Annotated in this window: 39 protein-coding genes and 4 pseudogenes (2 of these 43 running past the window's edge); 17 read left to right on the top strand and 26 right to left on the bottom strand. The window is 68.7% G+C overall.

The annotated features are described in order from the left end of the window. Nucleotides 1-257, bottom strand: partial view of a DedA family protein gene (locus DDF67_RS20975; RefSeq protein WP_109102763.1) — the 5' portion only. Its footprint begins 235 nt before the window's first position; 257 of the gene's 492 nt are visible here — the first part of the coding sequence; its start codon is at nucleotides 255-257; its stop codon lies beyond the left edge, outside the window. Continuing rightward, the gene (locus tag DDF67_RS20980; protein WP_109102764.1) at nucleotides 254-2,314 is read right to left on the bottom strand and encodes a gamma-glutamyl-gamma-aminobutyrate hydrolase family protein; all 2,061 of its coding nucleotides are present in this window, start codon (nucleotides 2,312-2,314) and stop codon (nucleotides 254-256) included. The genes DDF67_RS20975 and DDF67_RS20980 overlap by 4 nt, the downstream gene beginning before the upstream one ends. Before the next feature lie 131 nt (nucleotides 2,315-2,445). On the opposite strand from DDF67_RS20980, the gene DDF67_RS20985 reads away from it, so the two are divergent. Further along, the gene (locus DDF67_RS20985; protein ID WP_199229300.1) at nucleotides 2,446-3,486 is read left to right on the top strand and encodes an AI-2E family transporter; all 1,041 of its coding nucleotides are present in this window, start codon (nucleotides 2,446-2,448) and stop codon (nucleotides 3,484-3,486) included. Nucleotides 3,487-3,985: 499 nt separating this feature from the next. On the opposite strand, the gene DDF67_RS20990 is transcribed toward DDF67_RS20985, so the two are convergent. From DDF67_RS20990 to DDF67_RS21055, 14 genes are all read right to left on the bottom strand, one after another. Then, a complete protein-coding gene (locus DDF67_RS20990) occupies nucleotides 3,986-4,459 on the bottom strand; it encodes a GatB/YqeY domain-containing protein (RefSeq protein WP_109102766.1) in 474 nt (157 codons plus the stop codon). A 133-nt stretch (nucleotides 4,460-4,592) separates the two neighbouring features. Further along, entirely contained in the window at nucleotides 4,593-7,157 is a 2,565-nt protein-coding gene (locus tag DDF67_RS20995; RefSeq protein ID WP_109102767.1) for a polynucleotide kinase-phosphatase, read from the bottom strand. 38 nt (nucleotides 7,158-7,195) lie between these two features. Further along, the gene (locus DDF67_RS21000; protein WP_109102768.1) at nucleotides 7,196-8,581 is read right to left on the bottom strand and encodes a 3' terminal RNA ribose 2'-O-methyltransferase Hen1; all 1,386 of its coding nucleotides are present in this window, start codon (nucleotides 8,579-8,581) and stop codon (nucleotides 7,196-7,198) included. A gap of 21 nt (nucleotides 8,582-8,602) precedes the next feature. After that, nucleotides 8,603-8,848, bottom strand: a complete 246-nt coding sequence (locus DDF67_RS21005) for a hypothetical protein (RefSeq protein ID WP_109102769.1) — start codon at nucleotides 8,846-8,848, stop codon at nucleotides 8,603-8,605. Between the two features lies 1 nt (nucleotide 8,849). Next, nucleotides 8,850-10,166 carry a TROVE domain-containing protein gene (locus DDF67_RS21010; RefSeq protein WP_109102770.1) on the bottom strand — a complete coding sequence of 439 codons (1,317 nt, stop codon included), beginning with the start codon at nucleotides 10,164-10,166 and terminating at the stop codon, nucleotides 8,850-8,852. A 938-nt stretch (nucleotides 10,167-11,104) separates the two neighbouring features. Then, nucleotides 11,105-12,460 carry a purple acid phosphatase family protein gene (locus DDF67_RS21015; protein WP_233247720.1) on the bottom strand — a complete coding sequence of 452 codons (1,356 nt, stop codon included), beginning with the start codon at nucleotides 12,458-12,460 and terminating at the stop codon, nucleotides 11,105-11,107. Between the two features lie 11 nt (nucleotides 12,461-12,471). Next, a complete protein-coding gene (locus DDF67_RS21020) occupies nucleotides 12,472-15,621 on the bottom strand; it encodes a TonB-dependent receptor (protein WP_109102771.1) in 3,150 nt (1,049 codons plus the stop codon). Nucleotides 15,622-15,716: 95 nt separating this feature from the next. Next, the gene (locus DDF67_RS21025; protein WP_109102772.1) at nucleotides 15,717-16,682 is read right to left on the bottom strand and encodes a FecR family protein; all 966 of its coding nucleotides are present in this window, start codon (nucleotides 16,680-16,682) and stop codon (nucleotides 15,717-15,719) included. Next, entirely contained in the window at nucleotides 16,672-17,181 is a 510-nt protein-coding gene (locus DDF67_RS21030; RefSeq protein WP_158278082.1) for an RNA polymerase sigma factor, read from the bottom strand. Before DDF67_RS21030 ends, DDF67_RS21025 begins: the two co-directional genes overlap by 11 nt. A gap of 121 nt (nucleotides 17,182-17,302) precedes the next feature. After that, nucleotides 17,303-18,265: a FecR family protein gene (locus DDF67_RS21035; RefSeq protein WP_109102774.1), complete on the bottom strand. Its 963-nt coding sequence runs from the start codon at nucleotides 18,263-18,265 to the stop codon at nucleotides 17,303-17,305. Continuing rightward, complete coding sequence (locus tag DDF67_RS21040) at nucleotides 18,255-18,776, bottom strand: RNA polymerase sigma factor (protein WP_233247721.1); 522 nt, start codon at nucleotides 18,774-18,776, stop codon at nucleotides 18,255-18,257. The genes DDF67_RS21035 and DDF67_RS21040 overlap by 11 nt, the downstream gene beginning before the upstream one ends. Before the next feature lie 95 nt (nucleotides 18,777-18,871). After that, nucleotides 18,872-21,841: a TonB-dependent receptor gene (locus DDF67_RS21045; RefSeq protein WP_109102776.1), complete on the bottom strand. Its 2,970-nt coding sequence runs from the start codon at nucleotides 21,839-21,841 to the stop codon at nucleotides 18,872-18,874. Nucleotides 21,842-21,995: 154 nt separating this feature from the next. Further along, nucleotides 21,996-24,695: a TonB-dependent receptor gene (locus DDF67_RS21050; protein ID WP_109102777.1), complete on the bottom strand. Its 2,700-nt coding sequence runs from the start codon at nucleotides 24,693-24,695 to the stop codon at nucleotides 21,996-21,998. Nucleotides 24,696-24,907: 212 nt separating this feature from the next. Further along, nucleotides 24,908-26,440 carry a CehA/McbA family metallohydrolase domain-containing protein gene (locus tag DDF67_RS21055; RefSeq protein WP_233247722.1) on the bottom strand — a complete coding sequence of 511 codons (1,533 nt, stop codon included), beginning with the start codon at nucleotides 26,438-26,440 and terminating at the stop codon, nucleotides 24,908-24,910. Nucleotides 26,441-26,593: 153 nt separating this feature from the next. Between DDF67_RS21055 and DDF67_RS21060 the strand changes: the two genes are divergently transcribed. The 3 genes from DDF67_RS21060 to DDF67_RS21070 all read left to right on the top strand — a co-directional run bounded on the left by DDF67_RS21060 (nucleotide 26,594) and on the right by DDF67_RS21070 (nucleotide 31,764). Further along, on the top strand, nucleotides 26,594-27,913 hold the full coding sequence (locus DDF67_RS21060; RefSeq protein WP_233247723.1) for a glycoside hydrolase family 1 protein: 1,320 nt from the start codon (nucleotides 26,594-26,596) through the stop codon (nucleotides 27,911-27,913). A gap of 66 nt (nucleotides 27,914-27,979) precedes the next feature. After that, nucleotides 27,980-30,208, top strand: a complete 2,229-nt coding sequence (locus DDF67_RS21065; RefSeq protein ID WP_233247724.1) for a beta-glucosidase family protein — start codon at nucleotides 27,980-27,982, stop codon at nucleotides 30,206-30,208. Next, nucleotides 30,205-31,764 (top strand): carboxylesterase/lipase family protein, encoded by a 1,560-nt coding sequence (locus DDF67_RS21070; protein ID WP_109102779.1) that lies wholly within the window; start codon nucleotides 30,205-30,207, stop codon nucleotides 31,762-31,764. The genes DDF67_RS21065 and DDF67_RS21070 overlap by 4 nt, the downstream gene beginning before the upstream one ends. Before the next feature lie 413 nt (nucleotides 31,765-32,177). Here the strand turns inward: DDF67_RS21070 and DDF67_RS26140 are convergent. Continuing rightward, nucleotides 32,178-32,363: pseudogene (locus tag DDF67_RS26140) on the bottom strand (TetR/AcrR family transcriptional regulator); the annotation flags it as partial. Between the two features lie 2 nt (nucleotides 32,364-32,365). Continuing rightward, nucleotides 32,366-34,543, bottom strand: a complete 2,178-nt coding sequence (locus tag DDF67_RS21080) for a beta-N-acetylhexosaminidase (RefSeq protein WP_158278084.1) — start codon at nucleotides 34,541-34,543, stop codon at nucleotides 32,366-32,368. A gap of 106 nt (nucleotides 34,544-34,649) precedes the next feature. Here DDF67_RS21080 and DDF67_RS21085 point away from each other — a divergent pair, with 106 nt between their 5' ends. The 3 genes from DDF67_RS21085 to DDF67_RS21095 all read left to right on the top strand — a co-directional run bounded on the left by DDF67_RS21085 (nucleotide 34,650) and on the right by DDF67_RS21095 (nucleotide 38,134). Next, complete coding sequence (locus tag DDF67_RS21085; RefSeq protein ID WP_109102782.1) at nucleotides 34,650-34,964, top strand: hypothetical protein; 315 nt, start codon at nucleotides 34,650-34,652, stop codon at nucleotides 34,962-34,964. Between the two features lie 117 nt (nucleotides 34,965-35,081). Next, the gene (locus DDF67_RS21090) at nucleotides 35,082-37,367 is read left to right on the top strand and encodes a TonB-dependent receptor (RefSeq protein ID WP_109102783.1); all 2,286 of its coding nucleotides are present in this window, start codon (nucleotides 35,082-35,084) and stop codon (nucleotides 37,365-37,367) included. Between the two features lie 143 nt (nucleotides 37,368-37,510). Then, nucleotides 37,511-38,134, top strand: coding sequence for a TetR/AcrR family transcriptional regulator (locus DDF67_RS21095; protein WP_109102784.1), 624 nt, complete (start codon nucleotides 37,511-37,513; stop codon nucleotides 38,132-38,134). On the opposite strand, the gene DDF67_RS21100 is transcribed toward DDF67_RS21095, so the two are convergent. From DDF67_RS21100 to DDF67_RS21115, 4 genes are read right to left on the bottom strand one after another with little or no spacing between them, the layout of a single operon-like run. Next, complete coding sequence (locus tag DDF67_RS21100; RefSeq protein ID WP_109102785.1) at nucleotides 38,135-38,428, bottom strand: hypothetical protein; 294 nt, start codon at nucleotides 38,426-38,428, stop codon at nucleotides 38,135-38,137. Next, entirely contained in the window at nucleotides 38,425-40,968 is a 2,544-nt protein-coding gene (locus DDF67_RS21105; RefSeq protein WP_109102786.1) for a cbb3-type cytochrome c oxidase subunit I, read from the bottom strand. Before DDF67_RS21105 ends, DDF67_RS21100 begins: the two co-directional genes overlap by 4 nt. Then, the gene (coxB, locus tag DDF67_RS21110) at nucleotides 40,965-41,930 is read right to left on the bottom strand and encodes a cytochrome c oxidase subunit II (protein WP_109102787.1); all 966 of its coding nucleotides are present in this window, start codon (nucleotides 41,928-41,930) and stop codon (nucleotides 40,965-40,967) included. The genes DDF67_RS21105 and coxB overlap by 4 nt, the downstream gene beginning before the upstream one ends. Further along, the gene (locus DDF67_RS21115; protein ID WP_109102788.1) at nucleotides 41,920-42,276 is read right to left on the bottom strand and encodes a c-type cytochrome; all 357 of its coding nucleotides are present in this window, start codon (nucleotides 42,274-42,276) and stop codon (nucleotides 41,920-41,922) included. Before DDF67_RS21115 ends, coxB begins: the two co-directional genes overlap by 11 nt. Nucleotides 42,277-42,489: 213 nt before the next feature. Here DDF67_RS21115 and DDF67_RS26145 point away from each other — a divergent pair. Continuing rightward, nucleotides 42,490-42,936: pseudogene (locus DDF67_RS26145) on the top strand (c-type cytochrome); the annotation flags it as partial. A gap of 25 nt (nucleotides 42,937-42,961) precedes the next feature. Here DDF67_RS26145 and DDF67_RS21125 read toward each other — a convergent pair. The 4 genes from DDF67_RS21125 to DDF67_RS21140 form a co-directional block, all read right to left on the bottom strand. Beyond that, entirely contained in the window at nucleotides 42,962-43,672 is a 711-nt protein-coding gene (locus tag DDF67_RS21125; RefSeq protein WP_233247725.1) for a cytochrome b, read from the bottom strand. Further along, nucleotides 43,669-44,388 (bottom strand): cytochrome c oxidase assembly protein, encoded by a 720-nt coding sequence (locus DDF67_RS21130; protein ID WP_109102790.1) that lies wholly within the window; start codon nucleotides 44,386-44,388, stop codon nucleotides 43,669-43,671. The genes DDF67_RS21125 and DDF67_RS21130 overlap by 4 nt, the downstream gene beginning before the upstream one ends. A 31-nt stretch (nucleotides 44,389-44,419) precedes the next feature. Beyond that, nucleotides 44,420-45,319, bottom strand: coding sequence for an SDR family oxidoreductase (locus DDF67_RS21135; protein ID WP_109102791.1), 900 nt, complete (start codon nucleotides 45,317-45,319; stop codon nucleotides 44,420-44,422). Nucleotides 45,320-45,428: 109 nt separating this feature from the next. Further along, the gene (locus DDF67_RS21140; RefSeq protein ID WP_109102792.1) at nucleotides 45,429-45,965 is read right to left on the bottom strand and encodes a hemerythrin domain-containing protein; all 537 of its coding nucleotides are present in this window, start codon (nucleotides 45,963-45,965) and stop codon (nucleotides 45,429-45,431) included. Between the two features lie 802 nt (nucleotides 45,966-46,767). Here DDF67_RS21140 and DDF67_RS26430 point away from each other — a divergent pair. The 9 genes and pseudogenes from DDF67_RS26430 to DDF67_RS21180 all read left to right on the top strand — a co-directional run. Continuing rightward, nucleotides 46,768-47,760: pseudogene (locus DDF67_RS26430) on the top strand (PAS domain S-box protein); the annotation flags it as partial. A 262-nt stretch (nucleotides 47,761-48,022) separates the two neighbouring features. After that, nucleotides 48,023-48,196 (top strand): annotated as a pseudogene (locus DDF67_RS26435) (ATP-binding protein); the annotation flags it as partial. Between the two features lie 171 nt (nucleotides 48,197-48,367). Then, a complete protein-coding gene (locus DDF67_RS26155; RefSeq protein ID WP_233247726.1) occupies nucleotides 48,368-48,667 on the top strand; it encodes a response regulator in 300 nt (99 codons plus the stop codon). 125 nt (nucleotides 48,668-48,792) lie between these two features. Next, nucleotides 48,793-50,172 carry an SWIM zinc finger family protein gene (locus DDF67_RS21155; RefSeq protein ID WP_199229302.1) on the top strand — a complete coding sequence of 460 codons (1,380 nt, stop codon included), beginning with the start codon at nucleotides 48,793-48,795 and terminating at the stop codon, nucleotides 50,170-50,172. Beyond that, a complete protein-coding gene (locus DDF67_RS21160; protein ID WP_109102795.1) occupies nucleotides 50,165-51,589 on the top strand; it encodes a DUF5691 domain-containing protein in 1,425 nt (474 codons plus the stop codon). Before DDF67_RS21155 ends, DDF67_RS21160 begins: the two co-directional genes overlap by 8 nt. After that, a complete protein-coding gene (locus DDF67_RS21165) occupies nucleotides 51,586-52,665 on the top strand; it encodes an ATP-binding protein (protein WP_109102796.1) in 1,080 nt (359 codons plus the stop codon). Before DDF67_RS21160 ends, DDF67_RS21165 begins: the two co-directional genes overlap by 4 nt. Nucleotides 52,666-52,668: 3 nt before the next feature. Further along, a complete protein-coding gene (locus DDF67_RS21170) occupies nucleotides 52,669-54,927 on the top strand; it encodes a DUF5682 family protein (protein ID WP_109102797.1) in 2,259 nt (752 codons plus the stop codon). Further along, on the top strand, nucleotides 54,924-56,123 hold the full coding sequence (locus DDF67_RS21175) for a VWA domain-containing protein (protein WP_109102798.1): 1,200 nt from the start codon (nucleotides 54,924-54,926) through the stop codon (nucleotides 56,121-56,123). The genes DDF67_RS21170 and DDF67_RS21175 overlap by 4 nt, the downstream gene beginning before the upstream one ends. 264 nt (nucleotides 56,124-56,387) lie before the next feature. Then, nucleotides 56,388-57,671, top strand: the 5' portion of a protein-coding gene (locus DDF67_RS21180; protein WP_158278085.1) for a M16 family metallopeptidase. The gene runs 1,491 nt beyond the window's last position; the window shows 1,284 of its 2,775 coding nt (coding positions 1-1,284); it begins with the start codon at nucleotides 56,388-56,390; its stop codon lies beyond the right edge, outside the window.

The following is a 57,671-nucleotide window of genomic DNA, read 5'->3' on the forward strand; positions in this document are numbered from 1 at the left end:
GAGGGAAGGCGAGGGAGGCCGCGCTTTTTCGCTTTCAGACGCTGACCAAGACAGTAGGAGGCAAGATTGCCCAGGAATGCGCCCAGGACCGCCCAGACCAGAATCTCGGGCGCGAAGGCCCCCGCCGCGATGCCGCCGCCGAGCGCTAAGAGCAATGGCGTCAGGGGAACGAAGAGCCCGATGAGGACGATCGCCTCGCAGAACGCCATCACCAGCACCAGGATCGGCGCCAGGTTCTCTAGCGGCCAAGGGCTCACATCTTCTCGCTTGGCCTGGCGCGGCCGTCCCTCGCGGCCTCGACCAGAGCCCTGAAGAGCTGCCGGTGGGTCTTGCGGTAGATCATCAGTTCAGGATGATACTGCACGCCGATCCAGAACGGCCGAGAGGGGTCCTCAATGGCCTGGATTATGCCATTGGGCTCGCGTGCGGCGACGACAAGGCCCGCGCCGACCCGATCGATCGCCTGCTGGTGGATGATGTTGACCATCAACCGGTCCTTGCCGACGATCGCCGCCAAGCGCGAGCGCTTGCGCAGTTTGACCGGTTTGCGGACCGTCAGGGGTTCCCACCAGTTCGGCGTCAGGTCCGCGCCCTGGAAGCTGGAAAGGTCCATGTGCAACGTGCCCCCGGCGATGACGTTGAGCATCTGTGCGCCGCGACACACGCCCAGCACCGGCAGGCCATGGCGACGCGCGGCCAGCCCCCAAGAGGCTTCCATGTCGCCGCGGGCCAAATCGTACCGATAGCCGTCTTTGGGCCTGCCTTCGAACGTCAGCGGGTAGATGTCCGAGCCGCCGCCGAACACCAGCCCATCAATCGTCCTGGGATCGCGCGGAGCCTTGGCGGTCACGCGCACCGCCCGTCCTCCTGCCAGCCAGATCGCCAGCTTCATCGCCAGCCACGGCAGCGTGTCGCCACGGTCAGGCAGAGTGACGCCGATGGTCGGTCGCCCACGCCCTTTGCGGGCGACGACCTCGATCATCTCGGCCTTGGCCTCGTAGGTCAGCTCGTCGGGCAGCTTGCCATGCTTGACGAGCGAACTGAGCACGAACAAGGCGCCGAGCCCGATTAAAGGGTCGTCGTCATCGCTGAACTCGTCGGGAACGCTCTGGCCATGCGCTAGCGCCGCCCTGAACTGGTCGACGATCTCCCCGACCGAGGCGACGCCGGTCGCCGCCGCCAGATGACGGCGCAGTCCCGACAGCTCCCCGGCCGACAGCCGGCGGCGGATCTCCCGCCAGGCGTCCTTGGCCGCCGAGAGCTGGGGCGCGGTCGCGGCGACATCCTCCACCGCCGCCAGCAGCCAGACGCCGGGCGTCTTGGTCCTGGCTCCGATCTGCGGCTCGCCGACCTTGTCGAGCGGCGCGCCGATGGTTTGCTGGTAGAGCAACCAGGGGAAGTCGACCGCAGTCTGGATGGAATGGAAGATCCCGGCCCAGAACCGGGCGTTGACCTCAATAAGCTTCGGGGAATCCTGCGCCCGCCCTGACCAGCGAAAATCCAGTTCCGCCAAGCCGTCCCACCCCGTGGCGGCCAGCGCTTGCTCGACGGCCTGGCGGAAGGGTTCGGCGTCCACGGTCTCGCGAACGGCGCCGGCGCCCGCCTTGCGCGGGAAGGTCGTCAGATTTCGATAGGCCATCATCGCGGCCAGTTCACCCTTGCGGGCGAGCACGGCGACGCAGAAGTCCTCGCCAGGGACCATTTCCTGCAGCAGGGGCTTGGTGTCGTAGCCAAGGGCGTCGACCAGGGCGGCGGCTTCCTCCGGCGAGCTGGCGGAGCTGACGCCGCGTCCGCCGGCGCCGTCGCTAGGCTTGACGATCAAGGGGTAGCTTAGGCTCGAGGCGGCCTTGGCCAGGACCGCCGGGCCGCCAACGACCAGGGTGCGCGGCGCCGGCAGCCGTGCATTTTCCACGAGCTTGGCTAGATGGTCCTTCGGGTGAACCAGGTCGATGCTTTTCCAGGTCGGCGCAGCCACCTTGATGGTCGGCTCGAACCGGCGGCGGTGTCGAGCGATCAGCTCGACCTCGCCGAACACCGGCATCAGCACGTAGGGCCGATCATCCGTCGGCGCGTAGTCGCGGACGGCGGCTTCCAAGTCGTCGAGGAAATCCTCCGGTCGACGCCTCCAGGGGGCGACGGTGAACGTCTCCTTCACGTGCTTGGAGAACGACATGACCGTCAGGTCGACGTCATCGCAGCCGATCACCTCAACGCCACGCTGCGCTAATGACCGGGCGATGACCAGCGCCATCAGGCTTCGGCCATAGGTCAGGATGACCCGTCCGCCGCGGGGCGAGTGGCTTGGTTCGGGCAACGAGGTGCTCCAGCGGCAGGCGGCTGTCGACGGCTTAAACCTTCACCGCGCGGGAGCGTTCCCGACGGCAGCAGGGCCGCGAACCTTTGGCGCGCCGAGGAGTTCCGGCAGAGGTTTCGGGAGCTGCACCATTGGAAAAACCTGCTACGTCTCGCCTGGTCCTCGGCGCTGTGATCCTGGTCGCGACCTATTTCCTCGCTCAGGGCGCGGTTCGGCTGGCCAATCTTTGGATATTGATCTTCGGCGCGGTTATCGTCGCCGTCGTGATCCGCTCGATCGCCGATCCGCTCGTCGCCCGGTTCAAGCTCAAGGACGGCTACGCCGTCGCAGTGTCGATCCTTGCGCTGCTGGTCCTGATCAGCGGCGCGGCTTTCCTGTTTGGCCGCCAGGTCGCCGAGCAGTTCGACCAGTTGGCGACGCGCTTGCCCGGCGCCTGGGCGATGCTGCAGGCGCGCCTGCAAGCCTCTCCCGCCGCGAGCCAGGTGGTCGACCACGCCAAGAGCCTCGGCTCGGAAGCGGGCAAGATGCTGGCGATTGCGCCAAGGTTCGCCATGGGCGCCCTGTCGGGCGTAGCCACATTGTTTCTGGTGATCGTCGCCGGCGTCTTCCTGGCCGGCCAGCCGGAGCAGGCGCGCGAAGGTGTGCTGAGCCTCTTCCCCATGACCCGGCGTCCTCGGCTGCGCGAGGTGATGAACACCTGCGGCCGGGCCCTGAAGGGGTGGCTCAAGGCGCAGCTCGTCTCCATGCTGCTGGTGGGCGGGCTAATCAGCGCCGGGTTGGCGCTGATCGGAGCGCCAGCGCCGCTGGCCCTGGGTCTATTCACTGGGCTGGCGCAGTTCGTCCCGATCGTCGGGCCTATCGTCGCCGCGGTTCCAGCCTTGCTGATCTCTGCGACCGGAGGCGGGAAGATGCTGCTCCTGACCCTGGCGCTGTATGTGGGCGTATCCCAGTTGGAGTCGAACCTGATCACGCCATTGGTCCAGAAGAACCTCGCTTCCCTGCCCGTGGTGCTTGGAATTTTCGCGGTCGTGGGGCTGGGCACGCTCTTCGGCCCGCTCGGCATCCTGTTCGCGACACCTTTGGCCCTGGTGCTCCATGTCGCCGTCACCATGCTCTACCGGCAGGATGTCTTGCATGACGAGGCTGCGGTGGCGCCTGGCGAGGGACCCTAGTCGCGAACGCAAATCGCGACAGGAGCGCCTATCACGAAGGCTATGCGCGAGAGACCTCGGCAAAAAGCGCAATGCGGCGTCCGCGCCAGGGCTCCAGGCTGACCGATACTGGTGGCCTTGTGTCTCCACAGTGGCGCGAATGATCAACCGGAAACACGCCCCGAAATTTGGCGCCACACCGAGCAAAAATCGGCCATTATCACGGGGATTTGAACGAAATAATACGCAATAAAATCAATAGCTTAGTCGGCCTGGAAATGACGTAAGTTTTGACGGCATATTCGCATTTGCCGTTTGCTAAAGTTGAACCAATTCAAACGATTAGCCGGCGTGTTGATGATCGAGTGGGAGTAGGGCTTAAGGAAGGTCGGCAAACCGGTCGGATAGCCGGTAAGCCGGGGCTGTAGACGCAGTACTTCAGAATACTGCGTCTACTCTCAGGCCATGGTGGTGGGAGCGCTGGGCGTCGCTGCGCGGTAGATCGCGCAGTCGCCCTTCATCAAGCCTTGGCCAACGCGCTGGCCGCCTTGCCGTCGTACTGACCGCCGAAGTTGCTCTTCAGGTGGGCCATGATCGCCCCGACGTTGGCGCCGGGGTTCTTGGCCCGGAAGTCGTTGATCGCCTCGCGCAGTTCCGCCTCCGTCATCTGCTTTGGCCCATACGAGGACAGGATCGCCAGTTCGGTTTCAGCCGCCTTGATCCGCTCGTCCACCTTCGACAGATCGCCGCCGGCTTCGGCCAGGCGCGCGCGCTCGGTGGCGAGGTTCTCCAGCGTCAGCTTCGTGTTCTTGAGGAACTTCGCGACGGTTGCGACGACCTTTTCATCGGTGACTTCCGTCACGCCGCGCTTGAATTCCTCGGTCGTGATCTGCGTAGCTTCGCCGATCAATGTGGTGAGCAGGTCGGCCTTCAGACGGTCGTTCAGCTTTCGCGCCGCGAGTTGGTCAGCCTTGAGCTCGTCTAGCAAAGCCATGTGGTCGTCCTTTCAGTTCACTCAATTCGATAGGGTTGTATTGGGTGGTGTCCGCAGCTCTTCAAGAGCGCGCGCGAGATGTGCAGCTTAATCCTGAGGACCTCCCCGGAAGGGTCCTCAGGACAGATCGCGGCTACAGGCGCGGATCGATCGGCTCGCTTTCCATGGCAAGCACGCCAAAGACGCACTCGTGCACCCTGCGTAGAGGCGCGCGTTCGACGAAGCGCTTGAGCCCCTCGTGGCCAAGGGCGAACTCGCGCAGAGCCAGGTTGCGCTTGCCGCCCAGGCCACGCACCCGAAGCTTTTCCAGATGCTCCGGCGCGTCGTATTCCGGACCGTAGATGATGCGCAGATACTCGCGGCCGCGCACCTTCAGCGCCGGCTGCAGCAGTCCCTTGGCGCCGCGCGCGATGAAGTCGCGCGGCTTGACCACCATGCCTTCGCCGCCGGCGGCGGTCAGGGCTTCCCACCAGGCGATGGCCTCGGCGCATGCGGCTTCGTCGGCCAGCGGCACGACCCGCCAGCGGGTCGGCGCGATGACCTTGTCGCCAGTCGCGGCCAGGCGATCGGCCAGCCCCATGTGCCAGACATGGTCCTGATCGAACCAGACCCGGCCCTCGCTGGCCAGCAAGTGGAATGGCGCGACCTTCAGGTCGTCGATCCCCGACACGGGCCAGACATAGGGGGCCCAGGCCCTGGCGTAGAGGTCCGCGCGGCCGGCCCGGTCCTCGACCTTGGCCAGCAGGCCGGTCACCGGCGCGCCATGGGCGGCGGCGCGCGACAGCGCCTGCGCGGCGGCCTCCAGGCCGGCTCGGGACGAGGCGGCGACCGGTGCGTACTGGGCGTCGATCAAGGCTCCGGCCTTGGCCGACCACGGCATGATCTCGGCGTCCAGCAGCATCCAGTCGGTGGAAAGCTCATCCCACAGGCCGGCTGCGTCCACCGCGCCGCGCAGGCGGGCGAGCAGGGCCTCGGTCGTGGCGGCGTCGGAGAAGAAGCCGCGTCCGGTACGGGTCCAGATCGCGCCGCTCTCGCCATCCGCGGCGTCGAAGCGGACTTTCGCCGCCTCGGCCGTCCGGCAGAGGGCGATCACCGCGCGCGAGCCCATATGCTTTTCCTCGCAGACTACCTCCGCCACGCCGCGCTCGCGGTAGTGGGCGAAGGCCTCCTCGGGACGTTCCAGCCAGCCCTCGCGCGTGCTGGTCTCCACCGGCGACATGGTCGGCGGCAGATAGGCCAGCCACTGCGGCGCCAGGGCGAAGCGGCTCATGACCTCGATCGCGGCCGAGGCGTTTTCTTCCGCGACAACGACACGGCCGCGCAGGCTGGTGTCGATCCAGCGGCGGCCGCTGACGTCCTCCATGTCCAGCAGGTCGTCGGCGGCGGCCTGGGCCGAGCGCTCGCCACCGGGCGGAGCCAGGGGGCGCATGGGCTCGCACCAGACCTGCCGCGCGGGAACCTCGACCAGATCCTTCTCGGGCCAGCGGAGCGCGGTCAGCTTGCCGCCGAACACGCAGCCGGTGTCGATGCAGAGGGTGTTGTTGACCCACTGAGCCTCGGGCATGGGCGTGTGGCCGTAGATCACGGCCGTTTCGCCGCGATAGTCCGCCGCCCAGTCGGCGCGAACGGGCAGGCCGAACGCGTCGATCTCGCCGGTCGTCTCGCCATAGAGGGCGAACTCGCGCACCGCGCCCGAGCCGCGGCCGATCATCTCGGCCTTCAGGCCCGCATGGGCCACGGCCAGGCGGCCGCCATCCAGCCAGACGTGACTGCGCAGGCTGTCCAGGAAGGCGGGCAGGGCGGCGCGGAAGCCGCGGTCGGTCCCTTCGTACTGGTCGATGGTCTGCTGCAGGCCGTGGGCGATCGTGACCTTGCGGCCCTCCAGCCAGCGGCCGAACTTGCGCTCATGGTTGCCCTGCACGCAGTGGGCGGCGCCGGCCGCGACCATGCTCATGACGATGCGCAGCACGTCGGGCGAGTTGGGGCCGCGATCGACCAGGTCGCCGACGAACACGGCCTTGCGGCCCGGCGGCGGCGTGACGACGACCGAGCGCTCGCCGCCGGTCTCGCCCCAGGCGACGGCATACCCAAGCGCGCCCAGCAGGTCCTGCAGTTCGTCGGCGCAGCCATGGATGTCGCCGATGATGTCGAACGGTCCGTGGTCGTCGCGCTTGTCGGTCCACAGCGGCTTGCGCTGGACGCGGGCGGCATCGATCTCGGCCTCGCTGGTCAGCTTCCAGACCTGGCGGAAGCCCTCGCGCTGCAGGCCGCCGAGGCCCTTGCGGATCTCCGATGTCATGCGCTGGACGACGCCGACTCCGAAGTCGCGGTTGGCGCGGGCCTTGTTGCGCTCGAAGCAGGTGTCGATGCCAGGATCGATCACCACGGCGACGGGCAGGGCATGCCAGCGCCGCGCCAGCTCGATCCAGCCCTTGCGGTCGGCGGCGCGTACATTGGTGGCGTCGATCACCGTCAGGCGACGGTGCTTGAGGCGCTTTTCGGCGATGGCCTTCACCAGGTCGAAGGCGTCGCCGCTGATCGACTGGTCGGTCTCGTCGTCGATGACGAGCGCGCGGCAGTGATCCGACGAGATCACCTCGGTCGGCGCGAAATGCCTGGCGGCGAAGGTCGACTTGCCAGAGCCCGAGGCGCCGATCAGTACGACGAGGGCGAAGTCGGGGATTTCGAGGGCGGTCATGCGATTACTCGAACGGAAAATCCTGCGGAGCGGCGGCGTCAGCCGATCCGCGTGAAGACGGCCATCTGCGTGGGGGCGCCGAGCGTTTCGTCGCGCTTGCCGATGTCGTCGTAGGCGACTGCGTAGCCGTGCGCCGAGGCCACGCCTTCGGCCCAGGCGCGGAACTGCGCCCGCGTCCATTCGAACCGGTGATCCGGATGACGGAAGGCGCCGGACGCCAGGTTCGGGAAGAGGGCGTTGTATTCGGCGTTGGGCGTGGTCACGATGACGGTTTTCGGTCGAGCGGCGGCGAACACCACCTTCTGCAGGGCGGGCAGGCGGTCGGCGTCCAGGTGCTCGATCACCTCGACCAGGGCGGCGGCGTCGACACTCTCCCAGCGGCGGTCGCGGTAGGTGACCGAGCCGTGCAGCAGGGTCACCCGGCCCTCGGGCGGACCGCCGGCCAGATGCAGCTTCAGGCGCTTGGCCGCCCATTCAAGGTCGCGCGCCGAGGCGTCGACGCCGATCAGGCTTTCGATCCAGCGCTCGCGGACCAGGCGCTGAAGCAGCTTGCCTTCGCCGCAGCCCAGGTCGGCGATCGCCTTTGCGCCGCTGGCGCGGAGGGCGTCGGCGACAGCGGCCATGCGCTCGTCGTTCAGGCGAAGCGGCGCTTCCAGCGCATCCTCCGCGCCGACCTTGCGTTCGGTGGGATCAATGGCCTCGTCGCGGGTCTCGGGCGCAAGGCGCTCCAAGGCGTCACGGGCCAGGGCCTTGCGATGGATCAGGTAGCGGCGGACGATCAGGTCGCGGAACGGATGGCTCTCCAGCCAGCCCTCGCCGCGGCGCATAAGCTTTTCGACCTCGTCCTCACCGACCCAGTAGTGCTTGTCGTCGTCCAGCACCGGGATCAGCACGTAGAGGTGGTTCAGCAGGTCACGTAGCCGGGTGGTTCCCTGCAGGCGCAGGGTCACGTAGCGCGAGGCCTCGCCATCCGCCCCGGCCACGGCTTCGATATCGACGGCCCAGCCCAGGGGCTCGAACAGCTCGCGCACCAGGGTCTCGCCGCCGCGGGCGGGCAGGGGCGTGACGACGGCCTCCAGTGGAATCGCCGTCTCGGCCAGTTCGGGCCGCTCGCGCGAGGTCCCTGCCATGGCCGTGCGCAGGGCGCGAGCCAGGGCCACGGACAGGAAGGATGAGGCCGCATAGGGGCGGTCGTTGACGTACTGGTCCAGCAGGCCTTCGCCGCGACCCTTGCCGCGCACCAGGCCGACGGGATCGATATCCAGCATCAGAGCCGCCTCGCAGCGGTCTTGGCCGACCTCTGGATAGAAGACGTAGGCCTTGCCGAACGGCAGTTCGGTCTCGTGCGCGCGGCCGGGGTGCTTGTGCAGCAGGAATCCGAGATCGGTGGCGGGGCGATGGGTGGTGGCGATCGAGAGGAACATCGAGTGCTTTCGGAAGAGCGATCAGTCTTCGGAGGATTGATCTTCGGCCGGGTCGAGCTGGTCGTACTCGCCCGGCCGAAGACCGGTTAGTCTGTAGAGGAGAAGCCAGGCCTCGACGGCGGCGGCGACCGGACCGGGAACCGGCAGCCCCGCGAACCAGCGGGACACCGATGACCGATCCACCCCCAGGTGTTCGGCGAGCCGGGACATCCAGCCCCGGTCGCCGAAAAGGGTGATCGCCGCTTGCCGCAAGGCCTCCGGGGTCATCTCAGAGCGCCTCCGCCTTCAGGCTTTCGTGCTCGCGGATAAACCCCAGGGCGGCCTCGGAGAAGCCGTCGATGTGAACCCACCGTTCGCCGTAGCCGACGCCGTTTCGGGCGCTGGCGACATTGATCATGTAGGCCCTGGTCGCCTTCGGCGCCGGAACGCGGTCGGCCGATTGTTCATCGGTGACCACGATCAGGCGGTCGTGGGGCAGGGTGTTGATCTTGTGGATCGCCTTGCCCAGTTCCGTGCCGCCATGGGTCTGCGAGCGGATCACCGCATCGACCCCGGCCATGCCGCGGCGGGGCGGAACCTCCACCACTCCGTTGGAGAAGGTGAAGACCCGCACCTCGCCCGGCACGATCGAGGCCAGGGTGGCCGCCGCGTCCATCCGGGTCAGGTCCGACTTGGCCGACAGACGGGCGTCCATCGAACCGGAGACGTCGACCAGGATCAGCGTGCGCCCGGTGAACACCGCGCCTTCCAGCACGGTCTCGGCCAGCGCCTGGTCGAGCCAGGGCTCGAACCGCGGCGCGGCCCGGGCGGCCGCCACGTAGCGGAAGGGCAGGACCCGTTCCGCGCCGCGACGCGCCAGGATCGCCTCCTTGACCAGGGCCTCGTCGACGCCGGCCTGGTCCATGTTCCGGAGGTTCCGGAGCAGGGCCAGGTAACCCAGCTTCTTGCCGGCCAGCAGGCGCTGGAAGGTCTCACGCTTGTCGGCGCCGCCCGAAAGGGCGACCTCCCAGGTGTCCGGCGCGGCCAGCGAACGCCCGGCGACCTGCTTCCACAAGGCCGCCTGTTCCTCGTCCCTCGGCTTGGCGTGGACCAGAAACAGCACGTCGCGCAGCTTCACCGGGCCATCGCGGTCGTACTTGGCCAGCTGGTAGGCGTCGAACTTGCCGAAGGCGGCTGCGAGGCCCTTCTTCATCTGCTTGCTCAGCGGCCTGCGGCCATGACGCCAGTAGAGCGCGAGAAACTCGGTGAGTTCGTCGGCCCTCTGGATCACGCGCTCGATGGTCTGGGCGACCAGCGACGTGCCCGAACCCGTGCGGGTGAGAGCGACGAGCAGCATCAGCGGCGCGTGGCGCAGCTTGAAGGTCTCGCGCGCCTCGACGGCGAGAGCCGCCAGGGTCTCCGGCGCGACGGCGCCCGCCAGGGCGTCGATGCGGTCGGCGATGGCCTGGCCGTCCTCGTAGAACTCGTCCTCCCAAAGGAGGCACGAGAGCACCGACCGGCGCAGTTGTTGTTCAGCCGTGAGGATCACGGCGGGAGCGCCCTCGAAGGTGACGTCGAGGCGCTTGGCGAAGATGTTGAAGCGCATGGCGCTCTTCTCCTGACGTCGCTTGGGGTTTCCAGGCCGGTCGGGAGACGGACGAGACGTCCAGGCCCCGACGGCCGAAACCGGCGTCGGGGAGGTCTAGGGCGGGCAGCCCTGCGGACGTTCAAACTTCAGATTGCTCGAAGTCATGGTCTCGTTCGTCGCCTAATCGGGTCTTCGCGACGCCGGCGGCGTCTCTTCGAAGATCGGGGTTCTCTAGCTTGGCTTGTTGCGCAATGCAACAAGCCGAATGAATAAAAATGTCAACGGGGAACACGTGGCTCGGGAGGGCGCTTCCGCCAGATGTTCGCGCATCCGGACAGGGACTTGCGTCCCGGCCGCCCTTTCGGTTGGAGCGAGGAACCCGGTAGCCTTCGCCGCCGTCGACGATCCTTCCGGGGAACGCTTGCGCTGCGGGGTTTCACCCGAAGAAACCGCAGCTATCACCACCGGAATGGACTTGAATTCCCGAGGGGGAATGTTCGGAAGCGGAATGGTGCTCTACCAGGCTGAGCTACGTCCGACTTGCGTCGTACGGAGGGATTTGAACCCTCGACCTCCCGCGTTACAGACGAAGAAACCGCTTCCTGCGCCGCCCTCGGTTCCCGTCGCCGAAGCAACGGGAGGCGTTCGTATAGTGGAGCATGTTGCGCCACGCAACGAATAATTGTGACGGTGGGGAATATTCGGAAGCGGCGTTCCTGATGCTCTATCCAACTGAGCTACGGCGAGGGACCCGCCGGCGGGATTCGAACCCGCGACCGTCAGATTATCGATGAAACCGCTTCCTGCGCCGCCATCGTCGAGCGGCTGGATAAATCATATTGTTGCATTGCGCAACTTTTGCCTCTGTCTCTTCGGTTGAGACGCGCATGAGCAGGGACGTGCAGACATCCCGACGGCCTTGGAAGTCGACCGTCGGGACGAGAGGCTAGGCCAGGTCAGCGACCTTGGTCGGCGGCTTTCAGCGTCACCACGCGCGTGACGCCCTTGGCGTTCTTGGTCAGCCGGAAGGCGTCCAGCTCACGGCCGGTCGCGGTGAAGGCGCGGTAGGTCACGGCTTCGGGCGACACGTCCAGCGTCTGGAAGGTCTGGGTGCGGGACGCCGTGCGCGTGGCCCAGCTGAGCGGCGCCACGGGGTACATCTTCGGTCCGGCGACCGAGACGACATAGGTCGAACCTGTCTCGGACGTATGGCCCGGCCCCGCGTTGGTCATCGCCCCGGCCCCGATGGCGCCCCGCGCATAGCCGTGGTCATGGGCCTGCAGCACCAGGTCGACACCGTACTTGTCGATCAGGGGTTTCAGCGCCTTGCGAACCCGGTCGTTGTCGCGATCAGGATCGACCGAGAACAGCGGGAAGTGGAGGAACAGCACCGTCCAGCGGTTGGGGTTGTTGGCCAGGAGACCGTCCAGCCACCGCACCATCTCCGCCCGCATGGCCTCGTCGCCATGGAATAGCGGCGCATCGACCGAGATCAATCTCAGCCCCTGGTAGTCGACGGTCCAGGCCGTCTCCTTCAGCTTCTCGACGCCGGCCGGTCCGGTCTCCGGCAGGGTGAACTGCCGCCGCCACTGCGGGTTTAGAACCGGGCCCCGGCCGTACTCGTGGTTCCCTGGCGTCGGCATCTGCGGCGTCTGGGCGTAGAGGAAGCCTCCGGCCGCGAACCATTCGCCCCACTCGTTGTCGCTGTCATGGCGATTGATCAGGTCGCCGGCGTGGATCACGAAAGCGGCGTCGCCGGCCTTGCGGAACGCCATCCGCATGGTGCGGGAGGCCTCGCTGAGGATGTTGTTCTGCATGTCCCCCATGTAGAGGAACGTGAACGGCTTGGCGGTCGTCGCGGCGGTGCGGAACTGCAGCCACTCGGACCACCGCTGGCCATCGCCGACGCGGTAGGCATAGACCGTCTCCGGCTTCAGGCCCTTCAGCACCGTCGAATGATAGGCCGCCTTGAACGCCGCCTCCTCGCGCACGGCGATGGTCGCATCGTCGGTGAGCGCCGTGACGCGCACGGCCTTCTGCACGAAGTCGGGACCGTCCTCGGCCTCGGCGTACTCGACGAGACCCGCTGCGCCCGACGCGGTGCGCCAGGTCACGGCCATCTCGTGCGCCGGGTCGGCGGTGAGATTGAGGATGATCCGCTCGGGCTGGGCGCTCGCCGCAACCACCGGCAGGTCGGAGGCCTGGGCCGGCGCGGGCTCCGGACGAAGGGGACGTTCAGCCGCCTGGACGACTGCCGAGCCGCCCAGGGCCGCGAGCGCGGCCCCGAGCATCAGGGTCTGGATGGGTTTCATGCTCGTGCTCATCAGAAGACGTAGTTCAGGCCGAGCGAGATCGAGCGCCCGTTCTTGATGTAGGCGCGGCTGGAGCTGGTGCTGTCGCTGGCCGTGTACCAGTAGGTGTGGTTGTCGAAGAGGTTCTGGACCTGCACCGACGCGGTCGCGCCTTTCCACAGCTTACGCCGCACGTTCAGGTCCACGAACTCGTAGTCCTGTTCATACGGGTTGTTGCCGAAGTCCTGGATGCCTTCGAGGAACTCCGACTGGTAGCTGTAGGCGGCGTAGGCTTCCCAGCCCTTGTATTCCCAGAACAGCTGGATGTTGGCCACGCGCTCGGGCGTCTCCATCAGCGGCAGGGTGTAGCCCGCCGGATGCCAGGAGATGCCGGTCTCGGCCTCCGACTTCTGAAGGGTCAGGTTGACGCTGGCGCCGAGCTTGGACAGCGGGCCCGGCAGCCAGTGGAACACCTGCTGGGCGCTCATCTCGACGCCATAGACCCGCGCCCACTTGCCGTTGTTGGGCTTGGAGATGGTCACGCCGTCGGGGCCGATGTTGGCGCCGGCCGTCCCGTCGCGGATGTTCGACGACGAGGAGCGGTACAGGAAGTTCTTGATGTCCTTGTAGAACAGACCCAGCGAATAGGCTCCGGTGTCGCCGTTGTAGCGCTCGATAGACAGGTCGTAGTTGACCGCCTTCATCGGCTTAAGGTCGGGATTGCCCTGTTCGATCGAGACCAGGACCCAGTCGCTGGTCGGGTTCTCGTCGCCGTCGCCGTCCGGATCGGTGTCGTAGCCGTACTCGCGGGCCGACGACATGCGAGCGATGTCGGGACGGGCGAAGCTGGTCCAGATCGCCGCGCGCACCTTGGTGCGGTCGTCCAGGCTGTAGTTCAGGTGGATCGACGGCAGGATATTGGTGAAGTCGCTCTTGTCGGTCGAGTAGTGACCGCCCTGGACCTCGTCGAGGATGTAGGCGTCGATGGTGTTGTTGGTGCTCTCGACGCGTACGCCGCCGATGACCTGGGCGTCGCCCAACCGGGCCGTCGCCATCAGGTAGCCGGCGAAGATGTCCTCCTTGAAGGTGAAGCTGTCCTCGCCGCTCAGCTCGGCGTTGGCGGGATCGGTGGCGAAGCCTTCGAAGAAGGTGCTCTTGCCCGCCATGGCGCGCTGCAGTTCGGCCAGCATGGCCTTGTTGTCGATGACCGTGCCGAGGCGATAAAGGCCCGAATACTCGCCATCGAACAGGTTGGTGACCTCCTTGCCGTAGAATTGCGAGAAGTCAGCCAGCGTGCCGTCGGCGTCCAGGTCCATGAACTCGCCGCTATAGGTCGAGCGCTTGGAGCTGTAGACCTTGCCGCCGGTCTTGACTGACTCCAGCCAGGTCGCCGTGGGACGCCATTCGACATTGAACTGGCCTTGCCACAGACGCTCCTGCGCGCCGCCGATCTCGCCCGACAGGCCCGCGAAGGCGTACTGGCTGTTGTCGTGGATCGCCGCCATGCCGGCGTCGTTCAGCACCCACTTCGGAAAGCGGCTGTCGCCGAAGTTGGTGACCTTGACGCCCTTGTTGCCCAGCCAGCCGTACTTGTCGCTGCGGAACTCCATCTCGTAGCTGTCGTCGATGTTGTCTTCCGACTTGGCGTAGGACAGGTCGTAGTCGACCTTGAAGTCACCCCAGCGGCTGACCCCGCCGAAGTTCAGCGACGCAAGCGAGCCGGTCTCGCGCGAGCCTTCCCAGAAGCGGCGCAGGCGGAAGCCCTGCGGGTCCCAGGTCCCCGACGCGCCGTCCAGCGTGTAGTACGATTTGGTCGAGCGGTCGGCGTCGGTGATCCGGCCGTCTCCGTCGCGGTCGACGATCTGTGCGGTCGTGTAGCTGTAGATCCGGCCGAGCTTGGAGTCCGAGCCGATGATCGAGGCCTCGGGCGAGGCCAGGCCCGTCATGGTCTTGTCGACCTGGGTCAGGCGGGTCGAGTTCTTGCCGGTGTCGTTGCGGAAGTTCAGGCGGTTGCTGAACTCGTCCTTTGTGTATTCGTTGAACTGGCCGCGCAGGTGAAAGTCGTGGTGGTCGCCGCGATAGTCGAGGCTGGTGTTGACGCCCCGTCGCTCGACCTCGGTCTCGCCGACGGCCAGGTCCATGCCGCGCATGACAAAGGTTTCGGGATCCCAGCCCAGCGTCTCGCTGTTGGCGTACCAGACCGAAGGCTGGTTATCGCCGTCGGCGCCGTTCTGCTCGAACTGCGACTTGCGACGCGACCAGCTGCCGGTGACGAAGACGCCCCAACGATCGTTCAGCTGACGGCCGAAGGAGCCCGCGACCTCGCCCGAGGTCTTGTTATCGAACTTGTCGAGCATGCCCGCCGACATCGACAGCACGGCGTAGGTCGGGGTGTGGTCGAAGGCCGTCGGGGTGCGAATGTCGATGGTGCCGCCAAGGGCGTCGCCGTCGCGGTCGGGTGTCAGGCTCTTGATGACGGTGATCGAGTCGATGCCTTCCGGCGGCAGGAAGCTGAGGCGGACGCCGCGATAGAAATTGTCGTCGCGCGAGCCGGCGCCGCCCATGCGCACGCCGTTCATGGTGTAGTTGTTCAGTTCGGTCGACAGGCCCCGGATGGTGATCCGGTCGCCTTCGCCCGTGGTGTGATTGCGCACGGCGTTGACGCCGGGCAGGCGCGACAGGGACTCGGCTACGTTGTTGGCCGGCAGGTCGCCCATGTCGTCGGCGCTGATGACGTCCGAGATGAAGTCGGCCTTGCGCTTGGCGTCCAGCGACCGGCGCAGGCCGGCCGCATAGCCGACGACGACGCCGTCGACCTCAACCGTTTCCGAAGCTGCGGCCTCGGCCCTGGCCGACTGGCGTTCCAGGGTCAGCACGCCGCGCACCTCGCGGACTTCGATGCCCGAGCCGGCGATCAACCTGTTCAGCGCCTCGCGAGGCGTCATCGCGCCGGAGACGGCGTTGGAGGTCCGCCCGCGGGTCAGGCCCGGATCGAAGACGATCGACAGGCCGGTGTCGCGCGAGAGCGTCTGCAGCGCCTGGCCCAGGTCCTGGGCCGGAATGGCGATAGCTGCCCGGGCCTCGACGTTTCGGCTTGCCTGCCAGGCGTGGGCAGGCGCGGCGACGGAGGCCAGGACAGCGACGGCCGCCGCCGTAAGCAGCCTGCTCTTGTGGATACGCATTCGAAAAATCCCCTGCGATCGAACTGATCGTTACGGGGTTAGACGGAGGCCGACGGCGTCCTGACACCTGTCATAAAAACTTGTTCCGAAGGGCGCTAACCGCCTGAAATCTCGAATTGATCCGCCTTCTGACGTGTCAGCCTGAAGCCATGCAAGCGCGCCATTGCGGCCAAGGCGTTCTCGGGGTCGTCATAGGCGAAGCGGCCGCTGACCAGCACCCGCCCAACCGCTGGATCCGACAGCTTGACCTCGACGCCGGTCGCCCGCTCCAGGTCGTCGACGACGCTGGCCAGGGTCGCCTCATTGAACTCCAGCCATCCCTTGGCCCAAGGCGGGACGTCGGTCTCGCGCTCCGGGCGGGCCAGGGTCGCGCGCTGCACGACGCCGCCGGACACGCTCGCCCGCTCGCCCGCGTGGACGTTCACCGAAGGGCCTTTTCCGGTGACCTTCACGATGCCCTCGAAGACTTCGACCTCGACAATCTTTCCTGCTGGTGTTTCGCGCTGGTCGACATTGAACCGCGTGCCGACGGCGGTGACCCGCACCCCGTCCACCTCGACCGAGAACGGCCTGCTCTTGTCGGGCGCCACCTCGAAGAAGCCTTCGCCCTTCAGATGTAGGCGGCGCTCGTTGCGGCCCAGGTCGACCCGGACCTCGCTATGGCCGTTCAAGCGGATGGCCGAGCCGTCGGCCAGCGCGATCGGCTTGGGCACGCCCCGGGCCCCGACGATCAAGTCACCGCGAGGGGGCAGGACGCCGCCGAACATGACCACGGTCCCCACGGCGACGGCGAAACCGGCGCTCGCCATCGCCCCCAGCGTCCAGGCCTGCCGACGTCGCGGCGCCGTTCTTGTCCGGATCATCCGCTGCGTGGCCCAGATCACTGCGGCGTCGTCGATCAGCGCCTCGTGCCGACGCAGCAGATCCTGTCGATCGGGCCGGCCATCCAGCCACAGCTCCAAGGCGGCCTGCTGCTCGGGCGACCAGCTCGGATGGCGGCGGGCGTCGGCCCACAGCGCCGCCTCGCGGTCGTCCCTCGCACTCACGGACCTAGTCGACATGGCGACCCTCCGCCGTCCGGCGCAGCGTCTGGGCCGCGCGGCTGTAGTGTTTCTGCACCGCCTCGATCGACAGCTTCAGGTCGCGGGCGATCTGCTCGTAGGATTCTTCGCCCGCCCTTCGCCGCACGAAGACCTCCCGTCTCAGGGGCGGCATGGCTTCCAGCGCCCTCTGGCAAAGTCTCGATCGCTCGCTCATGTCCAGCGCCTCCAGCGGCGTAGCGCCGCCATGGATGGAAAGCTCCGCGGCTTCCAGGTCGTCGATCGGAACGTTGGCCGCTCGACGGGCGTGATCGACCAGAATGTTGCGCGCCGCGCGCATGGCGTAGAACAGGGGATCGGAGATCAGCGTGTCGCGGGCGCGCGCCAAGACGCGCATGATGGCTTCCTGCGCCACGTCCTCGGCGTCGACCGTGGTCGCCAGTCGGCGGCGGACATAGGCCAGCAGGATCCGGTTCTGCGTCGCAAGCGTCCGCCCCACCTCCTGTTCGTTCCCGATCACACCCAGCGCCTCCCAGATGGAGCGTGGCTATAGGAGCGCCGTGTGACGGATCCGACTAGCTTCGGTGTCTGTTTGATGGCGGCGAGTGTCGCGCCAGCGTCGAGCGGATGTCGGCTTGCCTTCAGGAAGTCGGCTTGCGTGGGGTGAGGTAGACGCGCTGGCCTTCGGGGCGGGCCTGCATGTCGAGCAGGGCGGCGATCATGGTCAGGGACTCCGCCGGGCGGTCCAGCTTGAAGCGGCCGGTGACCTTCAGTTCGCCCAGCGTCGGGTCGTGCAGGGCCACGTTCTGGGGGGTGTAGCGGTTGAGGCGGGCGATCACGTACTTCAGCGGCAGGCCGTCGGCGTCCAGCCAGTCCGAGCGCCAGGCCTGGTAGCTTCCGGCCTCGAGGCGGCCGCCAACGGGGGCCTGGTTGGAGGCCAGCATCAGCCATTCTCCCTTGCCCAGGCGGCGTTCAGAGCCGTCCCGGGCCACGCGCACGACACCATCGAACACGCGCACCTGCACCGCGTCGCTGACCCGCTCGACCTCGAAGGTGGTGCCGACGGCCGTGACCACGGTATCGCCGGCCTGGACGCGGAACGGCCGCTTGGCGTCCTTGCGCACGTCGAACATCGCATCGCCCTTGGTCAGGCTGATATCGCGGGCGTCGCGGCCGTAGCGGACCGAGACGCTGGAGGCGGCGGCCAGGGTGATGACGGAGTCGTCGCTCAGCCGGTGCTCGGTCCGCGCGCCGACGGCGGTGGCCAGTTCGACTGGTTTCGGCTCGGCGAGAAAAGGACGCACCACGGCCACGCCCGCCAGGCTCGCGACCAGCGCGACGCCGGCGGCGACAAGGCCCAGACGCAGCGAGCGCTTGGTTCCGGCTGGCGCGGCGCGTAGCCGTTCGGCGGCTTCCAGCAGCGCGGTGTCGCGCTGGGTGTCGCGCATCAGGGCGAAGGCGGACGCACGGCTCGGGGCGGCGACCAGCCAGGCTTCCAGTTCGGCGCGTTCGGTGGGCGAGAGGTCGGCCAGCCGGTCGGCCCAGTCGGCGGCGATCTCGAGCTCTTCGTCGGACGGCTGGCGCCAGTTGTCGTTAGCGCGCATCGCGGCCGCTCCCTTCGCGCGCGGCGTTGACCGCCGCGTCCTGCATCGCGCCGGCCAGTTCGGCCATGGCCCGCACGAGGTGTTTCTTGACGGCCTCGACGTTGATCCGCAGATCGTCGGCGATGGCCTGGCGTGACTGGCCGTCTAGGTGACGGCGGATGAAGATGTCGCGACGCAGGGGCGACAGGCGTTTCAGCGCCGCCTCGAACACGGCGGCGCGCTGCTTGTGCTCCAGCACCGCGTCGGGCAGCGGCAGGTCGCAGCCGAAGTCCTCGTCGCCGATCGGCTCCTCGCGCCTGTCGCGACGGGCCTGGGCGTAGATCAGCGAGTCCGACACCCGGTAGGCGTAGGCCAGCGGCTGGACGATCTCCTGCTTGCCAGCCTGGCGCATCACGGTGAGGAAGGTCTCCTGGAGTATGTCCTCGGCTCGCGCCGGGTCCTTGCAGCGGCGCACAATATAGGCCGCAAGCTTGCGCTCGTGGGGCCGCAGCGCCGCGAGTGCGTCGGTCATGGCGCTTCCGGGGCTCGCGTGCGCGTCCATGCACGGTAGAGACGCGGGGGCGCCGAACGGGGACAGGCCGAAGAAAATTTTCCTCACCCGCGCCCCTAGAACTCGTAGGTCAGGCCAAGGGTGAAGGTGCGGCCGCTGACAGTGCGGGCCAGCAGGCGCTCTTCGACGATGTCGGAATATTGCGTGATGGGGGCGTTCGTCAGGTTGACGCCCTCGACCACGATGCGCAGGCCGCCGGGAGCGTTGTAGTGCGCTGCGAAGTCGATGTTGTTGCTGGCCTTATACCCCGAGCCCACCGCGCCGTTGCCACCGGCGCTGTCGAGATATCCCGACCGGTAGGCCGAGGATATCCGCGCGCCCCAGCGTGGGGTCTCGTAGTAGAGCGTCGCGTTCGAGGTCCAGCGCGACAGCTGGAACAGGTCCAGCGCCACCGAACGATCCTCGATCAGCACGTTTGAGCGGCCGGCGGCGCGGGTGACGTTGCCCACGACCCCCAGTTTGTCGAACGGCGCGGGCAGGAAGGTGAAGTCGCGCTGCAGGGCCAGTTCGACGCCCGCGATGCTGGCGCCGTCGCCATTCACCGGCCGCACGAAGGTGTAGACGGTGTCTGGGCCGTTGCCGGGCGCCAGGAAGGCCAGTGGGTAGCCGGTCGAGCCGTAGGGTACGGCGCTGGTGGCCGTGGTGATGAACGAGTCCATCCGCTTGTGGAACAGGCTGACCGCCAGGTAGCCGGCGCGGCCCTGATAGACCTCGACGGCGGCCTCGATCGCATCGGCCAGGAACGGCCGCAGGTTCGGATTGCCCGACGAGATGGTGCCGCCGAACGGCGCGGAGTTGACGTTGCCGGCCGTACGCAGGTCCGCGAGGCTGGGGCGGCTGATGTTGCGGTTGGCCGAGAGGCGGACCACGACCGACGGCGAGACGTCCACGGCCAGGTTCAGGGCCGGCAGCACGCCGTTGTAGTCGTTTTTGATCGCCGCGGGCTCTAGCTTGCTGCCGGTGTTGACCATGCCGGCCGAGGTCAGGTCGGTGGCGTACCAACGCAGGCCCAGATCTCCGCGCCAGGGCCGCTCTGCGATCACCCCCCGCACGCGGGCCATGACATAGGCCGACCAGGTCTTTTCGCTGATCGAATAGTGTGAGCCGGGCTGGTCGTCGGCCTCCGAGAGGTCGCGCGGCAAACCGAGGCGCGCGAAGGTCCCGTCGATATCGGCGACGATATAGGGCAGCAGCGATTTTTCGAAGATGGGCCGCTTGACCGCCTGCGGCGCGCCTGAGCCGCCGGCGTAGTCGTTGCGGGTCCGGCGGTTGTAGCCATCGTTGCGGAAAGCCTTGTACTGCACGCCGCCCAGCAGCGAGAGCGCCGGTGCGAGGCGGTAGTCGAGGTCGAACCGGCCGGTGGAGAAGGCGTTGATGACCCGGTCCTCGCGGACGTCGGCCCGCATCAGGCTCCAGGCGGCCGGATCGGCGGGATCAAAGCCGTAGGTGCTGGCCGCCGTCTTGTCGGCGCCGCGCAGGTCGTAGGAGAAGGCCTTGTGGCGGGCCTGCAGAAAGACCTTGTCGAAGACCGGTCCCTCGAAGTCCGATCGCGACCAGCCCGCCATGCCACGCACGAGCAGGCGGTCGCTGGCCTGGAACTCGCCATTCAGCGCGCCCTGCATGAAGGTCGTGGCGTCCTCAGAGCGCTTATGTTCGCTGCGCAGGTCCACCCCGCCGGAATAATCGGCGTAGACGAGGCTGTTTCCGCGGATCTCGGCGGCGCGCAGACGCTGGGCTCCGCGCACATCGCCGGTCAGCGGATTGTCGCCGGCCGCGGCCAGCGAGAACTCGTCGCGATCGTTGGTCAGGCGGCCGTACAGCAGGTCGACGCCCAGCTTCAGCCGGGTTCCAGGCTCGTACTGGCCCGCGAAGGTGAGGCCAAAGCGCGTGCGATGGTCGAACCAGGTCGAGTAGCTGGCCGCCATCGGCGCGACGACCCGAGCGTCTCCCGTGGCGTTGACAAGGCGGTCGGCGACGTCGCGCGACACGCCCGGTCCGACATTGACCGCGCCGAAGGTGACCGGCGACCAGCCCCAGTTGCGGTAGCCGTACTCGTTGGCGTCGTTCTCGCTGTAGGCGACGGAAACCAGCGCCCCGAAGTCGCCCCAGCGCCTCGAAGCGAGCGCGGCGAAGCGCGGGCTGGCGGTGTCCGTGGCGCCGTTGGTCAGGGCCTTGGCCGAGAAGGCCAGCTTGTCGCCCGGATAGTCGAACGGCTTGGCCGTGCGCAACTCGACCGTGCCGCCGATGCCGCCCTCGTCCTGGTCGGCGGCGTAGGACTTCCAGACCGTGACGCGGTTGAAGAGCTCGCTGGCGAAGATCGAGTAGTCGAAGGCCCGTGTCCGGCTGACCGAGCCGCGGTTGTCCATGCCCGAGGCGGTCGAGGCCGAGACCTCCATGCCGTTGAGCTGGGCGCGGGTGAAGTCGGGGCCAAGTCCCCTCAAGGCGATCTGCCGACCCTCGCCGGCGTCGCGCGAGATCGTCATGCCCGGTATGCGCTGCAGGGATTCCGCCAGGTTGAGGTCAGGAAAGGCGGCGATGTCCTCGGCCAGGATCACTTCCTGCGCGCCCGTGGCCCGGCGCTTGAGGTCGCGGGCGTGGGCCATGGTCTCGCGGAAACCCGAGACGACCACCGGCTCGACCTCGGTCGGCGCTTCGGGCGGCGGCGCGTGGCGCGTGACTGGCGGTGAGGATGAAGCTGGGTCGTCGGCGGCCTCGCGCAGGACATAGCCGCCGCCGGCCGCGACGGCGCGCAGGTTCTGGCCGGCTATCAGCCGGTTCAGCGCCTCACGTGGGGACAGCGTCCCGCGTACTCCCCGGCTGGTGCGATGGCGGATATCGGCCAGGGTCATCACAGGGACGTCGGCCTGGCGAGAGAAAGCGCCCAGGGCCTGGGCCAGGTTGCCGCCCTCGATGGCGAAGCGGCGCGGTGTCTCGGCCTGGGCTGGAGCGACGACCGCCGCCGAGACGCCCGCGACCAGGCCCAAGATAGAGCCGGACCGCGCCAGCAGGGCGCGCCGTGCCGCCATCGAAATCCCCAGGGCGGCGGCCGGCCAGAATCCGGAAGCCTCTTGGCCCAGACCCCTACAAACCGCGCATGTCACTAATTTGAAGGCGTCCAAAAAGAAGGCCGCCGTCCAGGCTGGACGGCGGCCGCAAGTCGAGGGGAGGGGATGATGGTTCCTAGAACTCGTAGGTCACGCCGAAGGTGAAGGTGCGGCCGCTCTTGGTGTAGGCGAGCACCCGGTCGGCGGCGATGTCGGTGTACTGATCGATCGCCTGGTTGGTCAGGTTGATGCCCTCGACCACCAGCTTCAAGCCGTTCGGCGCGTTGTAGTGCGCGGCGAAGTCGATGTTGTTGGTGCTGTGGTAGCCCGAGCCGATGTTGCCGTTGCCGCCCGCGCCGTCGAGATAGCCGTCACGATAGGCGCTCGAGATGCGCGCGCCCCACTTGTCGGTCTCGTAGTAGAGGGTGGCGTTCGAGGTCCACTTCGAGAGCTGCATCAGGTCCAGCGAATACGACGCGCCGTCGATCAGCACGTTGGACTTGCCGGTGGCGTAGGTGACGTTGCCGACAAAGCCGAACTTGTCGAATGGGGCCGGCAGGAAGTCGAAGTCGCGCTGGAAGGCCAGCTCGACGCCCTTGATGGTCGCCCCGTCGCCGTTCACCGGACGGTTGAAGCTGTACATGGTCGAGCCGTCCTGGCCCGGGCCCTGGAACTGGGTCGGGTAGCCGGTCGAGCCGTACGGCACCAGCGAGGTCTCGCTGGTGATGAAGCTGTCCATGTTCTTGTAGAAGGCGCTCAGGGCGATGTAGCCGCTCTTGCCTTGGTAGAACTCCAGCGAGCCCTCGACGGAGTCGGCCAGGAACGGCTCCAGGTTCGGGTTGCCGGCCGAGATCGTGCCGCCGAACGGGGTGAAACTGACGCTGCCGGCCGCGCGCAGGTCCGACAGGCTGGGTCGGCTGATGTTGCGGTTGGCGCTGAAGCGGGCGACGAGGTTATCGCGCACGTCAACGGCGACATTGAAGGTCGGCAGGAAGCCGTCATAGCTGCTCTTGATCACCACCGGCAGCAGCACCGAGCCCTGCGTGGCCGTGCCCGCCGAGGTCAGGTCGGTGGAGTAGTAGCGCACGCCCACATTGGCCCGCACCGGATAGTTCCAGGCCGTCGTGTCCAGGTCGTACTGCACGAAGGCCGAGGTGGTCTTTTCCTCGAGCTGGTAGTTCGAGCCCGGCTGGTCGTTGGCCGTGGTCAGGTCGCGCAACTGGCCGGTGCTGGCGTAGGTGCCGTCGATGTCGGCGACGATGTAGGGGATCACGGACTTCTGGTTGACGACGTACTTCACCGCCTGCGGCACGACCGGCTTGTTGTACCAGTCGACGCGCTGATAGCGCTGGAAGCCGTTGTTGGCGAAGTTCCTGTACTCGACTCCGCCCTTCACGGTCGAACCGCCGCCGAAGTCATAGACGCCGTCCAGCTTGGCGGTCTTGTATTCGCTGCTGATGTAGTCCTCGCGGGTGTCGGCCCGCATCAGGCCCCACTGGGTCGGGTCGGTCAGGTCGAAGTTGTAGGTGTTCTTGCCCATGCGGCCGCCGCGGAAGTCGTAGCTGATCGACTTGTTGGTCGACTGCAGGAACACCTTGTCGAAGATCGGCTCTTCGAACTCCGACTTCGAATAGCCGATCAGCGCCTTGATCTTGAAGGCGTCGTTGACCTGATAGCCGCCGTTGAACACCGCCTGGGTGAAGGTGGTCTTGTCGTGCGAGAACTTGTGCTCGCTGCGCATGTCGACGCCGCTGACGTCGGCGGCGACCAGGCTGTCGCCCTGGATCACCACCGAGTTCAGGCGCTGGGTCCCGGTGATGTTGCCGGTCAGGGCGTTTACGCCGGCCGAGGTCATCTGGAACTCGTCGCGGTCGTTGGTCAGGGTCCCGTACATCAGGTCCAGGTCCAGCGTCAGGCGCTCGCCCGGATGGTACTGCAGGGCCGTGGTCAGGCCGAGGCGCTCGCGCTTGTTGAACCAGGTCGAATAGGTCTGGGCCTGCGAGGCGCGCACGCGGTTGGCGCCCGTCGCGTTGACCAGGCGATCGCGGTCGGCGGCCGAAACGCCAGGGCCGACATTGGCCGCGCCGGCGTTGATCAGCGTCCAGTTCCAGTTGCGGTAGCCGTACTCGTTGATGTCGTTCTTGCCGTAGGCCACCGAGAACAGCGCGCCGAAATCGCCCCAGCGGTTGGAGATCAGGCCGACGACGCGCGGCGTGGTGGTGTCGGTGTTGGCGTTGTTCATGGCCTTGACCGAGGCCACGGCCTTGAAGCCGCGATAGTCGAACGGCTTGGCGGTGAACAGGCCGACGGTGCCGCCGATGCCGCCTTCGTCCTGCTCTGCGGCGTACGACTTCTCGACGACGACCTTGTTGAACAGCTCCGAGGCGAAGATCGAGTAGTCGAACGAGCGCGAGCGGCTGACCGAGCCGCGATTGTCCATGCCCGAGGCGGTGTTGGTCAGCACCTCCATCCCGTTCAGCTGGGTGCGGGTGAAGTCTGGGCCCAGGCCCCGCAGGGCGATCTGGCGGCCTTCGCCGGCGTCGCGCGAGATGGTGACGCCCGAAATGCGTTGCAGAGATTCCGCCAGGTTCAGGTCGGGGAAGGCGGCGATGTCGTCGGCGACGATGACGTCCTGGCTGCCGACCGCGCGGCGCTTGATGTCGCTAGCCTTCAGCAGGCTCTCGCGAAAGCCGGTGACGACGATGGCCTCGACCTCGTCCACGGCGGGCCCGGCCGTCGGCGCGGGCGTCTCGGCCGCATGGGCCTGGGCCGCGCCCAGCAGCGCGACGGACAAGGCCGTCGTGGTCAGAAGTTTGAACTTGATGGCTTTTCTCATGGCCCCGATCCTCGCGGTCTGCGACGGCGCAGGGAGGTTCCCCCGCCGGTCGTCAGGCGGGGGAGGGCCTAGAGGCCTCGCCGGGGACAGGTTTATGGCCGGGTTTTATGTGAAGTGTTTGCGACGATGGGTGGTGTTGATCCGTGCTCGGATCTTCGTGGGCCGAGCCGTCGTGACAGCCCGGCCCCAAGGCTTGCAGCGACCGAAAGCGGCTATCCGCTGGTGGCCGGGGCGATCGTGATGAAGATCGGATTGGCGTAGAACCAGAGGTCGGTCCAGGGGTTCTCGCCGCGCTCGTCGGCCAGGGGCTCCAGCTCATTTCCGCTGGTCCCGCGTACCCGGACATAGCCCGAGCGACGCACGTCCTTGAGCACATGGATCATCGACAGCATCTGGCCGTCGCGCACCCAGGTTCCGGACGTGAAGCGCTGGACGACGTGGGTGGAAGAATTGCTGTCCTGGCTGCGGTCGGCGGCCGGCCCGGTGACGTCGCCCGCGATCAGGTCGATGCGCGCAACCTCGGGAGAGACGCCGCCGAAGTTGACGCCCTTGGGATCGCGCACGCGAATGACGATGGTGACGTCGCTGCCAGCGGCGACCTTCAGTTCTCCACCGATCTCGGCGCGCTGTCGGCCGTCAGCGCCGGAAGCGGTGACGTCGACGGCCGAGACCAGGTCGCCCAATGTCACGAACACACGACCGTTGCGCAGGCCGTCCAGCACGTCGTCGTAGGTTCGGGCGGCCTTGACGTAGGTCTTGGAATACTCGCCCGGCCAGAAGTCGTGGCCGCCGTCGGTATAGTGGCGGTGCGAGTCCGAGGTCGAGGTGATCCAGAACCGCCGGCCCTCGCCGAGCATGGAATCCCAGAAACCGCCCAGCCGCGCGGTCATCTGGTCGAAGCCGCCCATGGTCGGGGCGCGCGAATAGCCGCCGCGCTCGCCGTCGGCGCGGACGCCGCCATCAGCGGCCAGAGACGCGGCCTGGTGGCCCGGCGCGCCTTCCATGCCCACAGCGACCTGCGGCGCGGTGTCGTTCCAGCCGCGCAGCTCGGCGGGCGAATAGGCGCCGTAGGCTCCAACCTCCCTGGCGGTGCGTGAGGGATGGTTGGCGATCACCAGCGGAGGCTTCGGCTGGGCCTCCAGTTGGCGCAGGGCGTCGAGCATGAAGCCTTCGGTGTCCCGCGCCGGATCGGCTGGCCAGGGTTCGCGCCGGTTGTAGTCGCGCTCTATGGCGTAGAGGGCGTCGCGCTCGCCGGCCGAGCGGGGCACGATGACGCTGGAATGCTCGGCGGCCGGGGTGTCGAGCTCCATGCCCCAGAACTGCAGGACGTCGGGGGTCATCCGGCGCGAGCGCACCAGCTCGGGATAGGCCTCGTCGCGGTTCATCAGCGAATGGTTGGGGCCGCCATGGTCGGTGGCGACCATCCATGACAGGCCGTGGCGCTTGGCCATCCGGGCGTTGGTGGTGATCGGATTGACCGCGTCTCCGGCCTTGACCAGCGTCGGCGGCTTGGTCGGATCGTCGGACGGCTTGGTCCCTGCGCTGTACCAGCTGTGCACGTGGTGGTCGCCGGCCAGCCACTGGCGCTTGGCGGGATCGATCGGCGAGGCGGTCTTGCCTGGCTTGGCGGCGGGAGGAACGGCGACGACGCCGTGGCCGGGGTGTGCGAGGGCGGCGGCCGGGATGGCGCTGACCAGGACCAGCATGGCCGCGGCGCGGCGACCCAATTTCTGATGTTGTTTCATGGTTTCGCTGTGCCCGCCTAGTGCGACGCTTCGATGAAGCCGATCAGCGTCCGAAGCGCGGATCAGACCGATCTATTGATATATACAAGCAGGATTGACTGCATATTATTGTTGTCTATGGTCGTCTCAAGCCTGAGAAAAAGGGAGGCGATTATGGGCGTTCAGGGTGTCGACAGACGGGCGGTCCTGCTGGCCGGGATGGCGGGAGCCAGCGCGCCGGCGCTCGCGGCGGCGCGGGGCGAGGCCCCGGCCTTCCTTTGGGGGACGGCTGGAGCGGCCTACCAGATCGAGGGCGGCAACCACGCCAGCGACCTTTGGGTGATGGAGCACGTCAAGCCGACCATCTTCCGCGAACCCTCGGGCGACGCCGCCGACGCCTACAACCGCGTCGACCAGGACATCGCCCTGGCCGCGTCGCTGGGCTTCAACACCCATCGCTTCTCGATCGAGTGGTCGCGGATCGAGCCGGAGCCCGGACAGATATCGCTGGCCGCGATCGCCTACTACCGCCGGGTGCTCGAAACCATCCGACGCCACGGCATGACGCCCTTCGTCACCTACAACCACTTCACGACGCCGCGCTGGTTCGCCGCCGGCGGCGGCTTCGAGACCCGCGACGGCGTCGCGCCCTTCGTTCGCTATTGCACGCTGATCAGCCAGCACCTGGGCGACTTGATCGGCATCGCCTCGACCTTCAACGAACCCAATCTCGGGGCGCTGGTCAGTTGGTCTCCTGCCATTCGGCCGCTGCGGCCCTATATCGAGGCCTCGCGCAAGGCCGCCGCCGCCGCGCTCGGCGCACCGGCCTGGGCGCCGCCGGTGCTGGGCGACTTCCGCGTCCAGCAGCCGATCATGATCGAGGCTCACGAACGGGCCTACGAGGCGATCCACAAAGCCTCGAACGGGCGCTATCCGGTGGGGGTCACCCTGTCGCTGAACGACGAGCGCGCCCCCGCGTCGGGAGCCAGCGGCGTAGAGGCCAAACAGGCCCAGGTGATGCTGCCGTGGCTGGCCGCCCAAGGCGATTTCATCGGCGTGCAGAACTACACCTGGACCGAGGTGGGTCCTGACGCCGACCTGCCGGCGCCCAAGAACGTCGAGCTCAGTCAGATGGGCTATCCCGCCGCGCCCGAGGCCTTGGAAGGCGTGATCCGCACGGTCGCCCGCCACACCAGGAAACCGATCTACGTCACCGAGAACGGTGTCGCCACCGAGGACGACGCGCGCCGCGTCGCCTTCATCGACAAGGCCTTGCCGGGTGTCTTCGCCTGCATGCGCGACGGCATCGACGTGCGCGGCTACATCCACTGGTCGCTGCTCGACAATTGGGAGTGGTTCTCGGGCTATGGGCCCAAGTTCGGCCTGGTGTCGGTCGACCGCACCACCTTCGCCCGCACGCCCAAGCCCAGCGCCCGCCACCTAGGGGCGATCGCCAGGCGAGGCCTGCCTGCCGGACTGCTCAAGGTCCGCTGAGCGCGGCCCTTCTTCTCCCGCCCTTCCAGCGACGTGAACGGCCCGCGGGCCGCGAGGATTTCCCCTGTGTTGAAGCGCTTTGTCGGACTGCTGCTGATGACCACCACCCTGACGACGGCGGCGCACGCCCAGGCGCTCGCCGACTCGGACGCCCGCGCCAAGGCCATGGTCGACGCCATGACCCTGGACGAACAGATCGGCCTGATGCGCACCCAGGCTGGCTTTGGCCTCCTGTCGCTGGGCATCCCCCTGCCGCCGTCGGTGCCCGAGAGCATGCGCAAGTCCACCCCGCCCGGTGCGTTGGGCTCGGCCGGCTACGTCCCGGCGGTGGAGCGCGTGGGCATGCCGGCCCAGCAGATGTCGGACGCCAGCCTCGGCGTCGGCAATCTGGGCGGTTTCCTGCGACGCGGCGACGAGGCCACCTCGCTGCCGGCCACCCTGGCCCTGGCGGCGACCTTCGACCTGGACCTCGCCCGGGCGGCTGGCGACATGCTGGGCGCCGAAGCCCACGCCAAGGGCTTCAACGTGCAACTGGCCGGCGGCGTCAACCTGACCCGCGAGCCGCGCAACGGTCGTAACTTCGAATATGCCGGCGAGGACCCGCTGTTGGCCGGCCAGATCGTCGGCGCCCAGGTGGCTGGAATCCAGGGACGCCACGTGGTCTCGACCGTCAAGCACTTCGCCCTCAACGCCCAGGAAACCGGGCGCTTCGTGCACGATGCGCGGATGGACGAGGCGGCTTTGCGGGAAAGCGACCTCCTGGCCTTCGAGATCGCCATCGCGCGCGGCAAGCCGGGCTCGGTGATGTGCGCCTACAACAGGATCAACGGCCTATATGCCTGCGAGAACCCTTTCCTGCTCGGCAAGGTGCTGAAGGGCGACTGGAAGTATCCGGGCTGGGTGATGTCTGACTGGGGCGCCTCGCACAGCCTGGCGCCGTCGCTGGCGGCCGGTCTCGACCAGGAGTCGCCGCAGGACGAACCCTATTTCGGCGGTCTGAAGGCGGCGGTCGAGCGCGGCGAGGTCTCGGCCGAGCGGGTGCGCGAAGCCGCCCTGCGCATCGTGCGCGGCTTCCAGTCTGTCGGCGCGATCGACCATCCGGCCACGCCCGGCGGCGCGATCGACAAGGACGCCCACGCTGAGATCGCCGAGCGCGTGGCCCTGCAGGGCATGGTGCTGCTGAAGAACGACGGCGTCCTGCCGCTGGCGACCAAGGTCAGGAAGATCGTCGTCATCGGCGGTTTCGCCGACAGGGGCGTGCTGTCGGGCGGCGGTTCCTCGCAGGTGATGCCCTATGGCGGCCACTTCCTCGACAAGCGGGGCAGGGAAGGCATCGCCGCCGTCCTGTCGCCGGTATACGGCCTTTCCTCGCCGCTGGAGGCGTTGAGGGCCCTTCGACCCGACGCGCAGATCATCTTTGACGACGGCGGCGACCCGGCTCGCGCCGCAGCCCTCGCCAAGGATGCCGACCTCGCCATCGTCTTCGCCACCCGCGCCGAGGAAGAGGGCATGGACGCTCTGAGCCCCGGTCTGCCCTATGGCCAGGACGAGCTGATCGCCGCCGTCGGCGCGGCCAATCCGAAGACGGCTGTGGTGCTGGAGACCGGCAACCCGATCCTGATGCCTTGGCTGTCCAAGGTCGGGGCGGTGCTGCAGGCCTGGTATCCAGGGCAACGCGGCGGCCCGGCCATCGCCAGGATCCTGACCGGCGAGGTCTCGCCCTCGGGTCGCCTGCCGATGACCTTCCCGGCGACGATGGAGCAACTGCCCCGGCCGCAGGTGCCGGGCCTCGACCCGACCGCCAAGCGCGCCCCGCTTGGCCTAGGCGTCAAGGTCGCGCCCTTCGCCCTTGATTTCCCCGAAGGCGCAGACGCCGGCTACCGCTGGTTCGAGCGCACCAAGGCCCGGCCGCTGTTCTCGTTCGGCCACGGCCTGACCTACACCCGCTTTGGCTATTCGAAGCTGGCCGCGCAGGGCGGAGAGGGCCTGTCGGCGACCTTTACCCTGACCAATACCGGCGAGCGCGCCGGAGCCGAGGTCGCCCAGCTTTATGTCGCTCCGCCCGGCGGCGTTCATCGCCTGGCCGGTTGGGCGCGGGTCGAGCTGGCGCCAGGCGAGAGCCGGCAGGTGACCATCACGGCCGACCCGCGTCTGCTGCTTTCGTGGGACGCCAAGGCCGGCGGCTGGAGCCGCGAGGCGGGCGCTTACGACCTCTATGTCGGCAAGGCCGCCGGCTCGCGGGACCTGCCGGGCAAGGCGAAGCTGACGGCGGCGACCCAGGGTGCAAGCCGATGAGCGTCGCGGCCCTGATGCTGGCGGCGATGATCGCCGCGCCGGTGGCCAAGGTCGAGGGCGGGGCGCTGCAAGGCGCCGTCGTCGACGGCGTGATCGCGTTCAAGGGCGTGCCCTATGCCGCGGCCCCGGTCGGAAACCTGCGCTGGCGGGCGCCGAGGCCGGCGAAGCCGTGGAGCGGCCTGCGAGACGCCTCGACCATGGCGCCGGACTGCATCCAGGGCCGCATGCCTGGCTCGCCCGAACCGGCCCCGCAGTCGGAGAACTGCCTCTATCTCAACGTCTGGCGACCGGATGGCGTCAAGGCCGGCAAGCGCTTGCCGGTGATGGTCTGGATCCACGGCGGCGCCTTCGTCAACGGCGGCTCGTCGTCGCCTGAGACCTTCGGCGACGCCATGGCCCGGCGCGGCGTGGTGTTCGTGACCTTCAACTACCGTCTGGGGCGGCTGGGCTTTTTCGGCCATCCCGGCCTGACCGCCGAGGCCTCAGGAGAGGCGACCGGCAACTACGGCCTGATGGACCAGATGGCCGCCCTGGCCTGGGTGCGCCGCAACATCGCCGCCTTCGGGGGCGATCCCAGGAATGTCACGGTGGTTGGCGGTTCTGCCGGCGGCATTTCGATCAACCTGCTGCTGGGAGCGCCCAGGGCGAAGGGCCTGTTCGACAAGGCGATCGTCCAGTCCGGCGCCGGTCGGCGGTTCCTGGCGCGCGAGCGTCGTCTGGCGCAGGACCTGCCTGGGACGCCGTCGGCGGAAAAGGTCGGCGTCGTCTTCGCCGAGCGCCTGGGCGTCAAGGGCGTGGACGCTGCGTCCCTGGCGGCCCTGCGCGCCTTGCCGGCCCAGAAAATCAACGGCGACCTCAGCATGGCGACCCTGGTGTTCCAGGGTGAGGGCGCGCACTATTCGGGACCGGTGGTCGACGGACGACTGATCGTCGAGACGCCGGAAGAGACCTTCGCCCACGGTCGTCAGCACAAGGTCCCGCTGATCGTGGGCGCCACCAGCGCCGATCTCAGCCTCGACTTCACGCCGACCCGCGAGGCGGCTTTCGCCCGTTTTGGCGCCGAGGCCGAACGTGCCCGGGCCGTCTACGACCCGGACGGCAAGCTGAAGATGGATGCGCTCAACCAGGCCATAGGCGGCGATCGCAACATGGTCGAGCCGGCCCGCTTCGCAGCCCGCGCCATGGCGGCCAAGGGCGCGAAGGTGTGGGAGTATCGCTTCGGCTACGTCGCGCCGGCCGCTCAGGCGGGATCGCGCTACGGCGCCAATCACTCGACCGAGGTGGCCTATGTCTTCGACCGGCTGGACGCCGTCTACGGTCCGGCGACGACCGCGGCGGACCGCGCGGTCGCCGGCAAGCTCGCGGACTACTGGAGCAACTTCGCGCGGACCGGTGATCCTAACGGCCCGGCCCTGGCCGCCTGGCCTCGCTATGACGCGGTCGGTGATCGCCTGCTCGACGTACGCCCGGACGGCGCCTTCGTAGGCGTGGCCGATCCCTGGCGAGCCAGGCTGGACGTCGCCGAGCGCGCGGCGAACGGCGTCTCGCCGCCCTGAACCGTGGGCAGCGACGCGGCGATCATCTCGCGCAGCAGCCGCACCGACTTGCGCAGGTCGGCGTCGCCTTCGAGCGTCTGGGCGACCGACAGGCCCCGGATGGACCAGACGATGATCCGGATCAGGTCCTGGGCCACCGGCGCCCCGAACACAGCGTCATAGCGCGCCGTCCAGGCCAGGGCCTCGATCTCGATGGCGTCCTGCAGCGGCAGCAGGCGCTCGGCCAGTTGCGGGTCGCTGCGGGAGCCCTGCAGGATTTCCAGCACCGCCACGCCGGAGGGCCGGCTCAGCACGTCCCAGACCAGCTCGGGCAGGGCCAGCACCTGCTCGCGCAGGTCGCGCACGGGCCGCAGGCGGGTCACGTACTCGGCGACTTCTCGGTCATAGACGGCGCGGACCACGTACAGCATCAGGTCCACCTTCGTGGGGAACTGGTGCAGCATCGCGCCGCGACTGACGCCGGCCTCGCGGGCCACCAGCAGGGCGGTGGCCGCCGCGTAGCCATGGCGGTGAAGGCAGCCGATAGCCGCCTCCAGCACCCGGGCTCTTGTCTCGTCGCTGCGCTCGGCCTGGGTGCGGCGCGGTTTAGCTCCCGCCATGCCTAGCGCGCCGCCGTCAACAGCGCGCGGACTCCAGGACTGATCTTGATGATCAGGTCGGCCGGCGGCTGCTTGCCCAGGAAGCTGAACAGCGGCCGGGCCGACGCCGCTTCGAAAGCCGTTACCCGCGTCAGCACCGCCTCGGCCGCCGCCAGGTCTTCCTGCGACAGCGGCTTGCCGGTCTCGGCGGCATCCATGGCTTGCAGGCCCGCCGTGGCCAGGGCGGCGATGTCGGTCGAGATCGGCAGGGCGGCTTCCAGCGCCGGGCGACCTTTGGCGACCGCTTGGAAGCGGGCGTGGTTGGCGCGCCATGTCTGAAGGTCGGCGCGCAGGGCGGCGGCCTCGCCGCGATCGCCGGCGGCGTAGGCCCTGGCGCGGGCCTCGAAGCGCCGTGCGACGAGGCTGTCTACCGGCGCGGCGTCGGCCAGGCCGTTGAGCTCCTGCACGATCTTCTGGCCGCGAAGGGCCGCCAGGATGCGATGGTTGTGCGCCATGTTTCGCGTCGGGCCAACGAGGTCGAGCAGGGTCATGACCGCCTCGGTGTCGCCGGGCGCCAGGCGCGCGGCCATCCGGGCCTGGACGGCGCCGTCCTGCAGGCCTTGCAGCCGCAACTGGTCCTGCACCATCGGAAGGCGGCGGTAGAGGTCGGCGGTGTCGCGTATCTCGCGCGGCGACCAGAAGCGTTCGGCCATGGCGGCGGCGCGCGGCCACAGCGCCTTGTCGATCATCTCGTCGCTGAGGGTCTCGCCCCAGAGCGCGGCTTCACCGCCAAGGACGAGGGCTTCCTCGTCCGGCGTCAGCGGAGGGAGGGGCTTGGCGACCAGGGCGTCGGTCAGCACGGCCGCCATCAGCGGGCTAAGCTTGCGGCCCATCTCGGCCTCGGCCGGAGTCAGGCCCGCCGCGCCGGTGTCCAGCGGATCGTACTGGTAGTGGAAGGCGGCCGGCTCCAGCAGGTCGAGATAGTAGCCGGCCGAGACGATGGTCCGGTGGCCGGCCTTGACCGCGTGTGCCGTGGCGTTCGAGGTCTGCCAGGCCTGCACGACCACGTCCTTGGGCACGGTCCCGGTGACGGCGACTTCCTCCCAGCCGATCATCGTCTTGCCGTGCTTGCGCATGATCGCCGCCACCCGCTGGTGGAAGCGCGCCTCCAGCGCCTGCTTCGACGCCAGGCCCTGGGCCTTCATGAAGGCCTGCACGTGGGGGTGGTCGAGCCACACCGCGTCGCTGACCTCGTCGCCGCCGACATGAAAATAGGCGTCCGGGAAAAGGGCGGCCATTTCGCCCAGCAGGCGGTCGAGGAAGCGATAGGTCTCCTCCCGCGTGGGATCCAGGGCGCGGTCCAGGGCGGCGAAAGCGTTGGCCGGCTTGGGCTGGGCGAGGGTGAACTCCGGATAGGTCTGGGCGATGGCCCCGCCATGCCCTGGCACGTCGAACTCGGGCACGATCCGCACGCCTCGCTCGGCGGCGTAGGTGACCAGCTCGCGCACCTGGTCCTGAGTGTAGAACTGCCCGTCTCCCGCCGTCTGCAGCTTGGGATAGCGCCGGCTTTCGACACGGAAGCCCTCGTTGTCGGACAGATGCAGGTGCAGGACGTTGAGCTTGACCCGCTCCATTGCGTCGATCTGCCGCTTGATCGTGTCGAGCGTGACGAAATGGCGGACGGTGTCGATCATCAGGCCGCGCCAGGCGAAGCGTGGCGCATCGTCGATGGTGGCGTAGGCAAGGGTCGCGCCGGGAGGCTTGGTCTCGACCAGCTGGCGCAGGGTCGCCAGGCCCCGCAGCACGCCCAGCGCACCACCGGCTTCCAGCCTCACGCCGTCGGCGGCGACGGTCAGGCGATAGGCCTCTTCGGCGCGCGGATCGCCGCCCCTTGGCGAGCGCCGGCAGGACACGGCCAGGGACGGACCCTGGCGCCCAGTCAAGGCCATGCCGGTCAGGCTCAGAACGTCGTCCTGCAGGCGGCGGGCGGCAGCGGGCAGGCGAGGATCGCCGCAATCCTTCCAGGAGACGGCGAAGGCCCCGTCGATGGGCAGCACGCCTTGGCTCCAGTTCGTCTGACGCGGCTGCGGCATCAAGGTGGGCGCGGCGATCGCGGGCAGGGCGCTCAGCGCCAGCAGGCCCACCAGCGGCAGGGTCCTCCGCCTAGGCGACACAGTGCGGAAAGGAGGGAACGGGCGCATGCAGGCGTTTCCATTTACAAGCGGTCTTGACTGCATGTTAGTTGTGGTCCAATCGTTTCGGCAACAAACAAAAGGTCCTCAGCGACCATTCCGCGGGAGAAACAGCATGCGCATCGCGACGGCCCTGGCCGTGACCCTTCTGGCGGCCGCGCCCGCCCTGGCCCAGACCACGGCGCCGCCCGCCGCCCAGACCGCTGTCCCGGCCTATTCGGCCGACACGCCCCTGGCCGAAGTGGTCGCCGATCCCGCCGCCAAGGCAGTGCTCGACAAGACCCTGCCCAACCTCGCCAAGCACCCGGCCTTCGAGCAGTTCAAGGCGATGAGCCTGCGCCAGCTGCGGCCCTACGCCTCCGGCGCGATCAGCGAAGAGGCCGTCGGCAAGGTCGACGCCGAGCTGAAGGCCCTGACGGCCAAGCCGTAGCGGCGCGGTCCCGGTCGGTCGGGACCCTCCAGACAATCAGAACAGCGCAACCGACGTCTGCCGGCGTCGGCGCGATGAAGCACGTACTCGAAGAACACGAACGGGGGAGAAGAACCAATGCGACTTACCTACCGCGCCGCCCTGCTGGGCTCGGCCATGATGAGCCTCTTTGGCGCTGCCGGCGCCCATGCCCAAGAGGCGCAGCCGGCATCGGCGGTCACCAGCCTCGATGCGATCATCGTCACCGCCACCAAGCGCGCCCAGCGCCTGCAGGACGTGCCGGTGGCCGTGACGGCGGTCTCGGGCCAGACGCTGGAGAAGTCGAACTTCCGCGAGGCCTCCGACATCCAGTACCTGGCGCCGAACGTCACCTTCTCGTCGACCAATCCGGTGTCTAACGGCGGCGGCTACCAGATCCGCGGCGTCGGCACCCAGACCTATGACAGCGGCGTAGAGCAGACGGTGGGCCTGGTGGTCGACGGCGTGATCATCGGCCTGCCGCGCGATCCCGGCGCGGCCGGCTTCGCCGACGTGGAGCGCGTGGAGGTGCTGCGCGGCCCGCAGGGCACGCTGTTCGGCAAGAACGCCTCGGCCGGCGTCATCCAGATCGTCACCAAGAACCCGCGCCTGGAGCAGACCTCCGGCGAGCTGAACCTGTCCTACGGCGAGCGCGACGAGAGCATCGCGCGCGGCGTCGCCAACCTCCCTCTGGGGGCGAGGGCCGCCATCCGCCTGTCGGGCTTCTACAGCAGCCAGGACGGCGCCATCCCCTACGCCGTGCGCAAGGACGGCGCGGTCGGCGACCGTGAGGCCAAGGGGCTGCGCGCCAAGGTGCTGATCCAGCCGACCGACGCCCTGACCGTCACCGTGGCAGCCGACTATCAGGAGGCCTTCGCCCGCGATGCCCCGATCATCGAGAGCCTGGGGATCAACCCGCGCTACAACAACCTGTTCGCCGGTTTCGCCCAGAAGCCGGGTAAGGATGCCTACATCAGCTTCCAGGACGGCGACTGGAAGGCTGACACCGCCGTGCGCGGGATCTCGGGTCAGGCCGACTGGAAGCTCGGCGACTTCACCCTGACCTCGATCACGGCCTATCGCGCCTCGGAGATGACCCAGCTTACCGACATCGACCACGCCCCGATCGACATCTTCAACTACAGCGACGGCGGGCTCGATAGCGACCAGTTCACCCAGGAATTCCGGATCACCTCGCCGTCGGGCGGCAAGCTCGAATACGTCGCGGGCCTCTATTACCTGAAGACCGAGGTGAAGGCCTGGACCACCCAGAAGGGCGACTTCCTGAAGTTCTCGACCGGCAATGCGGCCATGCCGCCGGCGGTGCTCTACGGCGAGCGCCTGCAGAGCAGCCGCACCGAGAGCTATGCCGCCTATGGCCAGGCGACCTACGCCCTGACCGACGTCTTCAAGCTGATCGGCGGGCTTCGCTACACCAACGACGAGGTGTATGGCGACCTCACGGTCAAGGCGGTGCCCGGCTACTTCAGCTATGGAACGCTGCTGCCCTACAAGGGGACCGTCTCGGCCGACAACGTCTCGGGCCGCTTTGGCGTGCAGTTCCAGCCCAGCCGCGACCTGATGGCCTATGCGACCTACGCCACCGGCTACAAGGGTCCGGCCATCGACTCCCTGAACGGCCAGATCAAGCGCGTCAGTCCCGAGACGGTCGAAAGCTGGGAAGCTGGCGTGAAGTCGACCCTGTGGGAGGGCCGGATGACTCTCAACGCCTCGATCTATCGTTCCGACTTCAGCGACTTCCAGGCCCAGGCGCTGGACCTGACCTCGGCCACGCCGCGCCTTGGCCTGACCAACGCCGGCCTGATGCGGGCGCAGGGCGTCGAGGTCGAGACCTCGATCCGCCTGGCGCGGGGTCTGACCGTCGGTGGCAGCGTCAGCTACAGCGACGCCCAGTTCAAGGACTATACGGGCGCCTGCTACACCGGCCAGCCGATCTCGCCGACGACGGGGCAGGGCTGCTATCTGCTGCCGGGATCGGCTGGGACCTATGTGGCCAACTATGCTGGCGCGCGCCTGACCAATGCGCCCAAGTGGAGCTACAACGCCAACCTTGCCTACGAGCGGCCGGTGGGCGCGGACCTCAAGCTCGACGCTAGCGCCAACTGGTCGTGGCGCGACGACAGCTACGCCATCACCGCCGACCCGAAGGCGATGGTGAAGGCCTATGGCATGCTCAACGCCAACATCGGCGTCGGTCGCGACAACGGCGCCTGGCGGCTGGGGCTCTACGCCCGAAACCTTCTGGATAAGCGCTTCTACGCGCCTTACCCCTCGCTGACCCTGATCAACGCCGGCGGCTACGAGAAGATCGTCAGCCCCGACGCCTTCCGCACGGTCGGCGCCAAGCTGAGCCTGAGCTTCTAGGGCTCGCTGCGAGCGGGCGGATCTGTCTCCCTTTGGTCCGCCCGCTCGTCTTTTGCAGTCGCCAGGTCGCAGGAGGCCAAGGCGCGCTGACGCGAAGGGAAAGGGGGCTGGACCGAACGGGCGGTTGCGCGGATGTTCGCGGGATGACTCAGAGTGTCGAGATCCGTCCCCGGCGGCGCACCCAGGCCGAACGCAGCGCCGAGACCCGCCGCATCCTGCTGGAAACCGCCATCGCCTGCCTGCACGCGCGCGGCTACGCGGCGACCACCACCTTGCTGGTGGCCCAGGAGGCGGGGCTGAGCCGGGGCGCGATGCTGCATCAGTTTCCCACCAGGGTGGACCTGATGACCTTCGTGGTGCGCTCGGTGTTCGACGACGAGGTGGCGATCTACGATGCGCGGCTGTCGGCCATCGCCGATCCAAAGGAGCGTCTCTACGCCTTTCCGGAGATCGTCTGGGAGGTTTTGAGCCGTCCGTCAGGCGTGGCGGTTCTGGAGATCCTGCAGGGCTCGCGCAGCGACCCCGACCTCGCCGCGCGCCTGGCGCCGCTGCAGGCCGAGATCGAGCAGAACGCGCTCGATCTCCTGGGCCGCTGGTTCGGGGACGCCGGTCCGGGGTCCAAGACGGCCATGCGCCTGGTGGTCTGGGCCGCTCGCGGCCTGTCGATCGCCCGGGTCCTCGCACCCGATCCCGAGGAGATCGACAGGTCGGTCGTGCTGCTGCGCAGGTTGTTCGAGGCGTATGCGGAGCGGCCGCGTTCGGCCTAGTTACCGCGCCCAGTAGACGGGAAGCGATTGCCAGACGATCGCGACGGCGGCGACCGCCGAACCGAAGGCCGACAGCCGCCGTACGAACACGCCCTGGCGAGTGGTCCGCCAGGAGCGCAGGGCCAATGCCGAGGCCGCCAGCACGCAGGCGATCGTCAGCGCCACGAACACCATCATCAGCGGCTGGCGGTGCTGCGGATCGGCGATCTCGGCGATACTGGCGATCACGTAGGCGGCCAGGAAGTGCCCCGCCCAGACGGCCAGTCCGCCCAGCAGCGACAGCCAGGTCTTCATGACAGGCCGCCGGGGAACAGTCGCGTCACGCAAAGACCCACCAGCGCTTGGGCCGCGGTGTAGCCCAGGAACAGGCCGACCAGCTCGATGGTCGCTGGGCGATCGGGTCCGACATAGCCGTACAGCCGGCGCAGCAGCACATACAGGCCCATGATCGCCGCCACGGCGACGAAGAAGCCCTGCCAGGACAGGATAGCGTACACGATGGCGCCCTGGGCGCTGGCGTGAGGCTCAAGGCCGCCGCCTCTCCAGGCCGACAGGTCGACGCCGAAGGCCAGGACCAGCAGTCCAGCGGCGGCCAGCACCATGGCGGTGGCCAGCCAGGGCCGGTTCAGGGCTCGTCTCGCCAGCCAGGCCAGGACCGCCGCCACGGAGGCCGAAACCGCGGCGATCACGAGCGAGGAGACCTCCGGCGGCGGTCGCCAGGCTTCGGGATTGCGGCTCCAGAGGAAGACGTAGGAGAAAACCGACATGGCCAACACCATGCCGCCGACGACCAGGGTCACCACCATGGCCCACCAGCCGGTGCTGGACGGACCGCTGGCATAGGTCTTCAGTTCGATCCCGGCCCCGACGTCGACTTGCTTTTGCGGCAGCGGATGGTCGAGGAACCAGCACCAGCGCAGCACGCAGGCGATGCCCAGCACGCCGCTCAGCACCGAGGCTGCGTAGGCTTGAACGGTCAGCAGCAGGAAGAAGCCCGCCGTGAACACCGCCGCCCAGACATGCCAGCCCGATGGTACGGGCATGCGCAGCAGGTGCTGCGGCTCGGCGTTGACGGGGCTGGTCACCAGGGTCTCGCGTCCGCCGGTCGGCGCGCCGGGGAGGAAGTAGCGGCCGGCCGCGACGTCCCGGGCCAGGTTCTTCTGATCCCACAGCGGATAGAGCGACCTGACCACCGGGATGCTGCGCGTGGAATAGAGCCCGGCCGGCAGCCACTCCAGCCCCCCGCCGCCGTAGACGTTGCCCGCTTCGCTTGTCCCGAACGGCCGGAAGTTGCGGATCATGTCGATCACCCAGATCAGCACCCCAGCGGCGAAGACGAAGGCGCCGAGCGTCGAGATCAGGTTGGGCCACTCCCAGTCGCGGCCGGCGGCATAGGTGTAGACGCGCCTTGGCATGCCCATAAGGCCGGTCAGGTGCATGGGAAGGAAGGCCAGGTGCATGCCGGCGAACATCAGCCAGAAGGTCCAGCGCCCCAGGCGCTCGCTGAGCGGCCGGGCCGAGACCATCGGCGTCCAGTAATAGATCGCCGCGAACAGCGGAAACACCATGCCGCCGATCAGCACGTAGTGTAGGTGGGCGACGATGAAATAGGTGTCGTGGGCCTGCCAGTCGAACGGAACCATGGCCGCCATCACCCCGGTCAGGCCGCCCATGACGAAGATCAGCAGCGAGCCCAGCACGAAAAGGCCAGGGGCGTTGAACTTCATCCGGCCCGAGGCGACCGTGGCGATCCAGGAAAACACCTGCACGCCGGCCGGCAGGCTGACGGCCATCGAGGCGGCCGAGAACATGCCAATCGAGACGCCCGGGAGTCCGGTGGTGAACATGTGGTGGGCCCAGACGCCGAAGCTGATGAAGCCCGTGGCCAGGAAGGCCAGCACCACCATCCAGTGCCCGACCAGCGGGGTGCGGGCCACGGCCGGCACGATGGTCGACATCGCCCCGGCCGCAGGCAGGAAGATGATATAGACCTCGGGGTGGCCGAAGAACCAGAACAGGTGCTGCCACAGCATCGGGTCGCCGCCGCGCGCCGCGTCGAAGAACGGCCAGCCCAGCGCGCGCTCCAGCTCCAGCAGTGTGGTGGCCAGGATGACCGACGGGAAGGCGATGATGATCATGCCGGCGAACACCAGCATGGCCCAGGCGAACACCGGCAGCTTGTCGAGGGTCATGCCCGGTGCGCGGGTCTTCAAGACGCCGACGATGATCTCGATCGCTCCGGCGATCGCCGAGATCTCGATGAAGCCGATGCCCAGCAGCCAGAAGTCGGCGTTGATCCCCGGCGAATAGGTCATCGAGGTCAGCGGCGGATACATGAACCAGCCCCCGTTGGGCGCCAGGCCGAAGAACAGCGAGCAGAAGAACGCCAGGCCGCCGATCAGGTAGGCCCAGAACGCGTAGGCCGACAGGCGCGGAAAGGGCAGGTCACGCGCGCCCAGCATCTGTGGCAGCAGCAGCACGCCCAGGGCCTCGACCGCCGGCACGGCGAACAGGAACATCATCACCGTGCCGTGCATGGTGAAGATCTGGTTGTAGGTCTCCTGGGCCAGCACGCCCTGCATCGGCAGGGCCAGTTGGGTGCGCATCAACAGGGCCAGCACGCCGGCCAGCACGAAGAACAGCATGGCCGCGCCCACATAGTAGACGCCGACATAGTTGTTGTTGATTACCGTGATCCATTGCCAGCCCTTGGGCGCGCACCAGATCGCCTCCAGCCTTTCCAACTCGCCCTTGGGGCGGCGGCCCCTGGTCGGGAAGCGCTCGTAGAGGGCGGTGTCGAAGCCGGTCTCGGACGCCGGAGGAGGGCCGTTCACTTCAGGCTCTCCAGGTAGGCGGAAAGATCGCGCAGTTCCTGGCCCTTAAGCACCGGATAGGCCGGCATGCGGTTGCCGGGCTTGATCGCCTGGCTGTCGCCGATCCAGCCGGCCAGGGTTCCCTGGTTGTTGGGCAGCACGCCCGCGCCCAGGGTGCGGCGCGAGCCGACATGGGTCAGGTCGGGACCGGCCAGGCCGTTGGCGTCGGTTCCCCGGATGGCGTGGCAGGCGCCGCACCCGGCGCGATCGAACACCGCCTTGCCCGCCGTATGGGCCGGGGCCGGGGCGGCCGGCGCCGCCTGCCGCGCCTTCCAGGCCTCGTAGTCGGCCGGCGCATGGGCGACCACCACCAGGGCCATCAGAGCGTGCGGACCACCGCAGAACTCGGCGCACTGCGCGCCATACTCGCCGGCCTTGTCGGCCTGGATGCGCAGGATGTTGCGGCGGCCGGGGATCATGTCGAGCTTGCCGTTCAGGCGTGGAATCCACAGGCTGTGGATAACATCGGTGGATTCCAGTTCGAGGGCGACCGGACGGCCGGTCGGAATGTGAATCTCGTTGGCGTCCTGGAAGGCTTCGCGACCGCTGGCGTCGAGATAGCCGACCCGCCACCACCACATTTCACCGGTGACCCGGATACGCAGTTCCCCGGGGCGGGGCGGCTCGCTCAGACGGTTTGTCAGCGACAGGCCCCAGACCAGCAGGGCGCTCAGCACCACGACCGGAAAGGCCAGCCCCGCGATCCAGACCAGCCGCTCGCCGCCCAGCTTCCGCCGCCAGGCGCGGGGCGCGAAGAGCGCCAGGGCCACGGCGACCACCACGACGAGCAGCACCGCGGCGGTCATGGCCAGCAGGCCCCAGGTCAGGCTGTTCAGCGGCGCGGCGAACGGCCCCGCCGGGTCCAGCGCCGGCGGCGGCCAGCCCTTCAGGCTTTCGTGGGCGGGCGGCGCGTCAGTCTGCATCGAGCGAATAGAGATAGGCCGCGACGTCGCGGGCTTGGTCCTGCGTCAGGCCCGAGGCGGGCATGGCGGTGTCGGGCGACATGGCCGGCGCGTCGCGCAGCCAGGCGATCATGACGTCGGGGCGATTGGGGAAGCGGCCGGCGATCAGCGCCTGCGTCGAAAGGTCGTCCAGCGGTCCGCCGACCGCGCCGCGAGGCCACTTCACGCCGGGAATCCTGTGGCAGGCGCCGCAACCCTCGGCTTGGATCAGCTTCAAGCCCCGGGCGGCATCCGCGCCGGCCAGCTGGCGCGGTGGAACCGACTTGTCGGCGCAGGCGACCAGGGTCGCTCCTGCCAGGCCGATCATCGCCGCGCTCGCTGTCCTGCTTCCGACGATCACCAACGCCCCTTTGAGAACCCGAAGGCTCAACCCGTCGGAACGGTCGCGGTTCCGCAGGGTTTAGGGCGAGTGCGCAGTTCTGCCTTCCTTCTCGCGGCCATGATCGCCGCGCTCGCCGCCTGCGATCGGGAGGCGGCCCGCACCGACGCCATGCTCAGCATTGACGGGCGCACCATCGCCATGAGCGGCGGCGCGGGCGGAGCGTCCAAGGCCTGCTTTTCGTGCCACGGGCTCGACGGCATGGGCGACGGCGTCTCGGTTCCGCGCCTGGCCGGGCTCGACGCCGGCTACCTGCAGAAGCAGATGGAGGACTACGCCTCGGGCATTCGCCCCGACAAGGTGATGGGACCGGTCGCCAAGCCGCTGGACGACCGCGCCAGGCGAGCCGTCGCGGCGTACTACGCCAGCCTGCCGGTCGCGGCCGGTCCGGTTTCCAGCGTCCCGCCGCCGGTGCTCTGGACGCAGGGCGATCCGGAGCGTGGCCTTGCCCCCTGCGCCGCCTGCCATGGCGCCCAGGCTCAGGGCGTCGGCGCTGGCCAGCCTGCGCTGGCCGGGCAACCGGCCGCCTACACGCGCGACCAACTGGACCGCTGGAAACGCGCTACGCGCCGCAACGACCCGCGCGGCGTGATGACGACGATCGCCGGCAAGCTTACCGAAGACGAAGCCGCCGCCTTAGCGGCTTGGTCAGAGAGGCAACCTGCCTCTCCAGCGCCCGCCAGCGGCGCTGCCAGCGCGTCCGCTGTCGAGGCCGCTGCGGCAGGATCGGCAGCATCCCGTGAAGGACGTCGTCGCGATCGATGAGGTGGTGCTTCAGCGCCGCCCCTACATGGATCGGGATCATGGCGGCGAGGCTGAGGGCTAGGCCCCAGTGCAGCCATTCCGCGACGGCCTCGATGGTCCAAAGCGTCGAATGCGACAGCTCGCCGAACGGCAGCAGCGGCCAGGGCGCGAGGTTCAGCAGGGTCAGCTCGGTCTCCCGGCTCGTGGCCGACACCATGGCCCAGCCGGTCAGCGGCAGGCCGAAAAGGCAGGTGTAGAAGACGTAGTGGGTGACATGGGCCGCCGTGCTCTCCCAGCCGGGCTTGTCGGCGTCGTTGATCACCGCCGGCGCGAACAGTCGCCAGCCGACGCGGCCCAGGACCAGAACCAGCATCAGCACCCCGACCAGGTAGTGCGCCCCGTAGGCGGCCTGCATCCGTTCGCCTGCGGGCAGTCGGCCCATCCACCACCCCAGGCCAAGCTGGAACATCACCAGCGCCGCCATGGTCCAGTGAAAGACGATGGCCACGGGCGAATAGCGGCCCTCATCGGCGTGGCCCGCGGCCCATTCGAAGATGTTCTCGATCAGCCGATCGATCATCGGGCGACGAGGCTCGCCGCGCCGCGCAGCTGCCGCCCCAGCACCACCAGCGCCGCCGCCAGATAGGCGCCGGCCGCCGGGATCCACATCAGCAGGCCCGCCAACTGCTGGTCATCCAGCGACGACAGGCCCCAGGCTGCGGTCGTCAGGGCGTGCGGGGCATAGAGGGCGCGAGGCATGAAGGTCAGCAGGGCGCCCAGCAGCCCCATCTGCACGGTGGTGGCCAGCAGGGCCGCCACGGCGGCGGGAGCCGGGGCTGCGCGCACGGTCCGCCAGAACAGCGTCGCCGAGGCCAGCAGGCTGGCCTGCATCAGCCAGTAGACGCCGTCGTTGGCCAGGGCGGCCTCATAGAACGCCGGGGCGTGCCATAGCCAGAAGACGGCTGCGAAAGCGAGGCTCGCCGGTGCAAGGCTTCTCGACCGCCCAAGGCGCGGCAAGGTCCAGGCCAGCAGCGGCGCGGCCAGGCTGGTCAGCAGCACATGGTGCAGCGTTCGGGCCGAGAACAGCGCCGAGCTCAGCGCGCATAGAGGCGAGGCGAAACTTACCGCCAGCACCGCCATGGCCGCGATGCCCGGTCCGCGCCGCGTGGGGAGCATGATCCATAGGCAGGCCGTGGCGATCGCCAGCGCGCCCAGCAGGAGCGGGTCGAGGTTCCAGCGACCCCAGGCCTCGGCGGGCGAGGGACCAGCTCCGCAATAGGGCGTCCAAGCTTCCATGGGCGGGCTCCGAACCGCGATCGCGGCGGCGTCAGGCGATGCCCGCGCCGCCGGTGACGCCATAGACCTCGCCGGTCGTGAAGCTGGCTTCCTGCGAGGCGAGCAGCACATAGACCGGCGCGATCTCGACCGGCTGGCCCGGCCGGCCGAACTGCGAATGTTCGCCGAAGTGCTGGACCTTTTCCTGGGTCTGGCCGCCGCTGGGCTGCAGCACGGTCCAGAACGGCCCCGGCGCCACGGCGTTGACCCGCACGCCGGCCTTGATCAGTTGCTTGGCCAGGGCCTTGGTGAAGGCGACGATGCCGGCCTTCGTGGTGGCGTAGTCGAGCAGGTTGTCGGACGGCTCATAGGCCTGGACCGAAGCGGTGTTGATCACCGCCGCGCCGGGCCGCAGGTGGGGCCTTGCCGCCTGGGTGATCCAGAACATGGCGTAGAGATTGGTCTTCAGCGTGTGGTCGAACTGCTCACTGTCGATGGCGGCGATGTCGGGCCGGCTGACCTGCTTGCCGGCGTTGTTGACCAGGATGTCGAGCCCGCCCAGCGCCTCCACCGCCCGGGCCACAAGGTCCCGGCAGAAAGCCTCGTCCTTGATGTCGCCGGGCAGGGCGACGGCCTTGCGGCCCTCGGCCTCGATCAGGGCGACCACCTCGCGGGCGTCGCTCTCCTCGCTGGGCAGGTAGCCGATGGCTACGTCGGCGCCCTCGCGGGCATAGGCGATGGCCGCTGCCCGGCCGATCCCGGAGTCCGCCCCCGTGATCAGCGCCTTGCGACCAACCAGCTTGCCCGCGCCCCGATAGCTTTCCTCGCCGTGATCCGGCCTGGGATGCATCCTGGCGGCCAGGCCCGGCGCCGGCTGCGGCTGAGCCGGGAAGGGCGGCTTAGGGTACTGCTCGCGCGGGTCCTGCATCCGCAGGCGGTCGTCTCGGCTCATGTTCGTCTCCGGCATGTGGGCTCAACGGCGCGGCGTGGAGCGGCGTTCCGCCGCCAGGAACATCGGGCCAAGTCCGGACGCCGCCTGGGCGCCCGGATCTCCAGCCTGTCTAGTGAGCAGCCTGGCCGCCGAGCTCGGCCATCAGCTCCTCCTTCCGCGCCTCCATCCGCTCGCCCATCGCTTCCAGGTCCTCGTCGCCCTTCTTGGCCTGGGCGAAGAAGCCGCCGGGCTGTTCCTCTTCCTTGACGTGGTGCTTGATGTATTCGCCGAGCACCTTGACCTTGGCGTCGTAGAATTCCTCGCCCGGTTTCATCGCCTCGATCTCGGCGATCAGCTTCTTGGCGCCGTCATGCTCGACATAGGCTTCGTCGATCAGGTCGTCTTCTACCTCGCCGCGGCTCTCTGGATAGAGGACCTCCTCCTCGATCTGGGTGTGGACCTTCAGGGCCAGCGCGATCTTGTTGAAGAGGGCCAGCTTCTCGCGATCGCTCTCCAGTTGCTCGTACTCGTCGAACATCGCCTCCACCTCGCGATGGTCGGCCTTGAGCAAGCGGATGGCGAGCGGGTCGCGACGACCGGTTCGGCGCGTACGGCGCGACTTGGCGGTTTTGGATGCGGATTTCGCGGGCGTTTTGGCGGTGGCCATGTCGGCTCTCCGGTTGGAATGGACGTGGCTTGAAGGCGACGCCTTGACCCGAAGTTCCCATAGCCGCGCTAGTTGAGAGACGATTTCAGATCTGCCGCTCAGGAACCGGGTTATTCGCGTGAAAACAGCGGCTTAAAGTGCGATCTTCGTCGGGTTTCCGACATGGAGCTTACGCGACGTCGCAGGCTGGTCATTCGGATGCTTAAGCTGACGCGGAGCCTTTCAGGCGACGCTGCGTTGGTGGCCGGCGGGGAAAGCAACGAGCAGATGTCGACCACACGAGCCAACGCCCGAGAAAGACTTTTTCCTGGCGACAGCGAAATGGCGCGCCTGATGCGCGCCAAGGACTGGTCGGCCCATCCCCTCGGCGAGCCGGAGACCGACCGGATTGACCACGCCCCTGGCGATGATGCTGACGTCGCGGTTCGAGATGTGGCTCGGCTGGGGCGACGATCTGAACTTCTTCTACAACGACGCCTACATCCCGACCCTTGGGGCCAAGCACCCCTGGGCCCTTGGCGAGCCGTTCCGCGAGGTCTGGAAGGAAGTCTACGCCGATGTCGAGGACCAGGTCCGTTCGGTGATGGTCGAGGGCGTTCCCACCTGGAACAAGGCGTTGCAGCTGCTGCTGGAGCGCAACGGCTATCCCGAAGAGACCTACCACACCTTCTCCTACAGCCCTCTGCGCGACGGCGACGCCATCCGGGGGCTGATGTGCATCGTCACCGAGGAGACCGAACGGGTGATCAGCGAGCGGCGGCTCGACACCGTTCGCCGCCTCGGAGAATGCCTGATCGGGACGATGAGCCAGGAGGCCGTGCTGCAAGGTCTCTGCGACGCCCTGGCCCACAATACCGAGGATTTCCCGTTCGCTCTGGCCTATCTGCGCGAGCCGCTTGGCGGCCTGGTCGGCTGCTCGGCCACCGACGAGGCCCGGCGATTGCTGCGCGAGGACTGGTCGCTGGACGGTCCCGCCGACGGCTGCCAGGATTTTCCCCTGGACGGGAACATCGACTATCCGTCTGGCGCCTGGGCCATCCCGCCCACGCGGGCGCTCATCCTGCCCATCGCGACCAGCCAGGGCTCGGCCGTAGCCACGCTGATCCTGGGCCTCAATCCCCACCGCCGAGGCGATGACGGGCTGACCGACCTGGCGAGCCTGGTGTCGGACCGGGCCGCCGGCGCCTTCGCCCAGGCTCATAGCGTCGAGACCGAGCGGCGCCGATCGGACCGGATCTGGACCAACTCGCGCGACCTGATGGTGGTGGTCGATGACAAGGGGATCTTCCAGTCGGTCAGCCCGGCCTGGACCCGCATCCTCGGCCATTCCGTCGAGGAGGTCGTCGGCCGCACGATAGAGAGCTTCGTGGTTGACGAAGACCTGGAGACGACGCGCACGGCCCTGTCTGGCGTGTTCTCCGGCAGTCAGGTCACCGGTTTCGAGAACCGCTACAAGACGGCCGCGGGCGGGCATCGGTGGATATCCTGGAACACCGCCTTCGAGGACGGCCTCGTCTACGGCTACGGGCGCGACGTGACCGAGGAGAAGCTTCAGGCGATCCAGCTTCGGCAGGCCGAGGACGCGCTGCGCCAGGCACAGAAGATGGAGGCCATTGGCCAGCTCACCGGCGGGGTGGCGCACGACTTCAACAACCTTCTGACCGTCATCCGCTCGTCGGCCGATCTTTTGCGGAGCCGCGAGTTGGGCCCGGAACGGCGGCGGCGCTATGTGGACGCCATCTCCGACACCGCCGACCGCGCCGCCAAGCTGACCAGCCAGCTGTTGTCCTTCTCGCGCCGGCAGGCCCTCAAGCCGGAGTGCTTCAACGCCGCCGCCAAGGTCGAGGCGCTGGGCGACATCCTGCGCTCGGTGCTGGGCGGCCGCGTGCAGCTGAATCTTGAGGTCGCCTGCGACGACTGTGCGGTCGAGGCGGACGTCAACCAGTTCGAGACGGCGCTGATCAACCTGGCGGTCAATGCGCGCGACGCCATGGGCGGCGAGGGCGTTCTGACCATCCGCATCGACGCGGCCACCGCCATTCCCGCCATCCGCGGCCATGCGCCGCTCGGGCGACTTCGTGACCGTGGCGGTGATAGACGAGGGCGCGGGCATCGCCGACGACGACCTGGCCAAGATTTTCGAGCCGTTCTTCACCACCAAGGAAATCGGGCGCGGAACAGGGCTTGGTCTCAGCCAAGTCTACGGCTTCGCCAAGCAGTCGGGCGGCGACGTGGCCGTGGAGAGCCGGAAGGGCGAGGGCGCGTCCTTCACCTTGTTCTTGCCTCGTACGGCCGCCGCGGCCCTGCCGCCGGCTCCGCCCGTGGCCGCGCCCCGCTTGCGCCATCACGGACGCATCCTGGTCGTCGAGGACAACGCCGCGATCGGCGAGTTCGCCACCCAGTTGCTGCGGGATCTCGGCTACCAGACCGAGCTGGCCACCAACGCGACTGACGCGCTGGCCCGGCTGGATCGCGACGGACCCTTCGACCTGCTGTTCAGCGACGTCGTGATGCCCGGCGTCGGCGGGGTGGAGCTGGCTCGAGCGGTCAGGAAGCGCTGGCCCGACCTGCCGGTCGTCCTCACCAGCGGCTACAGCCATGTCCTGGCGACCGATGCGCGCCACGGCTTTCCGCTGCTCCACAAGCCCTATTCGGTCGAGGATCTGTCCCACATTCTGCGCCAGACCAGCGCGGTCGCCTGACAGGCCGCGGGGCAGCCGCCGCTCTTCCTCTCGCCCAGCGCGCAACCGTCATGATGATCGCGCAGTCGCGCTTGTATGGTTCGCGAGCGGATCGGTAGTCTGCACCCAGAGTCGGGGGAGTTGTAGTGGCGCTGTCGCGTACCGAGATCGAGGCGATGACGCCGGACCAGAGCGCGCTAAAGGCGGCCGCTGGCCTGCTGAAGCCCGCCAAGTGGTCGTCGCGAGGCGTTTCCGGCGGTCTCATCTGGGGCGAGTGCCAGGGATCGGGCGCTAATCCCTACCGGGTTGCGGCCGATACGGACGACATCGGCAGCAAGTGCACCTGTCCCTCGCGCAAGTTTCCCTGCAAGCACGCCATCGCCCTGATGTGGCTGCATGTCGACGAGCCCGGCGGCTTCGCGCCCGCCGAGACGCCGGACTGGGTCACCGAATGGATGGGGCGGAGGCGCAAGTCGTCCGGCGCTGCGCCTTCGGCCGGCAAGCCGCCTTCGGGTCCCAAGAGCCTGGACGCGGCGACGACGGAAGAGGTCGTCGCGGCGAGCGATCCGGCTGCCGAGGCCAGGCGCAAGGCGGCCGCCGACAAGCGGGCGGCCGACGTCCGGTCGCAGGTCCAGGCGGGCCTGGACGACCTGGAACTCTGGATCTCCGACCAGCTGCGCACTGGCCTGGGCGGCTTCCTGGCCGAAGCTGGCGATCGCTGTCGGCGGATGGCCGCGCGCCTGGTCGACGCCAAGGCCGGCGCCCTGGCCAGCCGGCTGGATGAGACGCCCTCGCGCCTGCTGCAACTGCCGGCGGAAGAGCGGATCGACGCCGCTATCGTCGAGCTGGGCAAGCTGACGCTGCTGGCGCGGGCCTGGCGCGCGGCGCCCGACGATCCCGAACTGCGGCGCGAGGTGGTATCAACCGAAAGCCGCGAAGAGCTGATGGCCGCGCCCGACGCGTTGCGCCACGCCGGGGTCTGGGAAGTGCTGGGCGAACAGATCGTCACCCGCCGCGACGGACTGGTCAGCGTCTCTACCTGGCTGCTGAACGCCGAGGCGCAGGGGCCGAGGTTTGCCCTGCTGCTGGACTATTTCCCAGCCTCGGCCGGACGCCGCAGCGGCGCCTTCGCACCGGGAGCGCGGTTCCGGGCCGAGCTGCTGTTCTATCCGGCCCGCGTCCCCTTGCGGGCCCTGATCGTCGAGCGTTCAGAGGCCGCGAGCGAAGTCGACGAGGGCTGGCCGCTAGCCGAGGCGGGCGACCCGCTGGCGGCCTATGCGCAGGTGCTGCTGGCCGCGCCCTGGCGTCTCGATGCGCCGGTAGTGCTGCCGTCCGGCCGGATCGCCCAGGATGTCGCCGGACGGCGCTGGTGGATGGGCGAGGCCGGGGCGCTGCCGCTGGAAGGCGCGCCGCCCGAGGTGTGGCTGGGCGCGCGGCTCGACGGCGCGGCGGGCCTCTGGAACGGGTCCCGGCTGACGTTGCTGGCGGCCCGCACCAACTGGGGGCGTATCGGTTTCGATGCTTGAGCTGGAAGATCACCTGGCGCGCATCCGGGGCGCCTGGATGGCGGGGCGCGCCGCCGTGGATCATGCGCCAGCCGCCTGGCGCGACGCCGTCGGGACGGGCGGCGAAGCCGAGGCCGCCCTGGTCGCGCTTACTGGCCAGGCGCTTCAGGTTCTGTTTCGGCCGGTCGCGCCGCCGCTGGCCGCGCGCGATCTGCTGCCGTCGCTACCGATGCCCACGCCGCCCGAGGCGGCGCGCGCCCGCATCCGCCGCGTGCTCGCCGCGCGCCGGAGCGAGGAGGGCGGCGCAAGGTTCGTGGTCCAGCTCCTGGCGGCGCGCGGCTACGTCATGCATCCGGCCGACTGGCTGCCCCGCGCGAGCGACGACTGGGCGCCGGACGTCTATGCGCCCTGGATCGACTGGGCCGCCGCGGAAACTGCCGGCGCATCGTCCGAGGCGCTGACCGCAGACAGCTGGAACGACTGGCCCTGGGCCAGGCGCCGGGTCGCCCTGACCGCCCTGCGCCGCAGCGACCCGGCGGCCGCGCGGGCGCTGGTCGCCGCCAAGGCTGGCGGAGAGCCCGCCGAGCGTCGCCTGCGGGTGCTGGAGGTGCTGGAGGTCGGGCTTTCGGCTGACGATGCGGCGGTGCTCGGCGGTTTCGCCAGCGACCGCTCGGATCGTGTCCGGGGCCTGGTTCGCCGGCTTCTGTCGAGGCTGGGCCGGGGCGAGGGTGAGGGCGACGCCGAGCCTGCCCAGGAACTGGCCGCCATGGTCGAACTGGGGTGCGTCGGCCTGATCAAGCGCCGCCACCAGTTGAAACTGAAGCCGCTGAAGAACCCCATCCAGGAGGGCCGTCGCCGCGCCCTGATGGGCGTGGTCACCCTGGCCGCGCTGGCCAAGGCGCTCGGTGTGGACGAGAAGGCCCTGGTCGAGAGCGTTCCCGTCGGCGAGCCGTGGGCCATCAGCACCTTCATGGGGATGGTCGAGGAAACCGCCGCGCCGGAAGCCTGGCGCGCCCTGTTCGACCTTGCTCTGCACGACGCCGCGATCCCCCTCGACCTAGTCGCCATCCTGGCCCGCCGCGCACCGGCGGACGAGCGACGCAACGTCCTGCCCACCATCCTGGAGCGGGAGGATGGCTCCGGCTTCCGAGGTGCGCTGGCCGTGGCTGGCGAGGTGCTCGGCCATGCCGGCCCGGGACCTCTCGCGCGATCGCTGGCCTACAAGGAACTTTTCGATCTGATCGGTCCCAGCCTTTCGGCGGAGGCGCGCACGCCGCCGCTTCTGGCCGTCGGCCTGAACAACCTAGGCCTGCTGCTTGACCAGGCCGGAGCCAGGTCCGTGGTCGAAGCCTGCGCCGCGGCGGGCCTGTCCATCGCCGACCCGCGGCTTGACCTGCTGCATCTCAACATCGCCCTCAATCCGGAGCGACCGACTTGACCGATATCCTGCGCCTGCCGGCGGAGACGACCTACGCTGCCGAGCTCGAGGCCCTGAAGCGCAAGGACGACGCGCCCACCCCGCGCGGCTGGGCCATGTCGCCCAAGGCTGTTGTCACCTACCTGATGGGCGGCAAGGCCGCCGACGGCACGCCGATCAGCGCCAAGTATGTCGGCGATCGCCGGCTGATCGAAACCGCCGTGGCCACCCTGGCCACCGACCGGGCGCTGTTGCTGCTCGGCGTGCCCGGCACGGCCAAGTCGTGGGTGTCGGAACATCTGGCGGCGGCGATCTGCGGCGATTCCAGCCTCGTCATCCAGTGCACCGCCGGCACCGACGAGAACCAGATCCGCTACGGCTGGAACTACGCCCAGCTGCTGGCCAACGGCCCCTCGCGCGAGGCCCTGGTGCCCACGCCGCTTTATCGGGCGATGGAGACCGGCAAGCTGTGCCGCCTGGAGGAGCTGACGCGGATGGGCTCGGACGTGCAGGACACGTTGATCACCGTGCTGTCGGAAAAGATGATGCCGATCCCGGAACTGAACGACGCCGTCTACGCGCGCCGGGGCTTCAACCTGATCGCCACCGCCAACAACCGCGACAAGGGCGTCAACGAGCTGTCCTCGGCGCTGAAGCGACGCTTCAACGTCGTGGTGCTGCCGCTGCCCGACGACATGAACGAGGAAATTTCCATCGTCACGCGCCGCGTCGGCGAGATGGCCCAAAGCCTAGACCTGCCCGCGCCCAAGAACGTGGCCGAGGAGGTCGCCCGCGTGGTCTCGATCTTCCGCGAGCTGCGTGGCGGCTCGACCCTCGACGGCAAGGTGACGCTGAAGACGCCCACCGGCTCGCTGTCGACCGCCGAGGCGATCGCGGTCACGGTCGGCGGCCTCAGCCAGGCGGCCTATTTCGACGGCGGCAAGCTGAGCGCCGAAGGGCTGGCCCCCAGCCTGCTCGGAGCGATCGTCAAGGATCCGGTGCAGGACAAGGTCGTGCTCGAAGAATATCTGGAGGCGGTCCTGAAGAAGCGCCCGGACTATGCCGGCTACTATCGCGCGCTGGTCGACCTGGTCTGATCCGTGGCGGCGGAGGTCCACTATTTCGGGATCCGGCACCACGGGCCGGGATCGGCGCGGCGCCTCGTCGACGCCCTTGAGGCGCTGCGCCCGGCGGTCGTGCTGATCGAGGGGCCGGCCGATGCGTCGGACCTGCTGCCGATGCTGGCCGATCCGGCCATGGTCCCGCCGGTGGCGCTGCTGGTCTACGCCTCCGACGACCCGGCGCGAGCCTCGTTCTGGCCGTTCGCCGTCTATTCGCCGGAGTACCAGGCCGCCTGCTGGGCGGTGCGCAACGGCGCAGCCGTGCGCTTCATCGACGTTCCCGCCGCCTGGGGCCTCGCCGCGCCGCCTGAGCCTGAGCCGGTCAGCGAAGACGAAGCGATCGAAGAGGCCGACGAGCCGGCTCCGCCGCCGGCCATCGACGAGGTTTCCATGCGGCTGGAGCGCGACCCCATCGGCCTGCTGGCCGAGGCCGGCGGCTACCAGGACGGCGAAAGCTGGTGGCGCGACGTCATCGAGGAGAGCCCGGCGGCCGGGGCGGTCTTCGCGGCCGTCGCCGACGCCATGGCGGCCCTGCGCGAAGCCGCGCCGCCGGCGCAGGGCCGTGAGGCCGTGCGCGAAGCACACATGCGGCTTGAGATCGCCAAGACCGTCAAGGAAACGGAGGGGGCGATCGCGGTTGTCTGCGGCGCCTGGCACGAGCCGGCGCTGAAGGCCAGGGTTCCGCTGTCGCAGGATCGCGAACGGCTCAAGGGCGCGCCCAAGCAGAAGATCAGCGCGACCTGGGCGCCCTGGACCTCGCCCCGGCTGGCGTTCCAGAGCGGCTATGGCGCCGGCGTCGCCGCGCCCGGATGGTGCGGACACCTTTGGGAGACGTCGCGCGACGAGATAGCCGTCCGCTGGCTAGGCAGGATCGCTCATGCGCTTCGCGAGGCAGGCCATATCGCGCCCACGGCCTCGCTGATCGAGGCCCAGCGGCTGGCGGTGGCCCTGGCGGCGATGCGTGACCGGCCGCATCCGGGTTTCGAGGAGCTGCGCGAGGCGGCCATCGCCTGCCTCTGTCACGGCGAGCCGCTGGTCTGGGACACCGTCTCCGCCAGGCTGCTGCTGGGCGACGCCGTCGGCGAGATTCCCGCCGACGTGCCGCTCGCCCCCTTGATCGAGGACCTGCAGCGCGAGCAGCGCCGCACCCGGCTGAAGCCAGAGGCGCTGGAGCGCGAATTGGCCGTCGACCTGCGCAGCGAGAGCGGGCTGGACCGGTCCACCCTGCTGCATCGCCTGTCGATCCTCGACGTTCCGTGGGGGCGCCTGGCGGAAGCCGGCCGCAGCCGGGGCACCTTCCGCGAGCGCTGGCGCCTGCGTTGGGAGCCTGAGTTCGCCGTTCGCCTGGTCGAGAACCTGGTCTATGGCCCGACCCTGGCCCGCGCCGCCGCCGGCCGTCTTACCGCGCGGTTGGCCGAGGCGGTCGAACTGCCCGTGCTCTGCGATCTGGTGCTGTCGGCGCTGACGGCCCAGCTGCCCGACGCCGCCCATGCTGGGGTCGAGCGGATCGAGCATCGCGTGGCGCTGACCAGCGACTGCGGCGAACTGCTGTCGTCGCTCGCGCCGCTGGGCGACATCGTCCGTTACGGCCAGGCTCGCCGCACCGACGCCGCCCAGATGGAGGTCCTGTTTGTCAGGATCCTGTCCCAGGGGGCGCTGGCGCTGCCTTATGCGGTCAGGTTGCTGGACGCCGAGGCGGCTCAGGCCCTGCGCGCATCCGTGCTGGCGGCCGACGCTGCGGCGGTGCTGGCCGAGGTCGACCTGACCGACTGGCGCCAGGCGCTGTCGAGCGTGGTCGATGACGACCAGGCCACGCCGCTGCTGGCCGGGGTTGCCGCGCGGCTGCTCTACGAGGCCGAAACGATCACGCCGGAGGCGGCGGCCGAACTGCTGGGCCGCATGCTGTCGCCCGGTCGCGCGGTGGCGGACGCGGCCGGGTTCTTCGAGGGCTTCTTCGACGGCGCCGGCGAGCGGCTGATCTATGACGCCAGCCTGCGCGCGGCGGTCGACGCCTGGATGCTTTCGCTCGAGGGCGAGGCGTTCACCGCCTTCCTGCCGCTGTTCCGCCGCGCGCTGGGCAATCTCGACCGCATGCAGCGGCGGCGGTTGCTGGACGCGGTGTTCGGCCGCGCCGGCGCAGGCCTGCAAGGGCGCATCGCGGTCGCCGACGCCGAGGCGATCTGGCTGGCTCACCTTCAGCGCCTGACCGACATCCTGACCGCGAGGCCTGCGACATGAACGAGGCCCCGAACGACAAAGGGGAACGCGAGCGCCGCTGGCGGCTCGCCGTCGGCGGCGAGGACGAGGCCCTGCAGCAGGGCGACGACCAGCGGCTCTCCAACGCCCTGACCATGCTCTATGGCGAGGGCGATGGTCCGGGTGCGTCCGGCGGTTCTGGCGGCGGCAAGGGCAGAGGCGGCCTTGGACGCTCGGCGCCCAGCGTCGCGCGCTGGCTCGGCGACATTCGACAGTTCTTCCCGACGCCGGTCGTGCAGGTCGTGCAGAGGGACGCCATGGAGCGTCTGGGCCTGCAGCAGATGCTGCTCGAGCCTGAGATGCTGGGCGCGGTCGAGGCCGACGTGAACCTCGTGGCCACCCTGGTCAGCCTGCGCAACGTGATGCCGGCCAAGACCAAGGCCATCGCCCGGGAAGTCATCGCCAAGGTGGTCGCCCAGTTGATGGAGCGGCTGGAGCAGAAGACCGCCGAAGCCGTTCGCGGGGCGATCGATCGCCGCCGCCGCACCGGCCGGCCGCGCTTCTCCGACATCGACTGGCCGCGCACGATCCAGGCCAACCTGCGCCACTACCAGCCCGAGCACCGCACCGTGGTGCCCGAGCGGCTGGTCGGCTTCATGCGTCGCCAGCGGCGGTTGGTGGACCTGGACGAGGTCGTGCTCTGCGTCGACCAGTCGGGCTCGATGGCGCCATCGGTGGTCTATGCCTCCATCTTCGCCGCGGTGATGGCCTCGCTTCCGACGGTGAAGACCAAGCTGGTGTGCTTCGACACCGCCATACTGGACCTCACCGAGGACCTGGCCGATCCGGTGGAGGTTCTGTTCGGCGTCCAGCTGGGCGGTGGCACCGACATCAACCAGGCCGTCGGCTACTGCGAGAACCGAATCGAGAGCCCGGCCAAGTCGCACCTGATCCTGATCACCGATCTCTACGAGGGCGGCGACAGCGAGGCGCTTGTCGCCCGGCTGGCGCGGCTGGTGGGTTCCGGCGTCAATGTCATCGTGCTGCTCGCGCTGAGCGACGAGGGGCGGCCGGCCTATGACCCGCAGCTGTCGGGCCGGGTGGCGTCGCTGGGCGTGCCGGTGTTCGCCTGCACGCCGGACCAGTTCCCCGACCTGATGGCCGCGGCCCTGAAGCGTGAGGATGTGCTGGCCTGGGCGGCCAAGGCGGACATCAAGGCGATCCGCTCCGACGCCTAGCGGCGCTGCCGCTGGTCGACCTGGCCGCAAGCGGCGGCCGCCGAGCTTGGCCATTGGTGCTGGCGCACCTTGGCGCGAGCGGTTAATCAGCCCCGGTTGCAAGTGTACTGACGCTCGCGTGGCGTTCTGGGGGCAAGCGTGTCGAGATACCGAAGCGTCGCGGGGGCGGCGTTGTTGATGGGGGCTGTGTTCGGTCTTCCAGCGCAGGGCGGCGAAGCTGACAAGAGCCCGACGGCTCGCGCGGCTGTCAGCGGGGCAGGGGCCTTGGCCAAGACGGTCGACCCGACCCTGGCGCCCGATCCCGCCGTCAGGCAGGGCGTGCTGCCCAACGGCCTGCGCTACCAGCTGATGAGCAACGCGGTTCCCAAGGGCGCGGTGTCCATCCGCCTGGGCGTGGAGGTCGGCAGCTTCGAGGAGGCCGACGCCGAGCGGGGCGTGGCCCACTTCATCGAGCACATGGCCTTCCGCGCCACGCGCCGTTATCCGGATGGCGCGCCCGACCGCGTGTTCGCGCCGTGGGGCGTGGTGTTCGGCCGCGACCAGAACGCCGTCACAGACCTCTTCTCGACCTCATACATGCTCGACATGCCGCATCCCGACGATCGGCAGCTGGAGACGGGCCTGGCCTGGCTGCGCGACGTGGCCGACGGGGTGGTCTTCACCGACGAGGGCGTGGCCCGCGAGCGGGGCGTGGTCCTGGCCGAGATGGAGACGCGCGGCGGACCCCAGGTCGACGCGCGCAACGCCATCTCCCGCTTCCAGGCGCCCGAGGTGCGCTCGGTGGAGCGACTGCCGATCGGCGTGCGCGAGACGCTGAACGCGGCGACGCCGGCCAGCCTCAAGCGCTTCTACGACGCTTGGTACCGGCCCGAGCACGCGGTGCTCACCGTGGTCGGCGACCGGCCGCTGGACGCGCTGGAGGCCATGGTCAAGACGGCCTTCGCCGACTGGACGGGGCGGGGCTCCAAGCCGGTGCGGTCAAAGATGTCGCCGCCGCGCGCCAAGCGCTCGCCGGAGGGTTTCGTGGTCGCCGGCGAAAGCCTGCCCACCGCCATCAGCGCCTGCGCCATGCGCCCCGGCGTTCCGCCCCAGGCCGACACCGTCGCCTTCCAGCGCCGCGAGACTCTGTCCCTGGTCTGGCAGGCGATCCTCAACGACCGGCTGGCCAGGCGCGCAGCCGCCGCCGACACCCACCTGCTCGGCGCGCTCGCCATGAGCCCAAAGAGTCGCGAGCTGGGAACGACGTGCCTGGTGGCCATGCCCGTCAACGCGGCCTGGCGCGAGGCCCTGGCCGAGGCTCGCGCCGAGCTGAACCGGTTTGCGCAGGAGGGCCCCACCGAGATCGAGGTCGAGAGCGCCATCGAGAAGCAGCGCTCGCTCGTTCGCGGCGCCTATCTCGGCGCGGCCTCTCGCACCTCGCCCGACCTGGCGGGCGGGCTGATGGCCAAGGCGCTGGCCGGCCAGGTGGTCCGCTCGCCGGCGGCCTCGTTCTACGTCTTCGACCACGCCGTCGAGGACCTCTCGGTCGAGGAAGTTCGCGCCGCCTTC

This window comes from Caulobacter endophyticus, assembly GCF_003116815.1.
Classification (GTDB): Bacteria; Pseudomonadota; Alphaproteobacteria; order Caulobacterales; family Caulobacteraceae; genus Caulobacter; species Caulobacter endophyticus.

Excerpts from the sequence above, each read along its gene's own strand:
- DDF67_RS20990 (WP_109102766.1), bottom strand. The coding sequence starts at position 4,459 with ATGGCTTTGCTAGACGAGCTCAAGGCTGACCAACTCGCGGCGCGAAAG.
- DDF67_RS20995 (WP_109102767.1), bottom strand. The coding sequence starts at position 7,157 with ATGACCGCCCTCGAAATCCCCGACTTCGCCCTCGTCGTACTGATCGGC.
- DDF67_RS21000 (WP_109102768.1), bottom strand. The coding sequence starts at position 8,581 with ATGTTCCTCTCGATCGCCACCACCCATCGCCCCGCCACCGATCTCGGA.
- DDF67_RS21005 (WP_109102769.1), bottom strand. The coding sequence starts at position 8,848 with ATGACCCCGGAGGCCTTGCGGCAAGCGGCGATCACCCTTTTCGGCGAC.
- DDF67_RS21010 (WP_109102770.1), bottom strand. The coding sequence starts at position 10,166 with ATGCGCTTCAACATCTTCGCCAAGCGCCTCGACGTCACCTTCGAGGGC.
- DDF67_RS21015 (WP_233247720.1), bottom strand. The coding sequence starts at position 12,460 with ATGAAACCCATCCAGACCCTGATGCTCGGGGCCGCGCTCGCGGCCCTG.
- DDF67_RS21020 (WP_109102771.1), bottom strand. The coding sequence starts at position 15,621 with ATGCGTATCCACAAGAGCAGGCTGCTTACGGCGGCGGCCGTCGCTGTC.
- DDF67_RS21025 (WP_109102772.1), bottom strand. The coding sequence starts at position 16,682 with ATGTCGACTAGGTCCGTGAGTGCGAGGGACGACCGCGAGGCGGCGCTG.
- DDF67_RS21035 (WP_109102774.1), bottom strand. The coding sequence starts at position 18,265 with ATGCGCGCTAACGACAACTGGCGCCAGCCGTCCGACGAAGAGCTCGAG.
- DDF67_RS21040 (WP_233247721.1), bottom strand. The coding sequence starts at position 18,776 with ATGACCGACGCACTCGCGGCGCTGCGGCCCCACGAGCGCAAGCTTGCG.
- DDF67_RS21045 (WP_109102776.1), bottom strand. The coding sequence starts at position 21,841 with ATGGCGGCACGGCGCGCCCTGCTGGCGCGGTCCGGCTCTATCTTGGGC.
- DDF67_RS21050 (WP_109102777.1), bottom strand. The coding sequence starts at position 24,695 with ATGAGAAAAGCCATCAAGTTCAAACTTCTGACCACGACGGCCTTGTCC.
- DDF67_RS21055 (WP_233247722.1), bottom strand. The coding sequence starts at position 26,440 with ATGAAACAACATCAGAAATTGGGTCGCCGCGCCGCGGCCATGCTGGTC.
- DDF67_RS21060 (WP_233247723.1), top strand. The coding sequence starts at position 26,594 with ATGGGCGTTCAGGGTGTCGACAGACGGGCGGTCCTGCTGGCCGGGATG.
- DDF67_RS21070 (WP_109102779.1), top strand. The coding sequence starts at position 30,205 with ATGAGCGTCGCGGCCCTGATGCTGGCGGCGATGATCGCCGCGCCGGTG.
- DDF67_RS21080 (WP_158278084.1), bottom strand. The coding sequence starts at position 34,543 with ATGCGCCCGTTCCCTCCTTTCCGCACTGTGTCGCCTAGGCGGAGGACC.
- DDF67_RS21085 (WP_109102782.1), top strand. The coding sequence starts at position 34,650 with ATGCGCATCGCGACGGCCCTGGCCGTGACCCTTCTGGCGGCCGCGCCC.
- DDF67_RS21090 (WP_109102783.1), top strand. The coding sequence starts at position 35,082 with ATGCGACTTACCTACCGCGCCGCCCTGCTGGGCTCGGCCATGATGAGC.
- DDF67_RS21095 (WP_109102784.1), top strand. The coding sequence starts at position 37,511 with ATGACTCAGAGTGTCGAGATCCGTCCCCGGCGGCGCACCCAGGCCGAA.
- DDF67_RS21100 (WP_109102785.1), bottom strand. The coding sequence starts at position 38,428 with ATGAAGACCTGGCTGTCGCTGCTGGGCGGACTGGCCGTCTGGGCGGGG.
- coxB (WP_109102787.1), bottom strand. The coding sequence starts at position 41,930 with ATGCAGACTGACGCGCCGCCCGCCCACGAAAGCCTGAAGGGCTGGCCG.
- DDF67_RS21115 (WP_109102788.1), bottom strand. The coding sequence starts at position 42,276 with ATGATCGGCCTGGCAGGAGCGACCCTGGTCGCCTGCGCCGACAAGTCG.
- DDF67_RS21125 (WP_233247725.1), bottom strand. The coding sequence starts at position 43,672 with ATGATCGATCGGCTGATCGAGAACATCTTCGAATGGGCCGCGGGCCAC.
- DDF67_RS21130 (WP_109102790.1), bottom strand. The coding sequence starts at position 44,388 with ATGGAAGCTTGGACGCCCTATTGCGGAGCTGGTCCCTCGCCCGCCGAG.
- DDF67_RS21135 (WP_109102791.1), bottom strand. The coding sequence starts at position 45,319 with ATGAGCCGAGACGACCGCCTGCGGATGCAGGACCCGCGCGAGCAGTAC.
- DDF67_RS21140 (WP_109102792.1), bottom strand. The coding sequence starts at position 45,965 with ATGGCCACCGCCAAAACGCCCGCGAAATCCGCATCCAAAACCGCCAAG.
- DDF67_RS21160 (WP_109102795.1), top strand. The coding sequence starts at position 50,165 with ATGCTTGAGCTGGAAGATCACCTGGCGCGCATCCGGGGCGCCTGGATG.
- DDF67_RS21175 (WP_109102798.1), top strand. The coding sequence starts at position 54,924 with ATGAACGAGGCCCCGAACGACAAAGGGGAACGCGAGCGCCGCTGGCGG.